Source organism: Burkholderia sp. Bp9016 (genome assembly GCF_003857765.1).
GTDB lineage: Bacteria > Pseudomonadota > Gammaproteobacteria > Burkholderiales > Burkholderiaceae > Burkholderia.
In genome coordinates this window covers 112115-168543 of the sequence record NZ_QTPY01000008.1, presented here as the reverse complement: position 1 = coordinate 168543, position 56429 = coordinate 112115, and the positions used below count along the sequence as shown (strand labels likewise).

Annotated in this window: 52 protein-coding genes (1 of these 52 cut by a window edge); 25 read left to right on the top strand and 27 right to left on the bottom strand. The window is 66.8% G+C overall.

Annotation, left to right across the window (positions count from 1 at the left end):
• Window positions 1-62: 62 nt before the first annotated feature.
• Window positions 63-554: a Cys-tRNA(Pro) deacylase gene (ybaK, locus tag DIE13_RS12295; RefSeq protein WP_124827414.1), complete on the top strand. Its 492-nt coding sequence runs from the start codon at window positions 63-65 to the stop codon at window positions 552-554.
• A 182-nt stretch (window positions 555-736) separates the two neighbouring features.
• Window positions 737-1378, top strand: coding sequence for a glycerol-3-phosphate 1-O-acyltransferase PlsY (gene plsY, locus DIE13_RS12290; RefSeq protein WP_124827412.1), 642 nt, complete (start codon window positions 737-739; stop codon window positions 1376-1378).
• 84 nt (window positions 1379-1462) lie between these two features.
• On the opposite strand, the gene DIE13_RS12285 is transcribed toward plsY, so the two are convergent.
• Window positions 1463-1948 carry a YajQ family cyclic di-GMP-binding protein gene (locus DIE13_RS12285; RefSeq protein ID WP_057926110.1) on the bottom strand — a complete coding sequence of 162 codons (486 nt, stop codon included), beginning with the start codon at window positions 1946-1948 and terminating at the stop codon, window positions 1463-1465.
• 136 nt (window positions 1949-2084) lie between these two features.
• Between DIE13_RS12285 and murB the strand changes: the two genes are divergently transcribed.
• Window positions 2085-3134, top strand: a complete 1050-nt coding sequence (gene murB, locus DIE13_RS12280; protein WP_124827410.1) for a UDP-N-acetylmuramate dehydrogenase — start codon at window positions 2085-2087, stop codon at window positions 3132-3134.
• A 117-nt stretch (window positions 3135-3251) separates the two neighbouring features.
• Here murB and argF read toward each other — a convergent pair whose 3' ends face one another.
• Window positions 3252-4181, bottom strand: a complete 930-nt coding sequence (gene argF, locus DIE13_RS12275) for an ornithine carbamoyltransferase (RefSeq protein ID WP_096502401.1) — start codon at window positions 4179-4181, stop codon at window positions 3252-3254.
• A 425-nt stretch (window positions 4182-4606) separates the two neighbouring features.
• On the opposite strand from argF, the gene DIE13_RS12265 reads away from it, so the two are divergent.
• Entirely contained in the window at window positions 4607-4927 is a 321-nt protein-coding gene (locus DIE13_RS12265; protein WP_124827408.1) for a DUF3579 domain-containing protein, read from the top strand.
• A 153-nt stretch (window positions 4928-5080) separates the two neighbouring features.
• On the opposite strand, the gene rpsT is transcribed toward DIE13_RS12265, so the two are convergent.
• Window positions 5081-5353 carry a 30S ribosomal protein S20 gene (rpsT, locus tag DIE13_RS12260; protein WP_006482211.1) on the bottom strand — a complete coding sequence of 91 codons (273 nt, stop codon included), beginning with the start codon at window positions 5351-5353 and terminating at the stop codon, window positions 5081-5083.
• Between the two features lie 257 nt (window positions 5354-5610).
• Here rpsT and murJ point away from each other — a divergent pair, with 257 nt between their 5' ends.
• Together murJ and DIE13_RS12250 are read left to right on the top strand one after the other, a co-directional pair.
• A complete protein-coding gene (gene murJ, locus DIE13_RS12255) occupies window positions 5611-7206 on the top strand; it encodes a murein biosynthesis integral membrane protein MurJ (protein ID WP_311768328.1) in 1596 nt (531 codons plus the stop codon).
• A gap of 8 nt (window positions 7207-7214) precedes the next feature.
• Complete coding sequence (locus tag DIE13_RS12250) at window positions 7215-8057, top strand: SirB1 family protein (protein WP_059528320.1); 843 nt, start codon at window positions 7215-7217, stop codon at window positions 8055-8057.
• Window positions 8058-8146: 89 nt separating this feature from the next.
• On the opposite strand, the gene DIE13_RS12245 is transcribed toward DIE13_RS12250, so the two are convergent.
• From DIE13_RS12245 to lpxK, 5 genes are all read right to left on the bottom strand, one after another.
• On the bottom strand, window positions 8147-8905 hold the full coding sequence (locus tag DIE13_RS12245; RefSeq protein WP_124827404.1) for an SDR family NAD(P)-dependent oxidoreductase: 759 nt from the start codon (window positions 8903-8905) through the stop codon (window positions 8147-8149).
• Between the two features lie 194 nt (window positions 8906-9099).
• Window positions 9100-9762, bottom strand: coding sequence for an adenylate kinase (gene adk, locus DIE13_RS12240; protein WP_124827403.1), 663 nt, complete (start codon window positions 9760-9762; stop codon window positions 9100-9102).
• 207 nt (window positions 9763-9969) lie between these two features.
• Window positions 9970-10761, bottom strand: a complete 792-nt coding sequence (gene kdsB, locus DIE13_RS12235) for a 3-deoxy-manno-octulosonate cytidylyltransferase (RefSeq protein ID WP_124827401.1) — start codon at window positions 10759-10761, stop codon at window positions 9970-9972.
• A 119-nt stretch (window positions 10762-10880) separates the two neighbouring features.
• A complete protein-coding gene (locus DIE13_RS12230; RefSeq protein ID WP_006750935.1) occupies window positions 10881-11084 on the bottom strand; it encodes a Trm112 family protein in 204 nt (67 codons plus the stop codon).
• Window positions 11065-12093, bottom strand: coding sequence for a tetraacyldisaccharide 4'-kinase (gene lpxK / locus DIE13_RS12225; RefSeq protein ID WP_124827400.1), 1029 nt, complete (start codon window positions 12091-12093; stop codon window positions 11065-11067). Before lpxK ends, DIE13_RS12230 begins: the two co-directional genes overlap by 20 nt.
• 450 nt (window positions 12094-12543) lie before the next feature.
• Between lpxK and xseA the strand changes: the two genes are divergently transcribed.
• Both xseA and sodB read left to right on the top strand, forming a co-directional pair.
• Window positions 12544-13926 carry an exodeoxyribonuclease VII large subunit gene (xseA, locus tag DIE13_RS12220; protein ID WP_124827398.1) on the top strand — a complete coding sequence of 461 codons (1383 nt, stop codon included), beginning with the start codon at window positions 12544-12546 and terminating at the stop codon, window positions 13924-13926.
• Between the two features lie 220 nt (window positions 13927-14146).
• A complete protein-coding gene (gene sodB / locus DIE13_RS12215; protein ID WP_011352986.1) occupies window positions 14147-14725 on the top strand; it encodes a superoxide dismutase [Fe] in 579 nt (192 codons plus the stop codon).
• A gap of 110 nt (window positions 14726-14835) precedes the next feature.
• Here the strand turns inward: sodB and chrA are convergent, their stop codons facing one another.
• Window positions 14836-16047, bottom strand: a complete 1212-nt coding sequence (gene chrA, locus DIE13_RS12210) for a chromate efflux transporter (RefSeq protein ID WP_124827396.1) — start codon at window positions 16045-16047, stop codon at window positions 14836-14838.
• 94 nt (window positions 16048-16141) lie between these two features.
• Window positions 16142-16849, bottom strand: coding sequence for a Crp/Fnr family transcriptional regulator (locus DIE13_RS12205; RefSeq protein ID WP_124827395.1), 708 nt, complete (start codon window positions 16847-16849; stop codon window positions 16142-16144).
• 81 nt (window positions 16850-16930) lie between these two features.
• Between DIE13_RS12205 and DIE13_RS12200 the strand changes: the two genes are divergently transcribed.
• From DIE13_RS12200 to DIE13_RS12190, 3 genes are all read left to right on the top strand, one after another.
• Window positions 16931-17455: a DUF962 domain-containing protein gene (locus DIE13_RS12200; RefSeq protein ID WP_124827393.1), complete on the top strand. Its 525-nt coding sequence runs from the start codon at window positions 16931-16933 to the stop codon at window positions 17453-17455.
• Window positions 17448-18503 (top strand): 2-dehydropantoate 2-reductase, encoded by a 1056-nt coding sequence (locus DIE13_RS12195; protein ID WP_124827391.1) that lies wholly within the window; start codon window positions 17448-17450, stop codon window positions 18501-18503. Before DIE13_RS12200 ends, DIE13_RS12195 begins: the two co-directional genes overlap by 8 nt.
• Window positions 18504-18617: 114 nt before the next feature.
• Window positions 18618-19241, top strand: coding sequence for a bifunctional 2-polyprenyl-6-hydroxyphenol methylase/3-demethylubiquinol 3-O-methyltransferase UbiG (locus DIE13_RS12190; protein ID WP_124827389.1), 624 nt, complete (start codon window positions 18618-18620; stop codon window positions 19239-19241).
• Window positions 19242-19256: 15 nt separating this feature from the next.
• On the opposite strand, the gene DIE13_RS12185 is transcribed toward DIE13_RS12190, so the two are convergent.
• Together DIE13_RS12185 and mdtD are read right to left on the bottom strand one after the other, a co-directional pair.
• The gene (locus DIE13_RS12185) at window positions 19257-20531 is read right to left on the bottom strand and encodes an EAL domain-containing protein (protein WP_124827388.1); all 1275 of its coding nucleotides are present in this window, start codon (window positions 20529-20531) and stop codon (window positions 19257-19259) included.
• Between the two features lie 180 nt (window positions 20532-20711).
• Window positions 20712-22148 carry a multidrug transporter subunit MdtD gene (gene mdtD, locus DIE13_RS12180; protein WP_124827386.1) on the bottom strand — a complete coding sequence of 479 codons (1437 nt, stop codon included), beginning with the start codon at window positions 22146-22148 and terminating at the stop codon, window positions 20712-20714.
• A gap of 233 nt (window positions 22149-22381) precedes the next feature.
• On the opposite strand from mdtD, the gene DIE13_RS12175 reads away from it, so the two are divergent.
• A complete protein-coding gene (locus tag DIE13_RS12175; RefSeq protein WP_124827384.1) occupies window positions 22382-22663 on the top strand; it encodes a DUF2917 domain-containing protein in 282 nt (93 codons plus the stop codon).
• Window positions 22664-22677: 14 nt separating this feature from the next.
• Here DIE13_RS12175 and DIE13_RS12170 read toward each other — a convergent pair whose 3' ends face one another.
• Entirely contained in the window at window positions 22678-23910 is a 1233-nt protein-coding gene (locus DIE13_RS12170) for a citrate/2-methylcitrate synthase (protein WP_124827382.1), read from the bottom strand.
• Between the two features lie 139 nt (window positions 23911-24049).
• Between DIE13_RS12170 and DIE13_RS12165 the strand changes: the two genes are divergently transcribed.
• Window positions 24050-25441 carry a CoA transferase gene (locus DIE13_RS12165; protein WP_124827381.1) on the top strand — a complete coding sequence of 464 codons (1392 nt, stop codon included), beginning with the start codon at window positions 24050-24052 and terminating at the stop codon, window positions 25439-25441.
• Window positions 25442-25471: 30 nt separating this feature from the next.
• Here the strand turns inward: DIE13_RS12165 and DIE13_RS12160 are convergent, their stop codons facing one another.
• The gene (locus DIE13_RS12160) at window positions 25472-26218 is read right to left on the bottom strand and encodes a GntR family transcriptional regulator (RefSeq protein ID WP_124827380.1); all 747 of its coding nucleotides are present in this window, start codon (window positions 26216-26218) and stop codon (window positions 25472-25474) included.
• A gap of 387 nt (window positions 26219-26605) precedes the next feature.
• Here DIE13_RS12160 and DIE13_RS12155 point away from each other — a divergent pair, with 387 nt between their 5' ends.
• Window positions 26606-27451 (top strand): aldo/keto reductase, encoded by an 846-nt coding sequence (locus tag DIE13_RS12155; protein WP_124827378.1) that lies wholly within the window; start codon window positions 26606-26608, stop codon window positions 27449-27451.
• Between the two features lie 17 nt (window positions 27452-27468).
• Here the strand turns inward: DIE13_RS12155 and DIE13_RS12150 are convergent, their stop codons facing one another.
• The 5 genes from DIE13_RS12150 to DIE13_RS12125 all read right to left on the bottom strand — a co-directional run bounded on the left by DIE13_RS12150 (window position 27469) and on the right by DIE13_RS12125 (window position 32718).
• A complete protein-coding gene (locus DIE13_RS12150) occupies window positions 27469-28479 on the bottom strand; it encodes a HoxN/HupN/NixA family nickel/cobalt transporter (protein WP_175786920.1) in 1011 nt (336 codons plus the stop codon).
• Between the two features lie 163 nt (window positions 28480-28642).
• Entirely contained in the window at window positions 28643-30754 is a 2112-nt protein-coding gene (gene fusA / locus DIE13_RS12145) for an elongation factor G (RefSeq protein ID WP_124827376.1), read from the bottom strand.
• A gap of 218 nt (window positions 30755-30972) precedes the next feature.
• Window positions 30973-31473: a DUF192 domain-containing protein gene (locus DIE13_RS12140; protein WP_124827374.1), complete on the bottom strand. Its 501-nt coding sequence runs from the start codon at window positions 31471-31473 to the stop codon at window positions 30973-30975.
• Between the two features lie 159 nt (window positions 31474-31632).
• Window positions 31633-31848 (bottom strand): hypothetical protein, encoded by a 216-nt coding sequence (locus DIE13_RS12130; protein ID WP_096502357.1) that lies wholly within the window; start codon window positions 31846-31848, stop codon window positions 31633-31635.
• 291 nt (window positions 31849-32139) lie between these two features.
• Window positions 32140-32718 (bottom strand): pseudouridine synthase, encoded by a 579-nt coding sequence (locus DIE13_RS12125; RefSeq protein ID WP_124827371.1) that lies wholly within the window; start codon window positions 32716-32718, stop codon window positions 32140-32142.
• 278 nt (window positions 32719-32996) lie between these two features.
• Between DIE13_RS12125 and icd the strand changes: the two genes are divergently transcribed.
• Window positions 32997-34253, top strand: coding sequence for an NADP-dependent isocitrate dehydrogenase (gene icd, locus DIE13_RS12120; RefSeq protein ID WP_096502353.1), 1257 nt, complete (start codon window positions 32997-32999; stop codon window positions 34251-34253).
• A 281-nt stretch (window positions 34254-34534) separates the two neighbouring features.
• A complete protein-coding gene (locus tag DIE13_RS12115) occupies window positions 34535-36763 on the top strand; it encodes an NADP-dependent isocitrate dehydrogenase (protein ID WP_124827369.1) in 2229 nt (742 codons plus the stop codon).
• Window positions 36764-36892: 129 nt separating this feature from the next.
• Here the strand turns inward: DIE13_RS12115 and DIE13_RS12110 are convergent, their stop codons facing one another.
• The gene (locus tag DIE13_RS12110; RefSeq protein ID WP_043190017.1) at window positions 36893-37117 is read right to left on the bottom strand and encodes a hypothetical protein; all 225 of its coding nucleotides are present in this window, start codon (window positions 37115-37117) and stop codon (window positions 36893-36895) included.
• 667 nt (window positions 37118-37784) lie between these two features.
• Between DIE13_RS12110 and DIE13_RS12105 the strand changes: the two genes are divergently transcribed.
• Window positions 37785-39383 (top strand): multicopper oxidase family protein, encoded by a 1599-nt coding sequence (locus DIE13_RS12105; protein WP_124827367.1) that lies wholly within the window; start codon window positions 37785-37787, stop codon window positions 39381-39383.
• Between the two features lie 180 nt (window positions 39384-39563).
• Here DIE13_RS12105 and DIE13_RS12100 read toward each other — a convergent pair whose 3' ends face one another.
• Entirely contained in the window at window positions 39564-39767 is a 204-nt protein-coding gene (locus DIE13_RS12100; RefSeq protein WP_004196460.1) for a cold-shock protein, read from the bottom strand.
• 56 nt (window positions 39768-39823) lie between these two features.
• Window positions 39824-40024, bottom strand: a complete 201-nt coding sequence (locus DIE13_RS32870) for a hypothetical protein (protein ID WP_175751016.1) — start codon at window positions 40022-40024, stop codon at window positions 39824-39826.
• Between the two features lie 290 nt (window positions 40025-40314).
• On the opposite strand from DIE13_RS32870, the gene clpS reads away from it, so the two are divergent.
• The 4 genes from clpS to DIE13_RS12075 all read left to right on the top strand — a co-directional run bounded on the left by clpS (window position 40315) and on the right by DIE13_RS12075 (window position 45316).
• On the top strand, window positions 40315-40629 hold the full coding sequence (gene clpS / locus DIE13_RS12090) for an ATP-dependent Clp protease adapter ClpS (protein ID WP_006398529.1): 315 nt from the start codon (window positions 40315-40317) through the stop codon (window positions 40627-40629).
• A complete protein-coding gene (clpA, locus tag DIE13_RS12085) occupies window positions 40626-42926 on the top strand; it encodes an ATP-dependent Clp protease ATP-binding subunit ClpA (RefSeq protein ID WP_124827365.1) in 2301 nt (766 codons plus the stop codon). Before clpS ends, clpA begins: the two co-directional genes overlap by 4 nt.
• Window positions 42927-43029: 103 nt before the next feature.
• A complete protein-coding gene (locus DIE13_RS12080) occupies window positions 43030-44409 on the top strand; it encodes an amino acid permease (protein ID WP_124827363.1) in 1380 nt (459 codons plus the stop codon).
• A 136-nt stretch (window positions 44410-44545) separates the two neighbouring features.
• Window positions 44546-45316 carry a hypothetical protein gene (locus tag DIE13_RS12075; protein ID WP_124827361.1) on the top strand — a complete coding sequence of 257 codons (771 nt, stop codon included), beginning with the start codon at window positions 44546-44548 and terminating at the stop codon, window positions 45314-45316.
• A gap of 48 nt (window positions 45317-45364) precedes the next feature.
• On the opposite strand, the gene dut is transcribed toward DIE13_RS12075, so the two are convergent.
• From dut to DIE13_RS12050, 5 genes are all read right to left on the bottom strand, one after another.
• A complete protein-coding gene (gene dut, locus DIE13_RS12070; RefSeq protein ID WP_098550847.1) occupies window positions 45365-45811 on the bottom strand; it encodes a dUTP diphosphatase in 447 nt (148 codons plus the stop codon).
• A 55-nt stretch (window positions 45812-45866) separates the two neighbouring features.
• The gene (gene coaBC, locus DIE13_RS12065) at window positions 45867-47078 is read right to left on the bottom strand and encodes a bifunctional phosphopantothenoylcysteine decarboxylase/phosphopantothenate--cysteine ligase CoaBC (RefSeq protein WP_124827359.1); all 1212 of its coding nucleotides are present in this window, start codon (window positions 47076-47078) and stop codon (window positions 45867-45869) included.
• Between the two features lie 67 nt (window positions 47079-47145).
• Window positions 47146-47646, bottom strand: coding sequence for a signal peptidase II (gene lspA, locus DIE13_RS12060; RefSeq protein ID WP_124827358.1), 501 nt, complete (start codon window positions 47644-47646; stop codon window positions 47146-47148).
• A gap of 3 nt (window positions 47647-47649) precedes the next feature.
• Complete coding sequence (gene ileS, locus DIE13_RS12055) at window positions 47650-50487, bottom strand: isoleucine--tRNA ligase (protein ID WP_124827356.1); 2838 nt, start codon at window positions 50485-50487, stop codon at window positions 47650-47652.
• 102 nt (window positions 50488-50589) lie between these two features.
• The gene (locus DIE13_RS12050; RefSeq protein ID WP_124827354.1) at window positions 50590-51582 is read right to left on the bottom strand and encodes a bifunctional riboflavin kinase/FAD synthetase; all 993 of its coding nucleotides are present in this window, start codon (window positions 51580-51582) and stop codon (window positions 50590-50592) included.
• A 122-nt stretch (window positions 51583-51704) separates the two neighbouring features.
• On the opposite strand from DIE13_RS12050, the gene purN reads away from it, so the two are divergent.
• From purN to DIE13_RS12030, 4 genes are all read left to right on the top strand, one after another.
• The gene (gene purN / locus DIE13_RS12045) at window positions 51705-52367 is read left to right on the top strand and encodes a phosphoribosylglycinamide formyltransferase (protein WP_124827353.1); all 663 of its coding nucleotides are present in this window, start codon (window positions 51705-51707) and stop codon (window positions 52365-52367) included.
• Complete coding sequence (locus DIE13_RS12040) at window positions 52364-53626, top strand: RsmB/NOP family class I SAM-dependent RNA methyltransferase (protein ID WP_124827352.1); 1263 nt, start codon at window positions 52364-52366, stop codon at window positions 53624-53626. The genes purN and DIE13_RS12040 overlap by 4 nt, the downstream gene beginning before the upstream one ends.
• 18 nt (window positions 53627-53644) lie before the next feature.
• Entirely contained in the window at window positions 53645-55018 is a 1374-nt protein-coding gene (locus tag DIE13_RS12035; RefSeq protein ID WP_124827543.1) for a mechanosensitive ion channel family protein, read from the top strand.
• 232 nt (window positions 55019-55250) lie between these two features.
• Window positions 55251-56429, top strand: the 5' portion of a protein-coding gene (locus DIE13_RS12030; protein WP_124827350.1) for an acyl-CoA desaturase. It continues 18 nt past the right edge of the window; 1179 of the gene's 1197 nt are visible here — the first part of the coding sequence; the start codon lies at window positions 55251-55253; its stop codon lies off the right edge, out of view.

The window sequence follows — 56429 nt, the reverse complement described above, 5'->3', positions numbered from 1 at the left end:
CCCGTGACGGGCGATCGTGCAATGGCGCCCGCCCGCCGGTCGTTCGCCATTAAAATGCCGCCATGAGCAAATCCAGACACGTGTCCGAGACACCCGCGACCCAGTTGCTGCGCCGCCACGGCGTCGCGTTCGGCGAGCATCCGTACGAATACGTCGAGCACGGCGGCACCGGCGAATCGGCGCGCCAGCTCGGCGTCGACGAACATAGCGTCGTGAAGACGCTCGTGATGGAGGACGAGCACGCGAAGCCGCTGATCGTGCTGATGCACGGCGACCGCACGGTGTCGACCAAGAACCTCGCGCGGCAGATCGGCGCGAAGCGCATCGAGCCGTGCAAGCCCGAGGTCGCGAACCGCCACTCCGGCTACCTGGTCGGCGGCACGTCGCCGTTCGGCACGCGCAAGACGATGCCCGTGTACGTAGAATCGACGATCCTCGAATTGCCGACGATCTACCTGAACGGCGGCCGCCGCGGCTATCTCGTGAGCCTCGCGCCCTCGGCGCTCACGACGCTGCTCGGCGCGACGCCCGTGCAGTGCGCGAGTGTCGACTGAGGGTTTCACCTTCGTGGCAGACCGTGCTCGTTCGGTAGAATGGGCGCCGTTTCGGCCGGTCGGCCCGCGTGGCCGGTCGCCACTGCCTGCCGGCGGAGCGTCGCGACGGCGTCTGCCGCAACCGGCCGGCACGCCGTGCCCGGCCGTCCCTTCACCGATACGTTGAAAGAAGAGTTCTCCGCATGCAGATCCTGCTCGCCGCACTTGTTGCCTACCTGATCGGTTCGGTGTCGTTCGCCGTCGTCGTCAGCGCCGCAATGGGCCTGGCCGATCCCCGTTCGTACGGGTCGAAGAATCCCGGCGCGACCAACGTGCTGCGCAGCGGCAACAAGAAGGCCGCAATCCTGACGCTCGTCGGCGACGCGTTCAAGGGCTGGATCGCCGTCTGGCTCGCACGGCACTTCGGGCTGCCCGACGTCGCGGTCGCCTGGGTCGCCATCGCCGTGTTCCTCGGCCACCTGTATCCGGTGTTCTTCCGCTTCCAGGGCGGCAAGGGCGTCGCGACCGCGGCCGGCGTGCTGCTCGCCGTGCACCCGGCGCTCGGGCTCGCGACCGCGCTGACCTGGCTGATCATCGCGTTCTTCTTCCGCTATTCGTCGCTCGCGGCGCTGGTGGCGGCCGTGTTCGCGCCGCTGTTCGACGTGTTCCTGTTCGGCATGCCGGGCCACAACCCGATCGCATGGGCCGTGCTCGCGATGAGCGTGCTGCTCGTGTGGCGTCATCGCGGCAACATCTCGAAGCTGCTGGCGGGGCAGGAAAGCCGGATCGGCGACAAGAAGAAGGCAGCGGCCGACGGCGGCGCGCAGGATGGCGGGAAAGCCTGAAGGAAGGAATGACTGCCGCCGCCCGCCGGGGCGCCTCGCCTGCGCGGGGCCCGGCGGCGCGGCATGACCGGCCGACGGCGTTGATCAGTCGCGGAAGTTGTTGAAGTCGAGCGGGGTGTCGGTCACGTCCTTGCGCAGCATGGCGATCACGTTTTGCAGATCGTCGCGCTTCGTGCCGGCCACGCGTACCGCGTCGCCCTGGATGCTCGCCTGCACCTTGATCTTGCTGTCTTTCACGAGCCTGACGATCTTCTTCGCGAGATCGCCCGTCACGCCTTTCTTCACGGTGACGATCTGCTTGACCTTGTCGCCGCCGATCTTTTCGACCTTGCCGTAATCGAGGAAGCGCACGTCGACGTTGCGCTTGGCCAACTTGTTGATCAGCACGTCCTTGACCTGGCCGAGCTTGAAATCGTCGTCGGCGAACAGCGTGAGCTCGCGCTCCTTCTGCTCGACGCGTGCGTCGGAGCCCTTGAAGTCGAAGCGTGTCGAAATTTCCTTGTTCGACTGCTCGATGGCGTTCTTCACTTCGATCATGTTCGCTTCGGAAACGACGTCGAACGATGGCATGGCATTCTCCCTTGAGATGCGGGCGCCCGGCTCGCGCACGGGCACTCGCTATAATTGCGGACTGTTTGCCATTTTACCGATGCCCCTTCGTTTGCCCAAGGCCGGCCGTGCGCCTGCTGGGCGGACGTGACCGCGAATGCCGATGCCTCCTGACGATTCCGCCCTGTCGCTGCTCCCCGACCATCCGCTCGCCGCGCACAACACGTTCGGCATCGGCGCGCGCGCGCGCTTCGCCGCACGCATCACGGATGCGGCGCAGTTCGCGGCGCTGCATCGCGACCCGCGCGTCGCGAACCTGCCGCAACTCGTGCTCGGCGGCGGCAGCAACGTCGTGTTCACGCGTGATTTCGACGGCGTCGTGCTGCTCGACGAGATCGCCGGCCGCCGCGTCGTGCGCGAAGACGATGACGCATGGTACGTCGAGGCCGGCGGCGGCGAGACGTGGCACGCGTTCGTCGCATGGACGCTCGAGCACGGGATGCCGGGCCTCGAGAACCTCGCGCTGATTCCGGGCACCGTCGGCGCCGCGCCGATCCAGAACATCGGTGCTTATGGCCTCGAGATGAAGACGTATTTCGATTCGCTGGTCGCCGTCGAGCTCGCGACGGGGCGCAGCGAGCGCTTCGACGCCGCGCGCTGCGCATTCGGTTATCGGGACAGCTTCTTCAAGCGGGAAGGGCGCGGCCGTTTCGCGATCGTGGCGGTGACGTTCCGGCTGCCCAAGCGCTGGACGCCGCGGCTCGGCTATGCGGACGTCACGCGCGAGCTCGACGCGCGCGGCATCGCGGCCGATGCGGCGACGCCGCGCGACGTGTTCGACGCGGTCGTCGCGATCCGCCGCGCGAAGCTGCCCGATCCGCTCGTGCTCGGCAACGCGGGCAGCTTCTTCAAGAATCCGGTGATCGATGCCGCGCAGTTCGATGCGCTGCGCGCGCGCGCGCCGGACGTCGTGTCGTATCCGCAGCCGGACGGGCACGTGAAGCTCGCGGCCGGCTGGCTGATCGATCGCTGCGGCTGGAAAGGGCGCGCGCTTGGCGCCGCGGCCGTGCACGACCGGCAGGCACTCGTGCTGGTCAATCGCGGCGGCGCGACGGGCGCCGACGTGCTCGCGCTGGCACGCGCGATCCAGGACGACGTGCGCACGCGCTTCGGCGTCGAGCTCGAACCGGAACCGGTCTGCCTGTAACGTGGCTTTCAATCCCGGCTTTCAATCCCGTTTCGCCGGCACAAACAAAAAGCGCCGATCGACGATCGGCGCTTTTTTGGCCTGCCGCCGGATTGCGGCGGCGCGCGCGTGCTGCGCTCAGTGCTTGAGGCGGCCGAGCAGCAGGAACTCCATCAGCGCCTTCTGCACGTGCAGGCGGTTTTCCGCTTCGTCCCACACGACGCTTTGCGGGCCGTCGATCACGCCGGCCGTCACTTCCTCGCCGCGGTGGGCGGGCAGGCAATGCATGAACAGCGCATCGGCGTTCGCATGGCCCATCATTTCCTCGTCGACGCACCAGTCGGCGAACGCCTGCTTGCGTGCTTCGTTCTCGGCTTCGAAACCCATGCTCGTCCACACGTCGGTCGTCACGAGATCGGCGCCCTTGCATGCTTCGTTCGGATCGTCGAACACCTCGTAGAACGGCGCGCTGTCCGGCGACACGAGCTTCATGTCGAGCGCATAGCCTGGTGGCGTCGACAGGCGCAGCTTGAAGCCGAGGATCTGCGCGGCCTCGATCCACGTGTACAGCATGTTGTTCGCGTCACCGACCCACGCGACCGTCTTACCGGCGATCGGGCCGCGGTGCTCGTAGTACGTGAAGATGTCGGCTAGCACCTGGCACGGGTGGTATTCGTTGGTCAGGCCGTTGATCACCGGCACGCGGGAATTCTGCGCGAAGCGCGTGATCACGTCCTGCTCGAACGTGCGGATCATGATGATGTCGACCATCCGCGAGATGACTTGCGCGGAATCCTCGACGGGCTCGCCGCGGCCGAGCTGCGTGTCGCGCGTGCTCATGAAGACCGCGTGGCCGCCGAGCTGGAAGATGCCGGCTTCGAACGACAGCCGCGTGCGCGTCGAGCTCTTCTCGAAGATCATCGCGAGCGTGCGGTCGTGCAGCGGGTGATAGGTCTCGTAGTTCTTGAACTTGCGTTTCAGGATACCCGTGCGTTCGAGCACGTACTCGTAGTCTTCCAGCGAGAAATCCTTGAACTGCAGGTAGTGACGAATGGTTTTGGCGGTCATGAAACGAAATACGGCGGGTCTCACCCGGCAGCGAGGCCGGACGGCGCCGCCGTCGGGTGTGGATAACTCAAAGCAGCATAAAGGATTTTCTGTGCTTTGACGAGCTACGACGAAAACCGGGGCGCGATCGAAGCGGGTCCCGGTCGGGTGCCGGAGGGTGTCGGAAGAGGGGCCGCGAGACGACGCGTGATGGCGCGCTGCGGTATAATTCAAAAGTTTTCTCCAGCCCGGCAGGCAAGCCGTTTCGCGCTCTGCCGGACACAAGCCATGCGCTGCACAAATCCGGTGCGGCGCACCGGTGGCGCGCATCGAAGGCCTGTTTTTCAGGGCGTCGGAGCGCTTGCGCCGCCGTCCACTCCAGCTTTGTGTTCGCGTACTCAGGCGCTGTTGCCTGGGCATCGCCGGGCCGTCACTTGGGTAACCACATGGCTGAAACCCCTCCGACCGAATTCTTCATCCAGGGCATCACGAAAGACGGGAAAAAGTTTCGCCCGAGCGACTGGTCGGAGCGTCTGGCCGGCGTGATGGCCTGCTTCGGGCCAGGTGCGAGCGGGCGGAATGCGCGCCTGAAATATTCGCTGTACGTGCGCCCGACGATGATCGGCGACCTGAAATGCGTGATCCTCGATTCCCGGCTGCGCGACATCGAGCCGATGGCATTCGATTTCGTGCTGAATTTCGCGAAGGACAACAACCTCGTCGTCAGCGAGGCGTGCGAGCTGCCGGACTACAGCGAGAAGAAATGAGTGCGGCGGGTGAGGGCGCTTCGCGCATGCGGCGCGCGCCCAATGCCCGGCCGGCATGATGTCCGGACGACGCGCAGCAAAAAAGCCCGCCTAGGCGGGCTTTTTTGCGATCGCAGGAAACAGGAGCGCCCGCCGAAGCGGGGCGCACCGGATTTACGCTGCTGCCTGCAGACCCTTGACGGCTGCGGCCAGGCGGCTCTTGCTGCGAGCGGCCTTGTTCTTGTGAACGATCTTCTTGTCGGCGATCGTGTCGATCGTCTTCACGGCAGCCTTGAACAGCTCGGCAGCCTTTGCCTGGTCGCCGGCTTCAACAGCCTTGCGAACCGACTTGATCGCGGTACGGAATTTCGAGCGCAGCGCCGAGTTGTGCGAATTTGCCTTCGCGGCTTGGCGGGCGCGCTTGCGTGCTTGTGCGGAGTTAGCCATGACGGTTCCTTATCCTGTCCTGTTTCCAGAGCTTGGAGCCTGACGGCCAAGCGCTGCTTTTCGATCCGTCCCCTGAGAACGATTGCCCAGGGGCGCATAAAAAACGGTGATTTTAACCGAGGCCGAGACATGAAAACGACAGGCGCCGTGCATGTACAGGCTCAGAAACCGGCAATTATAGCAACAAAATCAAGCGCGTGGCAAGTTCAACGTGACATCGGCCGGATGGGGCGCCGGCGGCGCGCGCGCTTTTCGGCATCCGTCCGTGCCGGGTCACGCAACGTCCGTATAATAAGCGCCCCATGAATCTATTCCGAGCCCTGCTGACGGTCAGCGGCTTCACGCTGCTGTCGCGCGTGACCGGACTGGCCCGCGAAACGCTGATCGCCCGTGCGTTCGGCGCCAGTCAATACACCGACGCGTTCTACGTCGCCTTCCGCATTCCGAACCTGCTGCGCCGCCTGTCCGCCGAAGGCGCGTTCTCGCAGGCGTTCGTGCCGATCCTTGCCGAGTTCAAGAACCAGCAAGGGCACGATGCGACCAAGGCGCTCGTCGATGCGATGTCCACCGTGCTCGCATGGGCACTCGCCGTGCTGTCGGTCCTCGGGATCGCCGGCGCGTCGTGGGTCGTGTTCGCGGTCGCATCAGGCCTGCACACCGACGGGCAGGCGTTCCCGCTCGCGGTCACGATGACGCGGATCATGTTCCCGTACATCGTGTTCATTTCGCTGACGACGCTCGCGTCCGGCGTGCTGAACACCTACAAGAGCTTCTCGCTGCCGGCTTTCGCGCCGGTGCTGCTGAACGTCGCGTTCATCGCCGCCGCCGTGTTCGTCGCGCCGCACATGAAGGTGCCCGTCTTTGCGCTCGCGTGGGCCGTGATCGTGGGCGGCGTGCTGCAGTTCCTCGTGCAGCTGCCGGCCCTGAAGAAGATCGACATGGTGCCGCTGATCGGGCTCAACCCGGTGCGTGCGCTGCGTCACCGCGGCGTGAAGCGTGTGCTCGCGAAGATGGTGCCCGCGACGTTCGCGGTGTCGGTCGCGCAACTGTCGCTGATCATCAACACCAACATCGCGTCGCGGCTCGGGCAGGGCGCGGTGTCGTGGATCAACTACGCCGACCGCCTGATGGAATTCCCGACGGCCCTGCTCGGCGTCGCGCTCGGCACGATCCTGCTGCCGAGCCTGTCGAAGGCGCACGTCGACGCCGATACGCACGAATACTCGGCACTGCTCGACTGGGGGCTGCGCGTCACGTTCCTGCTCGCGGCGCCGAGCGCGCTTGCGCTGTTCTTCTTTGCGACGCCGCTCACCGCGACCCTCTTCAACTACGGCAAGTTCGACGCGCATACCGTCACGATGGTCGCGCGCGCGCTTGCGACCTACGGGATCGGCCTCGTCGGCATCATCCTGATCAAGATCCTCGCGCCGGGCTTCTACGCGAAGCAGGACATCAAGACGCCCGTGAAGATCGCGATCGGCGTGCTGATCGTCACGCAGATCTCGAACTTCGTGTTTGTGCCGCTGATCGGTCATGCGGGCCTCACGCTGAGCATCGGCGTCGGCGCGTGCCTGAACTCGCTGCTGCTGTTCATCGGGCTGCGCAAGCGTGGCATCTACCAGCCGTCGCCGGGCTGGCTGCGCTTCTTCGTGCAGCTGATCGGCGCGACGCTCGTGCTCGCGGGCCTGATGCACTGGTGCGCGATCAGCTTCGACTGGACCGGCATGCGCGCGCAGCCGCTCGACCGGATTGCGCTGATGGCCGCGTGCCTCGTGCTGTTCGCTGCACTATATTTCGGTATGTTGTGGGTAATGGGCTTCAAATACGCTTACTTCAGAAGGCGCGCCAAGTGACGACCGCAATGACCCGCGTCCTCGACTACTTCAGCACGCTCGTGGCGGACGACGATAGTCTGCCCGTCACGGAAACCGCGTTGTCGCTCGCGCAGGATGCCTATCCCGACCTCGACCTGCAGGGTACGCTGGCCGAAATCGACATGCTGGCCGCGCGGCTGCGCCGTCGGCTCGCCGACGATGCGGACCTGAAGGACCGCGTCGCCGCGCTCAACGAGTTCTTCTTTCGCGAGCTTGGCTTCGCGTGCAATCACAACGATTACTACGACCCCGATAACAGTCACCTGAACGCGGTGCTGAAGCGGCGGCGCGGGATTCCGATCTCGCTGTCGGTGCTGTATCTGGAACTCGCCGAGCAGATCGGCGTGCCGGCGCGCGGCGTGTCGTTCCCCGGTCATTTCCTGCTGCGCGTGACGCTGCCGGACGGCGACCTGATCATCGACCCGACCAACGGCCATTCGCTGTCCGAAGCCGAGATGGTCGAGATGCTCGAGCCGTACGTTGCGCGTGCGGCCGGCGCGGTCGACAGTGCGTTGCGCGCGCTGCTGCAGCCGGCCACGAGCCGCGAGATCATCGCGCGGATGCTGCGCAACCTGAAGACGATCTATCTGCAGACGGAACGCTGGCAGCGGCTGCTCGCGGTGCAGCAGCGACTTGTGATCCTGCTGCCCGAGCAACTAGACGAAGTGCGCGATCGCGGCTTCGCGTATGCGCGGCTCGACTACTTGCGTCCCGCGCTCGAGGATCTCGAGCAGTATCTCGGCGAACGGCCCGATGCGGACGACGCAACCGTCGTCGAATCGCAGGTGACGGAGTTGCGCCAGCGAATGCAGCGCGATGACGAGGACTGAGCCGCCTTCGGCCGTGCCGCAACCGGTAACAGGCAGCCAGAACGAAAACGCCCGCTATGCGGGCGTTTTGCATTTGCGTCGTACAGCCCTTACTTCGGCTGCATCCGGATCGCGCCGTCGAGGCGGATCACTTCGCCGTTGAGCATCGGGTTCTCGACGATCTGACGCACCAGCATCGCGTATTCGTGGGGCTTGCCGAGCCGCGGCGGGAACGGCACCATCGCGCCGAGCGCGTCCTGCACGTCCTTGGGCATGCCGAGCAGCATCGGCGTCTCGAACAGCCCCGGCGCGATCGTCATCACGCGGATGCCGCTGCGCGACAGGTCGCGCGCGATCGGCAGCGTCATGCCCGCGACGCCGGCCTTCGATGCAGCATATGCAGCCTGGCCGATCTGCCCGTCGTACGCGGCGACCGAGGCGGTGCTGACGATCACGCCGCGCTCGCCTGCGTCGTTCGGCGCGGTCGCGGCCATCGCAGCGGCCGCGAGCCGGATCATGTTGAAGGTGCCGACCAGATTCACGCTGATCGTCTTCGCGAATACATCGAGCGGATGCGCGCCGTCCTTGCCGACGGTTTTCGCGGCGGGCGCGATGCCCGCGCAGTTCACGAGGCCGCGCAGCGTACCCGCGCGCGTCGCGGCGTCGACGGCCGCCTGTGCGTCGGCCTCGCTCGACACGTCGCAGCGCATGAATACGCCGCCCAGTTCGTTCGCGAGCGCCGTGCCGGCCGTCTCGTTCAGGTCTGCGAGCACGACCTTGCCGCCTGCCTGCGCGAGCATGCGGGCCGTTCCCGCGCCGAGGCCCGATGCGCCGCCGGTGATCAGAAAGACGTTGCCGCGAATCTCCATGACTGTCTCCTTGGTAGGGCCGATGCCTGCCGATCGGCTGAAAGCCGGTGCGCGCCGGTGTCAAGCGCGCACGTATCCGGACGATTGTACGGGGCGCCATCGCACGGCGACCACACAAGCGCGGTCGTGCGAATCGCGGTCGGGCGAAAAAAAACCGCCCGGGAAGGGCGGCTTGCGGGTGCGCGACGCAGCGCTTACTTCAGTGCGTCGAATGCGCGCGCGCGGATTTCGTCGACGCTGCCGAGGCCCGAGATCTTGCGATACTGCGGAGCCTTCAGGCCGTTTTCCTCGCCGCGTTGCGCCCAGTCGCCGTAGTACGTGATCAGCGGCTTGGTTTGCGCTTCGTACACTTCGAGACGCTTTTTGACGGTTTCTTCCTTGTCGTCGTCGCGCTGGATCAGCGGTTCGCCCGTCACGTCGTCCTTGCCCTCGACCTTCGGCGGGTTGAACTTCACGTGATACGTGCGGCCCGATGCCGGGTGCGTGCGGCGGCCGCTCATGCGCTCGACGATTTCCGAGAACGGAACGTCGATCTCGAGCACGTAGTCGATCGCGACGCCCGCTTCCTTCATCGCGTCAGCCTGCGCGATCGTGCGCGGGAAGCCGTCGAACAGGTAGCCGTTCGCGCAATCCGCTTCCTTCAGGCGCTCTTTCACGAGGCCGATGATCAGCGCGTCCGGCACGAGCTTGCCGGCGTCCATGTAGCCCTTCGCCTCGACGCCGAGCGGCGAGCCGGCCTTGACGGCCGCGCGCAGCATGTCACCCGTCGAGATTTGCGGGATGCCGAACTTTTCCTTGATGAAGTTTGCCTGGGTGCCCTTTCCCGCGCCGGGCGCGCCCAACAGGATCAAACGCATGGTGATATCTCCGGTATGTAGATTCGTGTGGCGAGACGCAAAAGCGTCGACGACGACGTGCGCGGGGCTTGCCTTGCGCGCGGTGAACCGGTCTGACGCGACACGTCGTCGATGGCGACGCGTGGCTGCCGGAAAGGACCGCGGCGGGAGCAAGCGAAGGCGCGCGGGTCGCGGACGGCTCGCACAATCACCTGATTATGCCATGGGTTATTTTGAAGTCGGCTGAAAAAGGGCCTGCACGCGCGCGAGATCGGCCGGCGTGTCGACTCCGGCGGCGGGCGCCTGCCCGGTGATGAGCACGGCGATGCGCTCGCCATGCCACATCGCGCGCAGCTGTTCGAGCTGCTCGGCCTGCTCGATCGGTGCCTGCGCGAGCGACGGATACGTGCGCAGGAAACGCGCGCGATAGGCATACAGTCCGATGTGGCGATAAACCGGGAAGGCCGGTGCCGGCATGGCCGCGACGTCCGGCCAGTGCGACGCGTACGCATCGCGGCTCCACGGAATCGGCGCACGCGAGAAGTACATCGCGACGTTGCGCGCGTCGAGCGCGACCTTCACGACGTTCGGGTTGAACACGTCGGCTGCGTCGTGGATCGGATGAGCCGCGGTCGCGATCGCGCAGTCCGCATGGGCGGCGAGGTGCGACGCTACGTCGCGCACCAGCGCCGGGTCGATCAGCGGCTCATCGCCCTGTACGTTGACGATGACGGTGTCGTCGCTCCACCCGAATGTCGCCGCGACTTCCGCGAGCCGGTCGGTACCGGACGGATGATCGGCGCGCGTCAGCACCGCTTCGAAGCCGTGATCGCGGGCCGCGTCGAGTACGTCCTGCGCGTCGGATGCGACGAGCACCTGCTGCGCGCCGGCTTCGCGCGCGCGTTCGGCGACGCGCACGACCATCGGCTTGCCGCCGAGATCGGCAAGCGGCTTGTTCGGCAGGCGCGTCGACGCGAGCCGGGCAGGAATGACGGCGATGAAGGGCTGCGGATGAGTCATCGGGGTTCGGCGGTGAGAAGGGCGGGGCGGGCGGCGCGTCGGAAGCGGGCCGCCCGGAAAAGCCCGGCGCGCGGCCACGGACGGGCCGCGATCGTGCGCCGGTTCAGCGGCGCGGCGGCTTAGCTGCCGGCGGGGCCGGCCGGGTCGACCGGCGTGCCTTCGACGGTCTGGCGCGCTTCGTCGACGAGCATCACGGGGATGCCGTCGCGGATCGGGTAGGCGAGCTTGTCCGCGTTGCAGATCAGCTCCTGCGCAGCGCGGTCATAGTGGAGCGGGCCTTTGCAGATAGGGCACACAAGGATTTCAAGCAGGCGAGCGTCCACGGAGTTTCTCCACAACGAGGGCAATGAGGCGAGGATCGAGCGCGGCTTCGACAGGGACGACCCACAGCCGAGCGTCGCGCCAGGAAGCGCCCAATTTTACTGCATCCTTCTCGGTGATCAGGATCGCGTCGACTGCGTCGTCGACGAACGGATTGTCGGCGAACGCGTAGTGGTCGGGCAGCGCGCGCGTCGCCGGCGAGAGGCCGGCCGCGCGCAGGGTCGCAAAGAAGCGCTCGGGCGCGCCGATGCCGGCCGCGGCAAGCACGGGCTCGTTCGCGAATTGCGACAGCGGGCGGCGCAGCGCCGGCTGGTCGAGGTGCCAGGCGGCGCCTGGCGTCAGCGCGAGCGCATACGTGTCGGGCCACGGCGGCAGCGCGCTGCTGTAAGGATCGTTGACGAGCGTCGCGTCGCGGTGGCGCGACAGCGGCTCGCGCAGCGGGCCGGCCGGCAGCAGGAAGCCGTTGCCGCCGAGCCGGTGGTCGAACACGACGAGCTCGACCGTGCGGGCGAGCCGATAATGCTGCAGGCCGTCGTCGCTGACGATCACGTCGACGTCCGGGTGCGCGGCGCGCAGTGCCTGCGCGGCCGCGACGCGGTCGGGGCATACCCAGACCGGCACGCCGGTGCGGCGCGCGATCAGCAGCGGTTCGTCGCCGGCCGCGCTTGGGCGCGACGCGGGCGTGACGGCGGTCGGCGCCTTCACGTTCGCGCCGTAGCCGCGCGACACGACGCCCGGCATGAAGCCGGCCGCGCGCAGCGCATCGACGAGCGCGATCACGGTCGGCGTCTTGCCGGTGCCGCCGACGGTCACGTTGCCGACCACGACGACGGGCACACCGACGTCGACCGGTTGTTTCCAGCCCTGCGCATAGGCGGCGCGCCGCAGCGCCGCGCACAGACCGAATACGCATGCGAACGGCGTGAGCGCCCAGGCGAGCGCACCGCGTCGCTGCCATTCGCGGGTCAGGTGCGCTTCGAGCCGCGCGAGCGGACCGCCGGGCGCGCTCATCGGGCCGGGCGCGGCGTGTCGTGCGCCGCGGCGTGGGACGGATTCGTCAAGGCGGATTCTCCGTTGGGCGGCGCATGCCGCAAGGTCTTCGGAAGGCGGCACTCTAGCGCGTCGCACGCGGGCGCGGCAAGCGCGGCCGGACGGCAGCCTCGATGGGGCCGGATCGGCGCGGCTTGTGGATAACTCTGTGAAAAACTCCCCGCCCGTTCGCGTCAAACGCCCGCCCGGTGGGCATCGAATCGGAGGTGTATCTTTCTGTAATGTTTAAAAATTCATAAAAATCAACGTGTTATATCGAATCGTCTGTTTTTTTACGCGGTTTTTAAGCGTTTCTGGTGGACGATTGCCAGAGTGTGGACACATTCCGCACGGCGCGGCGCAGACGGCCGGCGCTGGACGTCGCGCGCGTGTCGGACTATCGTGTCGCCGCCAGCATTCATTCGACCGCCCATGTCTTTCGACTCCCCTTTTTCCGCTCCCGGCGCGACTCGCGGCGGCGACGAAGTGATTCCCGTTTCGGCGCTCAACCGTGCAATTTCGACGATGCTCGAGCGCTCGTTTCCGCTGCTGTGGATTTCGGGCGAAGTGTCGAACTTCACGCGCGCCGCGAGCGGCCACTGGTATTTCTCGATCAAGGACCAGCAGGCGCAGATGCGCTGCGTGATGTTCCGCGGCCGCGCGCAGTATGCGGAATTCACGCCGCGCGAAGGTGACCGGATCGAGGTGCGCGCGGTCGTCACGATGTACGAGCCGCGCGGCGAGGTGCAACTCAACGTCGAGGCGGTGCGGCGCACCGGGCAGGGGCGCCTGTACGAGGCGTTCCTGCGCCTGAAGGCCCAGCTCGAAGCCGAAGGGCTGTTCGCGCCGGAGCGCAAGCGCCAGTTGCCGACCCATCCGCGCGCGATCGGCATCGTCACCTCGCTGCAGGCAGCCGCCTTGCGCGACGTCCTGACCACGCTCGCGCGCCGCGCGCCGCACATTCCGGTGATCGTCTATCCGGCGCCCGTGCAGGGTGCGGGCTCGGCCGAGAAGCTCGTGGCGGCCGTGCAGGCGGCGAATGCGCGGCGCGAGGTCGACGTGCTGCTCGTCTGCCGCGGCGGCGGCTCGATCGAGGATCTGTGGTCGTTCAACGACGAAGCGCTCGCGCGTGCGATTGCCGCGAGCGAATTGCCGGTCATCAGCGGTGTCGGCCACGAAACCGATTTCACGATCGCGGACTTTGCGGCCGACCTGCGCGCGCCGACGCCGACCGGCGCGGCCGAGCTCGCGAGTCCGCAGCGCGCATTGCTGCTGCGCGAGGTCGCCGATCGGCAACGCGCGCTGGCGCGCAGCCTCGAGCGCGGGCTCGAGCAACGCGCGCAGCAGCTCGACTGGCTCGCGCGGCGGCTCGTCAGCCCGGCCGAACGGTTGAAGCGGCAGCGCACGCACGTCGAGCAGCTTGCCGTGCGGCTCGCGTCGGCGGCATCGCGGCCGGTGCGCGACGCACGGGCGCGGTTCGCGCTGGCGCAACTGCGCTGGCAGCGCGCGCGGCCCGACCCGGCGCACGCGCGTCACGTGCTCGCGGGGCTGTCGCAACGTCTCGCGGTGGCGCTGCAGCGTCGTTACGAGCGCGATACCGCGCGGGTCTCGGCATGTGCGGCGCGGCTCGAGGTGCTGAGCCCGCAGCGCACGCTCGAGCGAGGCTATGCGGCGCTGATCGATGCCCAGACCGGCCGCGCGGTACGTGCGCCGGGCGCGTTGAAACCGCAGCGCCGCCTGACCGTGCATCTCGCCGAAGGCTCGGCCGACGTGTCGCTCGCCGACGTGCAGCCGCGACTCACCGACACGATCTGACGGCGACCGCGTAAGCGAAACGAAGGTCGCCCGCCGCATCCGGTGCGGGAACGCATGCTGCGCGCGTCGTCTCGTCCTGCCGGACGAAGCGTCAACGCCGATTTTCCGCATACCGCGGATAAATGCCCGGTGAGTTTGCGGGGATATTCGGACTCGCCTACAATCGGACGCTCGGCAGCATTCAACACAGCCTCCCTACATACTCAACGAAGGAATCGCCATGGCTCATACGCTCCCGCCGCTCCCGTACGCTGAAGACGCACTCGCGCCGACCATCTCGCTCGAGACGATCCAGTACCACTACGGCAAGCACCACCAGGCTTATGTGACGAACCTGAATAATCTGATCCCGGGCACGGAATTCGAAAACCTGTCGCTGGAAGAGATCGTCAAGAAGTCGTCGGGCGGCATCTTCAACAACGCCGCGCAAATCTGGAACCACACGTTCTTCTGGAACAGCCTGTCGCCGAACGGCGGCGGCGCACCGACGGGCGCGCTGGGCGACGCGATCAACGCGAAGTGGGGTTCGTACGACGCGTTCAAGGAAGCGTTCACGAAGGCCGCAGTCGGCACGTTCGGTTCGGGCTGGGCATGGCTCGTGAAGAAGGCCGACGGTTCGCTCGACATCGTGTCGACGAGCAACGCCGCGACGCCGCTGACGACCGCCGACAAGGCGCTGCTGACGATCGACGTGTGGGAACACGCGTACTACATCGACTACCGCAACGCACGCCCGAAGTTCGTCGAAGCGTTCTGGAACATCGTGAACTGGGACTTCGCAGCGAAGAACTTCGCGTAAGCCCCGGCGTGTGCGCGCCATCGCGGCGCGCGACACTGCGAAAAAAGCCCTCGTCACGAGGGCTTTTTTTGTTTTTACCGGATGCCGATGAGTCCGCGGCATGCGGCGGATCACGCAATCATCCCCGACGCCCAGCCGAGCGCCGCACTCGCAATCACGACGGCCCACGGCGGCATGCGCCAGAACACGAGCGCGACGAACGCGACGAGCGCGGCAGCGAAATCGCGCGGCGACACGATCGTGTCGCTCCACACCGGGTGATAGAGCGCGGCGACCAGCAGCCCGACCACGGCCGCATTCACGCCTGCGAGCGCGGCCTGCATCCGCGTGCTGCGGCGCAGGCGTTCCCAGAACGGTGCGGTGCCCGCGACGAGCAGGAACGACGGCGCGAAGATCGACACGAGCGCGATCGCCCCGCCGAGCCAGCCGTTCGGGGCATCGCGCAGCGACGCGCCGAGGAACGCCGAGAAGGTGAAAAGCGGCCCCGGCACGGCTTGCGCGGCGCCGTAGCCGGCGAGGAAAGCCGAATCGCCGACCCAGCCCGGCGCGACCACGGCCGCCTGCAGCAGCGGCAGCACGACGTGGCCGCCACCGAACACCAGCGCGCCGGTGCGGAAGAACGCGTCGACGACCGCGAGCGCGTGCGAATCGAGTGCGCGAGCCGCGAACGGCAGCATGACGAGCAGTGCGGCGAACAGCACGAGCCACAGCACGCCCGCGCGATGCGACACATGCAGCGGCAACGGATCGTGCGCGCCGCGCTCGGGTTGCGGCAACAGCACGAGGCCGGCCGCGCCCGCCGCGACGATTACCGCGACCTGCAGCCAGGCGGCCGGCACGAGCAGCGCGATGCAGGCCGCGGCTGCCATCAGCGTGACGCGGCGCGCATCCGGGCACAGCGTGCGCGCCATGCCCCACACCGCCTGCGCGATCACCGCGACCGACACGATGCGCAGCCCGTGCAGCGCGCCGGCCGCGACCGGCATGCCCGTCGCGTGCACGCCGAGCGCGAACAGCATCATCAGCAGCGCCGACGGCAGCGTGAAGCCGAGCCATGCGGCGAACATCCCCGCATAGCCTGCGCGCGACAGCCCTATCGCCATTCCGACCTGGCTGCTGGCCGGTCCCGGCAGGAACTGGCACAGCCCGACGAGATCCGCGTAGGCGCGCTCGGTCAGCCAGCCGCGTCGCGTGACGAATGCGTCGCGGAAGTAGCCGAGATGCGCGACGGGGCCGCCGAACGACGTGAGGCCGAGCCGCAGGAATGCGACGAACACGGGCCACGCGTGGCGGGAAGGTGCGGAGGCGGTCGACGTGTTCACGGGCGGGGATGGGGGCGAGCAAGGGCGAACGAGCCGCCACGATAGCGCAACGGCGTGACGCCGGGAATGCGGCGTTGCGGCGATTGTGCGGGCGTCAGGCCGTGCCGTCGGGCAGCCCGCTCGCGCGGCGCAGCGCGTCGACGTCGACCAGTTCGATCTCGCCGACATGCAGCCGCACGATGCCGTCGGCCTGCAGCGCCTTCAGCAACTGGTTGGTGGTCTGCCGCGTCAGCGACAGCATCGACGCGAGCTTTTCCTGCGACAGCCGAATGCGCGTGCGGCCGGCACTGATCCCGCCGTAGCCGTTGGCGATCATCAGCAGTCGCGTGGCGAGACGCTGCGCGGCCGGCATCACGCTCATCGCCTCGACGGTCAGGAAGCTCAGCCGGAGCTTTTGCGCCATCAGCAGCGCGAATTGCCGCCAGTATTGCGGCGTCGTGTCGAGGATTCCGAGCAGGGTGGCCTGAGGAGTGTGCAGCAGCAGCGTGTCGTCGAGCGCGATCGCATCGTGCGTGCGGGGCTGGCCGTCGAACAGTGCGATCTCGCCGAACCACGTGACGGGCTCGGCGACCGTCAGCAGCGCCTCCTTGCCGTGCGAATCCACCGCGCCTATGGTGAGGGAACCGGTCAGTACCGCGTACAGCCCGCACGGCGGGTCGCCGCGCCGGAACAGCGCATGGCCGGCAGGCAGGCGCCGCAGCGCGGCGCGCTCGAGCAACTGCGCGCGCAATTCGGGCGGCAGCGCGGCAAACCACGGGTGCGCTTCGAGCTGCGGCAGGTAGGGGGCGAGCGACGAGGGCATGGGCACGCGATGTCGGATAGCTGACAGAGGTTCTCGGGCGTGACGCGCATCATAGCGCTCAATGATCGTTCAGGAGACACCATGAAGACGCTGGAAGACCACCTTTCCCAGTATGCGGCCTACCACCGCGACGCGCGCAACATCGCGACGCACCTGGTCGGCATTCCGATGATCGTGTTCGCAGTCGAGGTACTGCTGTCGCGGCCGGCGCTCGGGGTGCTGGCCGGCGTCGCGCTGTCGCCGGCGCTGCTGCTCGCCGTGGCGTTCGCGGTGTTCTACCTGCGCCTCGACCTGCGTTTCGGGGTCGTCATGGCCGCGCTGTTCGCGCTCGGGCTGTGGGCCGCGCAGACGCTCGCGTTGCTGCCGACCGCGCAATGGCTCGGCGTCGGCATCGGCGCGTTCGTGGTCGGCTGGATCGTGCAGTTCGTCGGGCACTGGTTCGAAGGGCGCAAGCCCGCGTTCGTCGACGACCTCGTCGGCCTGATGGTCGGGCCGCTGTTCGTCGTCGCCGAAGTCGCGTTCTTCGCGGGGCTGCGCAACGATGTGCGCCGCGAAGTCGAGCGGCGCTCGGGGCCCGTGCACGGCGGCGCGCACTCGCATGTCTGACGCGTCGGCTGCGTCGGTCTGCGTGTTCGGCGCGGGCGCGATCGGCTGCTACCTCGGCGGCCGGCTCGCGGCGACAGGCGCCGACGTGACGTTCGTCGGCCGTGCGCGGATCGCCGAGGCGATTCGCGCGCAGGGGCTGACCCTGACCGACCAGCGCGGCTATCGCGCGCAGCTTGTGCCGGCGGACATCGCGTTTTCGACCGATCCGGCCGTGGCGGCGGCGGCGCGGCTCGTGCTGGTCGCGGTGAAGTCGGCCGTGACGCAGGAGGCGGCGGCGCAACTGGCCGGCGTGCTGCGGCCCGGCACGGTCGTGATCAGTTTCCAGAATGGCCTGCACAACGCCGACGTGCTGCGCGACGCGCTGCCGCAAGCGACCGTGCTGACCGGCATGGTGCCGTTCAACGTGATCGAGCGCGGGCCGGGCGCGTTCCACCAGGGCTCGGCCGGCGTGCTCGCGGCCGATGCGTCGCCCGCGCTGCAGCCGTTCGCCGACGCATTTGCCCGAGCCGGACTGCCGCTCGCGCTGCACCGCGACATGCGCGCGGTGCAATGGGCTAAGCTGCTGCTGAACCTGAACAATGCCGTCAATGCGCTGGCGAACCTGCCACTGCACGACGAACTCTCGCAGCGCGCGTACCGGCGCTGCCTGGCGCTTGCGCAGCGCGAAGCCCTGCACTGGCTCGCGCACGCCGCGATCCGGCCGGCACGGCTGACGCCGTTGCCGAGCGCATGGCTTCCCGCGGTGCTGGGGCTGCCCGATCCCGTGTTTCGTGCGCTCTGTGGCCGGATGCTCGCGATCGATCCGCTCGCGCGCTCGTCGATGTCCGACGATCTCGCCGCGCGCCGCGCCACCGAAGTCGAGTGGATCAACGGCGAGATCGTACGGCTGGCCGCGCGCTTCGGCGCGCAGGCGCCCGTCAATGCGCGGCTGTGCGCGCTCGTTCACGCCGCCGAAGCGGCGGCAGCGCGCCCGGCCTGGCATGGCGAAGCGCTGTGGGCGGAGCTGTCCGCGCATGCGCCGCACATGAGCACGAGGCGGGCGGCGTAACGGCGAGGGCGCGTTCCCGGAAGGCCTGCGCCCGCGCGCCACGCCACGCACGATGCACAACGGCTAAGATGCGGAGTGCGTCACCAGACCGGACGCGTACGCGGAGCAATCACCATGGTGGATCGCCCGACTCTCGATGCCTACGAAGCCCATGCCGCGCAATATGCGCAGGACTGGCTCGACCAGGCCGCGCCCGACGACATGTACGCGCTGCTCGAGCAGCATTTCTCGCCGGGGCTGACCGCGGACGTCGGCTGCGGCGCCGGGCGCGACACGGCGTGGCTCGCTTCGTGCGGATTCGACGTGCGTGGCTACGATGCGAGCGCCGCGCTGCTCGACGAGGCGCGCCGGCGCCATCCCGACCTGACATTCGAGCTGGCCGCGCTGCCGGCGCTGGCCGGCGTGCCGTCCGGCGTGTTTCGCAACGTGCTGTGCGAAACGGTCGTGATGCACCTCGAACAGGCGGATGCGGCCGCTGCCGCTGCACGGCTGGCCGCGCTGCTGGTGCCCGGCGGCACGCTGTATCTCAGCTGGCGGGTGGCCGGAAACGGCGCGTTGCGCGACGAGCGCGGCCGTCTGTACACGCCGCTCGATTCGGCACGGATGCATGCGGCGCTCGGCGCCGGCATGCAGGTGATCGACGAGCACGAGGTGGTCAATGCGTCGTCCGGCAAGCGCGTGCACCGGCTGATCGCGCGCAAGGCCGACGCAGGCCCCGCTGCCGGTGGCGCCGCATGAGCGCGGCGCCCACCCTCATTCGCGGTTGAGCGCCGCTTCCCAGTTGATGTCGACACAGAGCACCTGCATGCCGGTCGCGGCCGGTGCGGTGACCGAGCCGGTCACGCACAGGTGCGCCTCGTTGATCGACAGATACGGCGGCGTCACGTGCACGCGGCCCGGCGCGCGCATCGCGTGGATGAAGTACGGCCGGCGCTCCCAGCTCGCGCCTTCGGAATGCAACAGCGGCCGGAACCGTTTGGCCCGCTGCGAGACGCTGCCGCGCGCGAGCACGTTGTCGCCGATCTGGCGGCCGGACGCGTCGAGCAGGAAGCAGCGCGCGGTTTCCGGCAGCCCGAGCACCGCCGCGGCCGCATCGAGCAGCGGCTCGCCTGCGGCGAGCTTGCGGCTCGCTTCCTCCAGCGCGGCGATGTACGGCGCCAGGCGTGCCGCCTGCGTGCGCTCGCGCTGCGCGACGCGCAGCCGCAACGCGGCCGACAGCGTATCCATGCAGCCGGCCGCGGCCTGCGGCTGTACCGGGTCGACGCTCGGCCCGGCGAAGTACTGCCCTTGCACGAAATCCACGTCGCATTCGAGCGCGATCAACGCGTCGCGCTCGGTCGCGAGGCCGCCCATCAGCACGAGCTGGCCGGATTCGTGCAGCAGCGACACGAGCCCGGGCAGTACGCGCTCGAGGTGCGAGTGCTCGCTCGCCTGTGCGAGGATCCCGCGGTCGAGCGAGACGATGTCGGGATGCAGATGCCACACGCGGTCGATGTTCGAATGCTTCGCGCCGAAGCCGCCGAGCGCGATCAGGAAGCCGGCCTTGCGCAGCCCGTCGACGATCGCCGCATAGCGCGGCGTCTCGCCGCCCGCCTGTTCGGGCACTTCGAGCACCACGCGGTGCGGCGGCAGGCCGAGCGCCTTCAGGTTCGCGAGCAGCGCGTCGCCGTAGATCGTGTCCATCAGCGCGGCCGGATGCAGGCTCAGGAAGAGCCATTCGTCATGGCTGTCGAACGCGTGGAAATTGCCCAGATGCAGCGATTCGGCGAGCCGGCCGAGCTCCAGCAGGTCGCCGCGCCGCGCCGCCTGCGTGAAGACCTCGTGCGATGCGACCTGGCGGCTTTCCTCGTCGTGCGCGCGCAGCGATGCGTGATAGCCGATCGCGCGGCGGTGCGACACCGAGAAAACGGGCTGAAACACGCTGAACACGGTGTACGCGCCGTACAGCACGGTGCGCCGCTTGCCGTCGTCGCCGGCGACGGGGCGGGGCGGCTGGAAGCCGGGGGGATCGATGTCGATCATGCTCATGATGTCGGCCGAAAGAAGACTGCCAGTTTACCTACAGAATAGGGCAGCAAGAAGCATGCGCGGCATCGGGCTCCGTGCGGCGGCCCGTCGCGGCGGCTGGCTGCGGTGCGCGGCGGGCGCGCCGCACCGTCGTGGTGCGTGGCGCGCCGGCGTGGCGTCTGCCGTGGTGCGCGCCGCGCGTCATGCGCGTTCGGACGGGTCGGTCTTGTACGCGCGGCCGCGGATTTCCGGCGCGAGCTGCGCGAAGATCCACGCGGACGCGGCCGTGATGATCCCGACGCAGATGAACGTCGCATGGAACGCGGGCAGCGTGTTGCTCGGCGTCACCGTGCGCAGCATGCCGGTGAAGGTCGCGAGCAGCGCGCCCGCGACCGTGACGCCGAGGCTCATCGACAGCATCTGCACGAGCGAGAACAGGCTGTTGCCGCTGCTTGCGCCGCCGGTGCCGAGATCCTTCAGCGTCAGCGTGTTCATCGCGGTGAACTGCATCGAGTTGAAACCGCCGAACAGCGCGAGATGGACGACCTTCACCCATACCGGCACCGTGTCGCGCATCAGCGCGAAGCTCGCCATCATCGCGCCGACCATGATCGTGTTCGCGAGCAGCACCTTGCGGTAGCCGTGCTTCGTGATCAGCCGCGTGATGAGCCGCTTCGAGAACATCCCGGCGGCCGCGACCGGCAGCATCATCAGCCCGGCCTCGAATGCCGAATAGCCGAGGCTCACCTGCAGCAGCAGCGGAATCAGGTACGGCATCGCGCCGCTGCCGATCCGCGCGAACAGGTTGCCGAGCAGCCCGACGCTGAACGTATGGATCTTGAACAACTCGAGCGAGAAGATCGGCTGCGGCGCGCGCACCGCGTACAGCCCGTATGCGACGAAGCACGCGAGGCTCAGGATCAGCAGCACCAGCACGGCCGCGTGCTGCATCCCGAGGTCGGCGAGGCCGTCGAGCGACAGCGAGATCGCGACCATCCCGATCGTCAGCAGCAGATAGCCCTTCAGGTCGAAGCGGCCGACGGCCGGGTTGCGAGAATCGGGCATCGAGTAGAAGGTCGCGATGCAGCCGGCGACCCCGACCGGCACGTTGATCAGGAAGATCCAGTGCCACGACGCGATCTTCACGAGCCAGCCGCCGAGCGTCGGCCCGATCAGCGGGCCGATCAGCCCGGGAATCGCGACGAACGACAGCGCGGGCAGGTAGCGTTCGGCCGGGAAGGTGCGCAGCACCGCGAGCCGTCCGACCGGCAGCAGCATCGCACCGCCGACACCCTGCACGACGCGGAACACGACGAGCTGCTGCAGCGTATGCGCGTTCGCGCACAGCAGCGAACCGAGCGAGAACACCAGGATCGCGCTGAAGAACACGCGCCGCGTGCCGAACGTGTCCGCGAGCCAGCCCGAGACCGGGATCATCACCGCCATCGTCAGCGAGTACGCGATCACGACCGACTGCATCCGCAGCGGCGATTCACCGAGACTCACTGCCATCGACGGCAGCGCCGTGTTGACGATCGTCGCATCGAGCGTCTGCATGAAGAAGCCCGTCGCAACGAGCCAGAGCATCACGGTGAGGTTCTTTTCGCCGGGAGCGGCGGCGGGCGGGCGTTGGAACATGGGGACGGACCGGTGGCGCGGGACAGCAGACATTGTAGGCAAAGCCGCCGTGGCACGCAGGATCGGCCCCCATCGAGGGGCGCGCCCAATCGCCTGGCTGCGGCTTCGGCCGGATACCGATTCACCGACAGACCAGTACAGTTCAGTCGAAACTGTTTGCAGGCGTACCTGTCCGTGTGCTGCCGCCGTCCGAAATACTGGCGTCATCGAACCCACGCGATCCGGAGGCGGCCATGCGCGAACTGCGACTCTACGAGATGGACGGCAACGAGCCGGCCGGGCGGTGGCGCATCGTCGATCGCACCGCGCTGGTGGTCGCGGACGGCGACCTGTGGGTGACGGTCGAAGGTCGCCTCGACGATCACTGGCTGCACGCCGGTGAATCGCTGGCACTGCTGCCCGGCATGCGCGTGTGGATCAGTGCGGCGGCGGGCGGCGCGGTGTTCTCGTTCGGCCCGCAGCCGGCGCCGGCCGTGCAGGTCGCGCCTGGATGGCGGCGCACGTTCGCCGCCTAGCGCGGCGGCCGCGCTCAGGCGGGCGCGTCGCTGCCGACGTAGCGCGCACGGGGCCGGATCAGCTTGCCGTCCGCATACTGTTCGAGCGCGTGCGCGATCCAGCCCGCGGTGCGGCCGGCCGCGAACAGCGTGAAGGCGGCGCCGCCCGGCAGTGCGAGCGTGCGCTCCAGGACCGCGAGCGCGAAATCGATCGCCGGCCGCAAGCCGGTCGCCGCTTCGACACGCGCGGCGAGCGCACGGGCCGCGCGCAACGCCGGCCGCTCGGGCAACACGGCATGCAGTGCGTCGAGCAACGCGCGCGCACGCGGATCGCCGTCGGGATAGAGCGGATGTGCGAAACCGGACAGCATCGTGCGCAAGCCGTCCGCGCGCTCGTCGTGTGCGAGACGCAGCGCAAGGTAGCGGTCGAGATCGGCGGCGCGCGCTGCTTCGTCGAGCAGTGCGCCCGCACGGAACGTCTCGCCGCCGTGGCGCGGGCCGGACAGCGCGGCGAGCCCGCCCGCGATCGCGCCGAACAGGTGCGTGCCGGTGGACGCGATGCACCGTACCGCGAAGGTCGATGGGTTCAGCTCGTGATCGGCGCACAGCACGAGCGCGCGGCGCAGCAGGTCGGCTTCGTCGCGCCGCCGGATGCGCCACGCGTTCGCGAGTTGTCGATGCACGGGTGTGTCGTCCGGCGCGATGCCGGCCAGCGCGGCCGTCGCGATGCGCAGCAGCAGCGAGGCCGCTTCGATCTGCGCGTCGCGCCCCTGCGCCCACAGGCGCGGCAGCGATGCGGCCGCGGCCGGAAGCAGCACGAGCGTGCGCTCGAGCGGTGCGAGATGCGCCCAGCGGCGTGCCCATCCGTCCCATTGCACGGTATCGAAACCGGCCGCCGCCAGCGATGCGGCTGCGAGGCGCGCCGGCGGGCAATCCCATAATCTCGCGGCCGTTTCCTCGAGCGTCGCGTCGCGGGCGAGCGCGATCGCATCGGCGCCGCGATAGCGCAGGCAGCCGTCGGCGATCTGCGTGATCCGCGATTCGAGCACCGGCACACCCCAGTCGAGCGAGCGTTCGGCCACGCCGCCCGCGCGCTTCGCATCGGCGCGGCGGCGCGCGAGCAGGCGCACTTCGTCGGCGTCGTAGAGGCGGCGCTTGCTCGCGCCGTCGGGCAGCGAGCGCAGCAGGCCGCGGCTCACATACGCATAGAGGGTGCTCACGCTGACACCGAGGATGCCGGCCGCTTCGGGCGCGCTGAGGGACGTCATGCCGATCGCTCCTGTCGGGGCGCATGAAGCGCGGCCCGGTTACAACTATTCGTTATGCATTGATTTGCGCTATCAAGATTGATCGCACCTGCTGCGAATTCTAGACTCGATTCCGTCTCCTCAATCGCCCGCTTACACCATGACACCCGAACTCGCATTGATCCATCTGTGGCAACTCGCGCACGGCGAGCCTGGCGCCCTTGCCCGCGCGACCGTGACAGGGCAGGACCCGACGTTGCCGTCGACGTTCCAGGTCGGCACGCTGGCCGCATCGACGATCGCGGCAGTCGGGCTCGCGGCGGCCGAATGCCACCGGCTGCGCACGGGTGTCGCACAGCGCGTCGACGTGTCGGTGCGCGATGCGCTCGTCGCGTTTCGCAGCGAACGCTATCTGCGCGTGGACGATGGCCCGGCGCCGGATCCGCGTCATCCGGTGACGGGTTTCTACGACACGCGCGACGGTCGCTGGATCCAGCTGCACGCGAACTTTCCGCATCATCTGCACGGGATTCTCGACGTGCTCGGCTGTGGCCCGCAGCGCGACGATGTCGCCGCGGCGATCCGCACGTGGGACGGCGCGACGCTCGATACCGCGCTGGCCGAGGCCGGCCTCTGCGCGGCATTGATCAGAACACCTGGGGAATGGGCGGCGCACGACCAGGCGCGCGCGATCGCATCGCTGCCGCTGTTCGAGATCGAACGGATCGGCGATGCGCCCGTCGAGGCGATCGGTCGCGGCGAGCCCGATCAACCGCTTGCGGGCGTACGCGTGCTCGATCTCACGCGCATCATCGCGGGGCCGGTCGCGGGCCGCACGCTCGCGTCGCACGGCGCACAGACGTTGCTCGTCAACGGCCCGCACCTGCCGAACATCGCATCGCTCGTGATCGACAACGGGCGCGGCAAGCGCTCGACGTGGATCGATCTGCGCGAGACGGCGGGCGTCGCCGCGCTGCGCGATCTCGCACGCGACGCCGATGTATTCCTGCAAGCCTATCGCCCGGGAGCGCTCGCGGCGCGCGGGTTCTCGCCGCAGGCGCTGGCCGAGTTGAGGCCCGGCATCGTCTGCGTATCGGTGTCGGCGTACGGCCATGCGGGGCCGTGGTCGAAGCGGCGCGGCTTCGACAGCCTCGTGCAGTCGGCGAGCGGCATCGCATGGCAGGAGCAGCACGCCGCGCACGAGAACGGGCCGCGCCACCTGCCGTGCCAGGCGCTCGATCATGCGACGGGTTATCTCGCGGCGTTCGGCGCGATGATCGCGCTCGCGCGCCGTGCGACGGAAGGAGGAAGCTGGCACGTGCGGCTGTCGCTCGCGCAGACGGGGCGCTGGCTGCAATCGCTCGGCATGGTGCCGGACGGCCTGCGCGCGCCGGACCTGACGCTCGACGACGTACGCGACCGGCTCGACCGGACGGCGTCGCCGTTCGGCACGCTCGATGCCGTGCGTCCTGCCGAGCACCTGTCGGCGACGCCGCCGCGATTTGCGCGGCCGCCGGTGCCGCTCGGCACGGACGAAGCACGCTGGCTGTGAGCGCCGGCGATACAGCCGGCGCGACGGTCGTTACTTGCGCAGCTCGACGACGAAGTCGTAGTAGTCGTTGCGGCAGTAGGTATCGGTCAGCTCGATCGCGCGCTGATCGGCCGTATAGCCGATCCGCGTGATCAGCAGTAGCGCGTCGTGCGGCGCGATGCCCATCTGCCGTGCGATATCGTCGGTCGCGTTGACGGCGCGAAAGTGCTGCAGCGCGCGCACGATCGGCGTGCCGCGTGCTTCGAGATAGCTGTACAGCGAACCGCCGATCGCCTGCGGATCGGGAATCAGCGTGGCGGGGAACGTGGAGTTCTCGACGGCCATCACGATGCCGTCGGCCAGGCGCAGACGCTTGAGCCGCGTGACCGACGCGGCCGGCGACAAGCCGAGCTGGATGACTTCGTCGCGGTTGGCCGGCTGGATTTCGCGCTCGAGCCATTGCGAGCTCGGCTTGAAGCCGCGGCGCTCGAGCATTTCGCTGAAGCTCGACAGCCGCGACAGCGGATCCTCGTAGCGAGGCTGGATGAAGTTGCCCGCGCCCTGCGTGCGGCGGATCAGCCCCTGCTCGACGAGCAGCGCGATCGCCTTGCGCGCGGTGATGCGCGATACGCCGAGCGCTTCGGACAGTACGCGTTCGGACGGCAGCGCTTCGCCGGCTGCCCAGCGATTGTCGTGGATCGCGTCGCCGAGCTTGCGGGTGAGCTGCAGGTAGAGCGGCGTGTCGTTGTCGGGGTCGGGGCGCAGGTCCTGCCAGCGGTCGTCCGTGGGTGCCTTCATGGGATGCGTATCGATCAGGTTGCCGGCCATTCTAAGTCATCATGCTGCGCCGTTAATAGCCGGTTTTTGCCGTGTAACAGGTGGGTCGCGCGCCGATTGACTACACTAGGGTTCTGTTTATCCACGTAACGCGCATGCATTGTCACGAGAACGGCCGGTCGCCGCGTTGCGCGCGTAGCAGGTTGTCGTGGCAACGCCGGATTCAACAGCCATCCACGGCAATGCCCGAAATCGCCGCGCACGGCGGCGCGGTGCGTCGCCGGTCCCGTTCGACGGCGAGCGATTTCGCGCATTCGTCCGCGCGTTACATCAGATCAGTAGAGAGAACCTGGCGTCGTATTGGATGCTTCGGCCGCGATGCGGCCACGAACCCGCAACGAGGAGCGCATGACAGACACGACCGCCACGGTCGTCTTGCCGGACGGCGAGACGATCCCGAAGCTTGGCCTGGGCACCTGGGAAATGGGCGAGCGGCCGGGCCGCCGCGCGGACGAGATCGCCGCATTGCGCGCAGGTATCGATCTCGGGATGACGCTGGTCGACACCGCCGAGATGTATGGCGAAGGCGCGACCGAGGAACTCGTCGGCGAAGCGTTGAGCGGCCTGCGCGACGACGTATTTCTCGTCAGCAAGGTGTACCCGCATCATGCGAGCCGGCGCGGTGTCGTCGCCGCGTGCGACGCGAGCCTGAAGCGCCTGCGTACCGATCGCCTCGACCTGTATCTGTTGCACTGGCGCGGCTCGGTGCCGCTCGAGGAGACGGTCGAAGGTTTCGAGGCGCTGCGGCGCGCGGGCAAGATCCGCCACTGGGGCGTGAGCAACTTCGATACGTCCGACATGGCCGAACTCGTCGACGAGGCAGGCGGCGGCGCATGCGCGGCCAACCAGATCCTCTACAACATCGCGCGGCGCGGCCCGGAATTCGACCTGCTGCCATGGCTCGCCGAGCATCGGGTGCCGGCGATGGCCTACAGCCCGGTCGATCACGGGCGGCTGCCGAAGCACTCGCCGCTCGACGAGATCGCGCGGCAGCGCGGCGTGTCGGTGATGCGCGTCGCACTCGCGTGGGTGCTCGCGCGGCCGGGCGTGTTCGCGATCCCGAAGGCGTCGCGGATCGAACACGTGCGCGATAACCGTGCGGCGCTCGATCTCGTGCTGAGCGACGACGAACGTGCACAGCTCGACGCGTATTTCCGTCCGCCGCGCAGCAAGCGCGCGCTCGAAATGCTCTGAACGATGCGACGCGCCGGTCAGCGTGCCGGCGCGTCGGCCGCGCGCTGCCAGCGATGGAACAGGATCGACGCGATCCAGCAGACGAGAAACAGCGCGACGATGCCGTAGCCGATCGTGCCGAAGCGCTCGGCGAGCGCGTCGAGCGCATCGCGCACGGGGCCGGTCAGCGACAGCTTGTCGGCGAGCAGGCCGGCGGCCTCGATCCCGCCGATCGCCAGCGCGACGATGGCCGACACCAGCGTGATGCTCGCGTTGTAGAGCAGCTTGCGATGAGGGTCGTCCATCGCCCATCCGTATGCATGAATCATCAGCACGTTGTCGGTCGAATCGATCAGCGTCATGCCGGCCGTAAACAACGCGGGAAACAGCATGACCGCGTAGATCGGCAGCCCCTGGCTCGCTTGCGCGGCAGCGATCGCGAGCAGGCCGATTTCGGTGGCGGTATCGAAGCCGAGCCCGAACAGCACGCCGACCGGGTACATGTGCCAGCTCTGCGACACGAAGCGAAACAGCGGCCGCAGCAGCCGCGACACGAGGCCGGCCGGGCGATGTACGTGCGCGGCATCGTGCGCATGCTTCGGCGTGCCGCGATAGCGCCGCCACACGTCGCGCAGAATCAGCAGGTTCAGGCACGCGAGCAGCAGCAGGAACGTTGCCGACACCGCCGTGCCGATCGTGCCGCCGATGTCGCGGAACGCGTCGAACCGGTCGCGCAGCGCGAACGCGGTCGCCGCGACGCCGAGCGTTGCGGCGACCACGATCGTCGAATGGCCGAGCGAGAAGAACAGGCCGACGGTCACCGGCCGCTGGCCGTCTTGCATCAGCTTGCGCGTCGCGACGTCGATCGCCGCGATGTGATCGGCGTCCACCGCGTGACGCAGCCCGAGGCCGTATGCGATCGCCGCGGTGCCGAGCAGCAGCGGATGGTCGTGCAGCACCGCGAGCGCCCATAGCCACACGGCGACGTTCGCGGCGATCAGGCCGGCATACAGCATCAGCAGGCGGCGCAGGGCAGGGGTCGGGGGCATCGGGACGGTTCCATCGGACGAGTCGCGATGCATTGTGGCATGCGAAAAAAATGCATGGCGTGCCGACTGAGCCCGATGTCGGCGGCGTGCGTCGATTCGTTCGGCAGACGAAAAAAAGCCCGTCCGGTTCCGGACGGGCTTCGATGTGCCGCGGTAGCGGCGCTTACTTCACTTTCGCGTTGATCACGCCTTCCGACACGTTCGCCGGTGTTTCCGCGTAGTGCTTGAACTCCATCGTGTACGTCGCGCGACCCTGCGTGGCCGAGCGCAGCGACGTCGAATAGCCGAACATCTCGGCGAGCGGCACTTCGGCGCGCACGAGCTTGCCGCCGCCGCCCGCGATGTCCTCCATCCCCTGCACGATGCCGCGCCGGCTCGACAGGTCGCCCATCACGTTGCCCATGAAATCCTCCGGCGTTTCGACTTCGACCGCCATCATCGGCTCGAGCAGCACCGGTTTCGCGCGGCGCATCGCTTCCTTGAACGCCATCGAGCCGGCCATCCGGAACGCGTTTTCGTTCGAGTCGACGTCGTGGTACGAACCGAACGTCAGGTGCACCTTCACGTCGACGACCGGGTAGCCCGCGAGCACGCCGCTCTTCAGCGTTTCGGTGATGCCCTTGTCGACGGCCGGGATGAATTCGCGCGGAATCACGCCGCCCTTGATCTCGTCGAGGAACTCGTAGCCTTTGCCGGGGTTCGGCTCCAGCGTGATCACGGCATGCCCGTACTGGCCGCGCCCGCCCGACTGCTTGACGAACTTGCCTTCGACGTCGGACGCCGTCGTGCGCACCGTTTCGCGATACGCGACCTGCGGCTTGCCGACCGTCGCCTCGACGCCGAACTCGCGCTTCATCCGGTCGACCAGGATTTCGAGGTGCAGCTCGCCCATCCCCGAAATGATCGTCTGGCCGGATTCCTCGTCGGTCTGCACGCGGAACGACGGATCTTCCTGCGCGAGGCGGTTCAGCGCAAGGCCCATCTTTTCCTGGTCGGCCTTCGTCTTCGGCTCGACCGCCTGCGAGATCACCGGCTCGGGGAATTCCATCTTCTCGAGGATGATCGGCTTGGTCGGATCGCACAGCGTGTCGCCCGTCGTCGCCTCCTTCAGACCCACCGCCGCCGCGATGTCGCCCGCGCGCACTTCCTTGATTTCCTTGCGCTCGTTCGCGTGCATCTGCAGGATCCGGCCGAGCCGTTCCTTCTTGTCCTTCGTCGCGTTCAGCACCGTGTCGCCGGATTCGACGACGCCCGAATACACGCGGAAGAAGATCAACTGGCCGACGAACGGGTCGGTCATGATCTTGAAAGCGAGCGCGGAGAACGGCTCGTCGTCGCTCGGATGACGTTCCGCCGGCTTCTCCGGATCCGCGAAGTCGTGGCCGAGAATCGCCGGCACGTCGACCGGCGACGGCAGGTAGTCGATCACTGCGTCGAGCATCGCCTGCACGCCCTTGTTCTTGAACGCGCTGCCGCACAGCATCGGCACGATCTCGTTGGCGATCGTGCGCTGGCGCAGCGCGGCCTTGATCTCGTCCTCGGTCAGCGATTCATGGTCGTGCAGATACTTCTCGAGCAGTTCCTCGCTGGCTTCGGCCGCGGCCTCGACCATCTTCCCGCGCCATTCGTTCGCAAGCTCGATGAGGTTCGCGGGGATGTCTTCGTACGTGAACTTCACGCCCTGGCTTTCGTCGTCCCAGACGATCGCCTTCATTTTCACGAGATCGACGACGCCCTGGAAATGATCCTCCGCGCCGATCGGAATCTGGATCGGCACCGCGACGCCCTTCAGGCGCTCGCCGATCTGGCGCTGCACGCGGAAGAAGTCTGCGCCCACGCGGTCCATCTTGTTGACGAACGCGATGCGCGGCACCTTGTACTTGTTCGCCTGGCGCCACACGGTCTCGGACTGCGGCTGTACGCCGCCGACCGAGTCGTAGACCATGCACGCGCCGTCGAGCACGCGCATCGAGCGCTCGACCTCGATTGTGAAGTCGACGTGCCCGGGGGTATCGATGATGTTGATGCGGTGTTCCGGATAGTTGCCGGCCATGCCCTTCCAGAAGGCCGTGGTCGCGGCCGACGTGATCGTGATGCCGCGTTCCTGCTCCTGCTCCATCCAGTCCATCGTGGCCGCGCCGTCGTGCACTTCGCCGATCTTGTGGCTCACACCGGTGTAAAACAGGATGCGCTCGGTCGTCGTGGTTTTGCCGGCATCGATGTGAGCGCTGATCCCGATGTTGCGATAGCGCTCGATGGGGGTTTTGCGGGGCACGTGAACCTCCTGGTGGTTCGGATCGTAAGCGGGCCGACTGCGCCGGCCCGGACTTGAAACAAGCGAGATTTAAAGGATAGCGCTTGTGCGTGGCTTTTGCAGATGCGGGCGGCGTTTGCCGGATCAAGGCGGGAGCAGCCGCCGGCAGGCGAAAAAAAACCGGCGCGCAACGGGCGGCCGGCTTCGGTCGACGCGCGGCGGTGCCGCCGCGAAGGCCGTTACTGGGACTTCGGCAGGCCGTCGAGCTTCATGCCCGGCTTGATGCCTTTCGCCGCGAACCAGCCCTTGCTCATTTCGAGCGCATAGACGCCGTTGTTGCGCGGGCAGTGGTTGTCGGTCGTCTCGGCCTGCATTTCGTCGATGTCGGTGATCGTGCCGTCCGCGCGGACGAACGCGATCGACAACGGGATCAGCGTGTTCTTCATCCAGAAGCAGTGCACGGCGTTTTCGTTGAACACGAACAGCATGCCTTCGTTCGGTGCGAGCTGCGACCGGTACATCAGCCCCTGTTCGCGATCGGCGTCGTTCGCGGCGACGGCCGCGTCGATCACGTACATGCCGGCGCGCAGTTTCACGCGCGGGAATTCGCTCGGCTGCTTGGCGCCGGGCGGCATTTGCGCGCTGGCGGTCTGCATACCGAGTGCAAGCACGGCGAGCGCGGCGGGAAACACGGCGGCGCGCGCAAGGCGGCCGAGCGACGAGCGCAGGGAGAATCGCACAGCAGGGCTCCTATCGGGAAAACGAGACCCGCATGGTACGCGAAGCGCGCAAGCGGGCACAAAAAGAAAAAGGCAGATCGCCTTGCGGTGATCTGCCTTTCAACGCCGTAAGAACGGCAAGACTGCGTGTTCTTGACTGCGTTATTACAGCAAGCTTGCTTAGTTCGAAGCAGCTGCCGGTGCTGCTGCGTCGCTTGCTGCAGCCTTCTTCGCTGCCTTGTGGTGTGCCTTCTTGTGAGCGTGCTTCTTGGCAGCGTGCTTTGCCGGTGCCGAAGCAGCTTCAGCAGCAGCCGGAGCAGCTTCCGGAGCCGATGCTTGTGCGAAAGCAGCCGTTGCGAAGAGGCCAGCGACCAGAGCGGCGATCAGTTTGTTCATGTTGTGTTCCTCAGCTTTAGTTAATTAACCAAATGACCCGGCAATAGGAGTCATGTCGTCTAACGGTGCCATCCACCTTTCGGTTGACAGACGCTTCGAGAAATTTCTCTTTGCGCTGCGGGCGCCGAATCGTATTCGAAGAAAGCGTCGCTTTCGTGACGCAAACGCGCAAATACCCGTTCGGCTGCCAATGCCGGATAGCTAAGGGTGGCATCTGCGTGGTTTAACGCACGATCTTCGCAGGCGGTTGACGAAAAAGATGACGAAAAAAATCGAAAGTTACCGGCGCGGTCACGAACCGTGCGCGAAACCGTCCCACGGTGCCCGTGACGGCAGTGCGATTGTTTCGCCCGGTGCAATGCCCAGCGTGAATATGTCGAGTGCGCCGATGCCGACGCGCACGAGACGCAACGTCGGGAAGCCGATCGCGGCTGTCATCCGGCGTACCTGCCGGTTCTTGCCTTCAGTGATCGCGAGCTCGATCCAGGTGGTCGGGATCGCGGCGCGGTAGCGGATCGGCGGATTGCGCGGCCACAGTGCATCGGGCGGCTCGATGAATTCGGCGCGGCACGGGCGTGTCACGTAGTCGCCGAGATCGACGCCGCGCGCCAGCGCCTTCAGGTCGGCCGGCCCCGGTGCGCCGTCCACCTGCGCCCAGTATCGCTTGACGAGCTTGTGGCGGGGCTCCGCGATGCGCGCTTGCAATGCGCCGTCGTCGGTAAGCAGCAGCAGGCCCTCGCTGTCCGCATCGAGCCGGCCGGCCGGGTAGACGCCGGGCGTTTTTACCCAGTCGCCGAGCGACGGCCGCGTCTCGTGCGCGGAAAACTGGCAAATCGTGCCGAACGGCTTGTTGAGGGCGATCAGGGTCATGGCGAGGCGGCGTGCCCGGTGTGCCGCAAGGGGAAGCGGGGCGGGCGGTCTATGGCAAATGGCGGAATCTTAATGCATAATACGGAACGGCAAGTCCTCTGTCTTATATAAGACATAAGGGGAAGACTTGATACGCAGCGCCGCGCTTCGCGCCGCCGGCCCCGGTTGGGGCGCTAGAATAGCGGCTCGCTGTTGCCGTCGCGGGGTGGCAAGGCCGCCTCGCCGCGTGCGCAGTTTCGACCAGCATCACCTGCTCAGCCACGTCACTGGAGTCGATCATGCCGTATCAGCACATCAAGGTACCGGAGGGCGGTGACAAGATCACCGTCAACAAGGACTTTACGCTCAACGTTTCCGATCAGCCGATCATTCCCTATATCGAAGGCGACGGCACCGGCTTCGATATCACGCCGGTCATGATCAAGGTCGTCGACGCGGCGGTCGCGCACGCGTACAAGGGCAAGCGCAAGATCCACTGGATGGAGATCTTCGCGGGCGAGAAGGCGACGAAGGTGTACGGCCCGGACGTGTGGCTGCCGGACGAAACGCTGCAGGTGCTGAAGGAATACGTGGTGTCGATCAAGGGGCCGCTCACGACCCCGGTTGGCGGCGGGATCCGTTCGCTGAACGTCGCGCTGCGCCAGGAACTCGACCTGTACGTGTGCCTGCGCCCGGTCCAGTATTTCAAGGGCGTGCCGTCGCCGGTGCGCGAGCCGCAAAAGATCGACATGGTGATCTTCCGCGAGAACTCGGAAGACATCTACGCGGGCATCGAATGGGCCGCGGGGTCCGAGCAGGCGAAGAAGGTCATCAAGTTCCTGCAGGACGAGATGGGCGTGAAGAAGATCCGCTTCCCGGAAACCTCGGGGATCGGCGTGAAGCCCGTGTCGACCGAAGGCACCGAGCGCCTCGTGCGCAAGGCGATCCAGTACGCGATCGACAACGATCGCAAGTCGGTCACGCTGGTGCACAAGGGCAACATCATGAAGTTCACGGAAGGCCTGTTCCGTGACGCCGGCTATGCGCTCGCGCAGAAGGAGTTCGGCGGCGAACTGATCGATGGCGGCCCGTGGATGCGCGTGAAGAACCCGAAGACGGGCAACGAGATCGTCATCAAGGATTCGATCGCCGACGCGTTCCTGCAGCAGATCCTGCTGCGCCCGGCCGAATACGACGTGATCGCGACGCTGAACCTGAACGGCGACTACATCTCCGACGCACTGGCCGCGCAGGTCGGCGGCATCGGGATCGCGCCGGGCGCGAACCTGTCGGATTCGGTCGCGATGTTCGAGGCGACCCACGGCACGGCGCCGAAGTACGCGGGCAAGGATTACGTGAACCCCGGTTCGGAAATCCTGTCGGCGGAAATGATGCTGCGCCACCTCGGCTGGACGGAAGCAGCCGACACGATCATCGCCGCAATGGAGAAATCCATCCTGCAGAAGCGCGTCACGTACGACTTCGCGCGTCTGATGGAAGGCGCGACGCAGGTGTCGTGCTCCGGCTTCGGCGAAGTGCTGATCGAGAACATGTAAGACCCCTTCCGGGGTGGGCCGGCCGATGGCCGGCCGCCCCGGCGCTGACTGCCGGCGCCGGAGCGTTTCATGGATGGCAGGTTTGTTGGCAGGGCGGTCCGGCATACGGGCCGCGGCGTCGCGATGCGGCCCGCATGCCCTGCAAGGTAGAACATGACGGCCCTCGCAACACCACCGCCCGGCTGAGCCGGCGCGCCCCTTTCGCGGCCCACCCGGTCGCTACCCGCCGGTTACGCCGGCGCTCCCCAGTCCCACAATCACGTAGCAATGCTTTGACCACCATGTCCACTTCGCCCAAGATCATCTACACCCTCACCGACGAAGCGCCCGCGCTCGCGACCTATTCGCTGCTGCCGATCGTCAAGGCCTTCACGCGCTCGTCCGGCGTTGCCGTCGAAACGCGCGACATCTCGCTTGCCGGCCGTATCATCGCGGCGTTCGCCGACGTCCTGCCGCCGGAGCAGAAGGGTTCCGACGATCTGGCCGAACTGGGCCAGCTCACGCTGAAGCCTGAAGCGAACATCATCAAGCTGCCGAACATCAGCGCATCGGTGCCGCAGCTCAAGGCCGCGATCGCCGAACTGCAGGCGCAGGGCTACTCGCTGCCGGCGTATCCGGAAGATCCGTCGACCGACGAAGAGAAGGCCGTCAAGGCACGTTACGACAAGATCAAGGGCAGCGCGGTGAACCCGGTGCTGCGCGAAGGCAACTCCGACCGCCGCGCGCCGCTGTCGGTCAAGAACTACGCACGCAAGCACCCGCACAAGATGGGCGCATGGAAGTCGACGTCGAAGGCACACGTCGCGCACATGAGCGAAGGCGACTTCTACGGCAGCGAAAAGTCGGCGCTGATCGCCGATGCCGGCAGCGTGAAGATCGAACTCACGACGGCCGACGGCGTGAAGAAGGTGCTGAAGGAAAAGACGGCCGTGAAGGCCGGCGAAATCATCGACGCATCGGTGATGAGCCGCAAGGCGCTGCGCAGCTTCATCGAAGCGCAGATCGCCGACGCGAAGGCGCAGGACGTGCTGTTCTCGGTGCACCTGAAGGCGACCATGATGAAGGTCTCGGACCCGATCCTGTTCGGTCACTTCGTGTCGGTGTTCTACCGCGACGCGCTCGCGAAGCACGCGGACGTGCTGGCGCAGGCCGGCTTCAACCCGAACAACGGTATCGGCGACCTGTACGCACGCCTGAAGGAACTGCCGGCCGACACGCGCGAAGCGATCGAAGCCGACATCAAGGCCGAATACGCGCTGCGCCCGAGTCTCGCGATGGTCAACTCGGACAAGGGCATCACCAACCTGCACGTGCCGAGCGACGTGATCGTCGACGCATCGATGCCGGCGATGATCCGCGAGTCGGGCTGCATGTGGGGCCCGGACGGCGAACTGTACGACGCGAAGGCCGTGATTCCGGACCGTTGCTACGCGGGCGTCTACCAGGCCGTGATCGAAGACTGCAAGCAGCACGGCGCGTTCGATCCGGTTACGATGGGCAGCGTGCCGAACGTCGGCCTGATGGCGCAGGCGGCTGAAGAATACGGTTCGCACGACAAGACGTTCCTGATCCCGGCCGACGGCGTCGTGCGCGTTACCGACGAAGCAGGCAACGTGCTGCTCGAGCACGCGGTCGAGTCCGGCGACATCTGGCGCATGTGCCAGACGAAGGACGCCCCGGTGCAGGACTGGGTCAAGCTCGCGGTGAACCGCGCACGCGCGACCGGCGCGCCGGCCGTGTTCTGGCTCGATCCGGCGCGTGCGCACGACGCGCAGGTCATCGCGAAGGTCGAACGCTACCTGAAGGATCACGATACAAACGGCCTCGACATCCGCATCATGACGCCGGTCGACGCGACGCGTTTCTCGCTCGAGCGCATCCGCGCGGGCAAGGACACGATCTCGGTCACGGGTAACGTGCTGCGCGACTACCTGACCGACCTGTTCCCGATCATGGAACTCGGCACCAGCGCAAAGATGCTGTCGATCGTGCCGCTGATGGCCGGCGGCGGGATGTTCGAAACGGGAGCGGGCGGTTCGGCGCCGAAGCACGTGCAGCAGTTCGTCGAGGAAGGCTTCCTGCGCTGGGATTCGCTCGGCGAATTCCTCGCGCTCGCCGCGTCGCTCGAACACCTCGGCCACGCTTACCAGAACCCGAAGGCGCTCGTGCTCGCGAAGACGCTCGACCAGGCGACCGGCAAGTTCCTGGACGAGAACAAGTCGCCGGCACGCAAGGTCGGCGGTCTCGACAACCGCGGCAGCCATTTCTACCTGTGCCTGTACTGGGCGCAGGCGCTGGCCGAGCAGACCGAAGATGCGGCGCTGAAGGCGCAGTTCGAAGGCGTCGCCAAGTCGCTGTCCGACAGCGAAGCGCGCATTCTGGAAGAACTGTCGGCCGCGCAGGGCACGGCACAGGCGATCGGCGGCTACTACCGTCCGAACGTCGAACTGACGAGCCGGGCGATGCGCCCGAGCGCTACGCTGAACGGCATCGTCGACGCCGTCGCCTGACGCCGGCCGCGCAATCGCGCACGCCACGGCAACGGCGACAGCCGACACGGCGGGTCTCGCGGCCCGCCGCCCCGCCGAACATGAAAACGCCCCGGTCGCCCGGGGCGTTTTTCGTTGCGGGCGCGTCATTCAGACGTGCACGATTTCCCATTCGGCGATTTCGTGCGGCACTTCCAGCGTGGCCGTGTCCAGTTCGGACGGCTGTTCGCAGTCGCCGCGAGAGATGTGGTCGGCCGCCACTTCCGGGCACGAGAACGCGCCGAGCAGTGCGTTGCCGAACGTCGCTTCCCAGCCGCCGTTACCCGGCAGGATGTAGAACGACCCGAGCGCTGAACCAAAGCGAAATCCCTTCATTTCCGTTCTCCCTTTCTGATCACAAGCGATTCTGTTGTGCCGCCCGCCGGCTCATCCGGCTATGGCCCGACTGGCTGCTTGCGCCGGGTTCCGTATCGAACGTGGTGGCGAAGCGTCAGTGCATGGAACAAAGTCTACGTCCGCGACCGTATCCGATGGTGCGCGTAGAGCGCTTTCTCGAAACAAAAATTATTGTTTAAAAACAGTGTGTTATTTATTTGATTTTGTATTGCGGAACGATTTTTGGCATCGCGAAACGGCAAATTTGTGCCTCGCACCACGAATTTTTATAAGGCAGAGACTTGTTCCGCATCGTGAAAAATCGAGGGGATTCGCGAATCGATCGGATGCAGCGTGCAGATCACGGGGCGAGCAATGAGGGCTGACAGGCCCGGGTAAGCGAGCGGAAAGGCTGGCAGCGGTGGTTGCTGACGGGTTCGGCGCGCATCGATACGGCGCGTGCCAATAGTGGCGCGCGCGGGTGCTCGATGGTGTCGCGCACCCGCGCCCGATTCGTCCGACGAGCCTGCGTGCTGCGGCGTATCGCCGCTCGTCCGGTGTCGCGGCGTTTCGCTCGGGGGCTGCGGCTATGATGACGCGGGCATCAGGCTTCGCGTCGCGGCGGCCGCGCGACGCAGCACCAACAACGAATAACGAGGAACGATTGATGATACGGAGAACTTTCCTGTCGCACGCCATCGGCATCGCGGCCGCATCGCTGTTCACGCGCACCGCGTGGGCGCAGCATGCCGGTCACGCGGGCATGGCCGGCATGGCTCAGATGGACGACATGCCCGGGATGTCGGGGATGGAGGGTCGCACGCAGCACGGCAAGCCGGCGCCGGCCGCGCTCGCGGCGCCCGACGCGCTGCCGGCCGGCGCGCCGCTCGCATCGTTGCGCACGCTCGCGAACGAAAGCCGCGAAGCCGGCACGTTTCGCGCGACGCTGGTCGCTCAGCCGGTCGCGCGTCCGATGCTGCGCGGCGCGCGGCCGACGACGTTCTGGCAGTTCGGCACGGGCACGCAAGGGCCGGTCGTCGGCCCGCTGATCGACGTGCGCGAAGGCGACACCGTCGAAATCCGTTTCGTGAACAAACTGCCGCAGCCGTCGACCATCCACTGGCACGGGCTGCCTGTGCCGCCCGATCAGGACGGCAATCCGTCCGATCCCGTGGTGCCGGGCGCATCGCGCGTGTACCGCTTCACGCTGCCGAAGGGCAGCGCGGGCACGTACTGGTACCACCCGCATCCGCACATGATGACGGCCGAGCAGGTGTTCCGCGGGCTGGCCGGTCCGTTCATCGTGCGCGCTGCCGACGATCCGCTCTCAGGCTGGCCCGAGCGCAACCTGTTCGTGTCCGACCTGAAGCTCGCCCGTGACGGCACGATCCCGCCGAACGACATGATGGACTGGATGAACGGCCGCGAAGGCCAGTTCGCGCTGGTCAACGGCGCGCGCCGACCGCGGATCGACGTGGCCGGCGACGAGCGCTGGCGTGTGTGGAATGCCTGCAGTGCGCGTTATCTGCGTGTGGCATTCGACGACGGCCGCACGTTCGGGCATGCGGGCACCGACGGCGGGTTGTTCGATGCGCCGCGCCACGTCACGTCGCTGCTGCTCGCGCCCGGCGAGCGCGCGGAACTGCTGGTGCGCGCCGGCGACCGTGCGTCGCGCGCGGTGCTGCAGGCGGCCGAATACGACCGGCGCAAGATGGCGATGTCGCACGACGACGGCCACGGCAGCCTGCCGCCCGATCCGGCGCTGGCACTCGCCGACGTCACGTTCGCGCCGGCGGCCGCCCGTGCGCTGCCCGCGACGCTGCGCGCGGTGCCGGCACCGCGCGAGCCGGTCGCGCGCAAGACGGTCGAGTTCGGCGAAGAGATGGATATGGACGCGATGATGAACGGCCCGGCGCACGGCCGTCCGGCGGGCATGCGCTTCATGATCAACGGTGCGACCTACGCGCCGCATCGCGCGACGCTGACGAGCCGCCGCGGCGACATCGAGCGCTGGGACATCCGCAACGCGACCGACATGGACCACCCGTTCCATTTGCATGGCACGCAATTCCAGGTGATAGAGCGTGCATCGGATGGCGCTCGCACGAGCGAGCCGTTCCGCGCTTGGCGCGATACCGTGAACGTGCGTAGCGGCGAAACCGTGACGATACTCGTGTCGCAAGACATGCCCGGCGAGCGCATGTTCCACTGCCACATTCTCGAACACGAGGATCTCGGCATGATGGGCACGCTGAAGGTCGTGTAACGAAACGTCGAATTTGTTTCACGCGAATGACAGGCATTTGGTTTGCGCGTGCGACGAGACAATATGCGTTCAATTATCGGGATTGAACGAAAAGGCCGGCCAATCGAATTAACGAATGGCCGGCCTGAAAAAAAGAAACCCGGCGCAATGCCGGGTTTCTTCGTCCGATATCCGGTGCCTTTATGCGGCCTGGATGTTCGACGCTTGCTTGCCCTTCGGGCCTTGAACGACCTCGAAGCTCACCTTCTGGCCTTCCTTCAGGGTCTTGAAGCCCTGCATGTTGATGGCCGAGAAGTGCGCAAACAGATCCTCACCGCCCTCGTCGGGAGTGATGAAACCGAAGCCCTTCGCGTCGTTGAACCATTTAACGATACCAGTTGCCATTTCCTACTTCCCCTGTCACACAGTCGCTGCTACTTACCACGAGCACGCTCGAAAAGCTAAACGACCGGAAAATGCAGCCGTTCCCCCCTCACAAGCTCACCTTCGGCCTCTTTCATTTCACGAACTGGCGAATTGAAAAAAGTGCCAGCTTGATTGTTGGCGCTCTTTATTTGAGTGTCAAGAGGAATTTTTAGACGGTTAGAGGGACGTTGTAAAGAACCCATTTTCAGGGTTTTTCCGGCTTTGCTTTGCAGCATGCCGCCAAGCGCGCGGTCTTGAAAAGTCGCATAATCGGCTCATATACCAGGCTCGAGTGACACGCGATCGAGTCGTCCCGGCTTGTGGGATACTGGACGCGGATGCGACGGTCCGGTGCGGTCTCCCCCTGACGGTTCGTGTTCCGCGCCATGCGTGAAAGCCGGCACCGCAGCCGGCTTTCGTATGGCACGAAGACGATTGCGTGTCGTCGGGAACCAGGGAGGGCGCCGGCCGGTCGGTCGGGTAATGGCAGGATTGCGGGCCTGTCCGAGTTGTTTAGAATGGGTGTATGGCGATTATCCCGGACAAGCAGGACAGCACCGTCCTGGAACGCAAGCAGCAGAAGCTCAAGCCGCCTTCGATGTACAAGGTGGTGCTGCTGAACGACGACTTCACGCCGATGGAGTTCGTCGTGATGGTCGTACAGGAGTATTTCAAGAAGGATCGCGAGACGGCCACGCAGATCATGCTGAAGGTCCATCGTGAAGGGCGAGGGGTATGTGGGGTCTATACGCGGGACATCGCGTCGACCAAGGTTGAGCAAGTCGTTACCCATGCGCGGCAGGCCGGGCATCCGCTGCAGTGCGTGATGGAGGAAGCATGATTGCCCAGGAATTGGAAGTCAGCCTGCACATGGCGTTCATGGAAGCACGCCAGGCGCGCCATGAGTTCATTACGGTCGAGCATCTGCTGCTGGCCCTGCTGGATAATCCGACGGCGGCCGAGGTGTTGCGCGCGTGCGCGGCAAACATCGAGGACTTACGTCAGAACCTGCGCAATTTCATCCACGACAACACGCCGACCGTCCCGGGCACCGACGATGTCGATACCCAGCCGACGCTCGGATTCCAGCGCGTGATTCAGCGCGCGATCATGCACGTCCAGTCGACGTCGAACGGCAAGAAGGAAGTCACCGGCGCGAACGTGCTGGTGGCGATCTTCGGCGAGAAGGATTCGCACGCGGTCTATTACCTGCAGCAGCAGGGCGTGACGCGCCTGGACGTCGTGAACTTCATTTCGCACGGCATCGCGAAGACGAACGGCGGCGAAGCCGCGAAGTCGACCGATGCGAGCGCGGAAAGCGAAGACGCGAGTGCGCAGAAGGAAACCCCGCTTGCGCAGTTCACGCAGAACCTGAACCAGATGGCGAAGGACGGCCGCATCGATCCGCTGATCGGTCGCGAGCCCGAGGTTGAGCGCGTCGTGCAGGTGCTGTGCCGTCGCCGCAAGAACAATCCGCTGCTCGTCGGCGAAGCCGGCGTCGGCAAGACCGCGATCGCCGAAGGGCTCGCCTATCGCATCACGCGAGGCGAAGTGCCGGACATCCTCGCGAACGCGCAGGTGTATTCGCTCGACATGGGCGCGCTGCTCGCGGGCACCAAGTATCGCGGCGACTTCGAGCAGCGTCTGAAGACGGTGCTGAAGGAGCTGAAGGAGCGTCCGCACGCGATCCTGTTCATCGACGAGATCCATACGCTGATCGGCGCGGGCGCCGCATCGGGCGGCACGCTCGACGCGTCGAACCTGCTGAAGCCGGCGCTGTCGTCGGGCACGCTCAAGTGCATCGGCGCGACCACCTTCACCGAATATCGCGGCATCTTCGAGAAGGACGCGGCGCTGTCGCGGCGCTTCCAGAAGGTCGACGTGACGGAGCCGACCGTCGAGCAGACGGTTGCGATCCTGCGCGGGCTGAAGTCGCGCTTCGAGGAGCACCACGGCGTCAAGTATTCGTCGGGCGCACTGTCGGCCGCGGCCGAGCTGTCGGCACGCTTCATTACCGACCGTCACCTGCCGGACAAGGCGATCGACGTGATCGACGAAGCGGGCGCCGCGCAGCGCATCCTGCCGAAGTCGAAGCAGAAGAAGACGATCGGCAAGAGCGAGATCGAGGAAATCATCTCGAAGATCGCACGCGTGCCGGCGCAGAGCGTGTCGCAGGACGATCGCAGCAAGCTGCAGACGCTCGATCGCGACCTGAAGAGCGTCGTGTTTGGCCAGGATCCGGCGATCGACGCGCTTGCGGCATCGATCAAGATGGCGCGCGCGGGCCTCGGCAAGATGGACAAGCCGATCGGTGCGTTCCTGTTCTCCGGCCCGACGGGCGTCGGCAAAACCGAAGTGGCGCGCCAGCTCGCGTTCACGCTCGGCATCGAGCTGATCCGCTTCGACATGTCGGAATACATGGAGCGTCACGCGGTGAGCCGGCTGATCGGCGCGCCGCCGGGCTACGTCGGGTTCGACCAGGGCGGCCTGCTGACGGAAGCCGTCACGAAGAAGCCGCATTGCGTGCTGTTGCTCGACGAAATCGAGAAGGCGCATCCGGACATCTTCAACGTGCTGCTGCAGGTGATGGACCACGGCACGCTGACGGACAACAACGGCCGCAAGGCGGATTTCCGCAACGTCATCATCATCATGACGACGAACGCGGGCGCCGAGTCGATGCAGAAGGCGACGATCGGCTTCACGACGCGCCGCGAAACGGGCGACGAGATGACCGACATCAAGCGTCTGTTCACGCCGGAGTTCCGCAACCGCCTGGATTCGATCATCAGCTTCCGCTCGCTCGATGAGGAAATCATCATGCGCGTGGTCGACAAGTTCCTGATCCAGCTCGAGGAACAGCTGCACGAGAAGAAGGTCGACGCGCTCTTTACCGATGCGTTGCGCAAGCATCTCGCGAAGCACGGCTTCGACCCGCTGATGGGCGCGCGGCCGATGCAGCGGCTGATCCAGGACACGATCCGTCGCGCGCTGGCCGACGAGCTGCTGTTCGGCAAGCTCGTCAACGGCGGCCACGTGACGGTCGATGTCGACGAAAGCGACAAGGTGCAGTTGTCGTTCGACAAGCTGGCGAATCCGCCGCACAAGCCGAACGAAGAGACGGTCGAAGTCGAGTAAGCGATAATTCGTTGTTCATGCGAACGGCGCGGGAAGTTCTCCGCGCCGTTTCGTTTTATCTGGCGCCGGTGGCGCCGTGGTGGTGCAGGGGAGTGGTAACGCAGTGACACAACAACAACGGTCGTTCGACAACATCGTCGCGCGCGAACAGGGGTTGCGCCATGCGCTGACGTCCGGGCAGATGGCGATGATCGCGATCGGCGGAGCGATCGGCACGGGGCTGTTCCTCGGCAGCGGCTTCGCGATCGGGCTTGCCGGCCCGAGTGTGCTCGTTTCGTATGCGATCGGCGCGCTGATCGCGCTGCTGCTGATGGGCGCGCTCGCGGAAATGACGGTCGCGCATCCGACGGCCGGCTCGTTCGGCGCATATGCGGAGCACTACGTCGGCCCGCTCGCGGGCTTTCTCGTGCGCTATGCATACTGGTTCGCGGTCGTGTTCGCGATCGGCACCGAAATCAGTGCGATCGCCGTATTCATGAAGTACTGGTTTCCGGCCGTGCCCGGTTGGTACTGGGTGATCGGCTTCTCCGCGCTGCTGATCGCGGTGAACCTCGCGAGCGTCACGCTGTACGGTTCGGTCGAATATGCATTCTCGCTGCTGAAGATCGCGGCGATCGTCGTGTTCATCGTGCTAGGCGCATATCTCGTGTGGTCGGCGCCGGTGGCGTCGGGCATCGGTTTCGCGAACTACACCGCGCACGGCGGCTTCATGCCGAAAGGGCCGTGGGGAACGTGGGTCGCGGTGATCGTCGCGATCTTCAGCTACATGAGCATCGAGGCGGTCGCGATCGCGGCCGGCGAGGCGCGCGATCCGCAGCACGCGGTCACGCGCGCCTTCCGCTCGACGGTGTTCCGGCTCGTGCTGTTCTATCTGCTGACGCTGTCGCTGATGCTCGCGATCGTGCCGTGGACGCAGGCCGGCACCGACGAAAGCCCGTTCGTGAAGGTGATGGCCGCGACGCACGTGCCGTATGCGGCAGGGGTGATCAACTTCGTGCTGCTGATCGCGGCGCTGTCGGCGATGAACAGCCAGCTCTACGTGACGACGCGAATGATGTTCAGCCTGTCGCGCGCGCAGCTCGCGCCGGCGGTGTTCGGCCGGCTCGGCACGAACGGCGTGCCGCGTGCGGCGCTGTGGATCTCGACGAGCGGCGTCGCGGTCGCGGCGGTGCTCGTGGCGCTGTCGCCCGACACTGCGTTTACCGTGATGATGGCGATCGCGATGTTCGGCGCGCTGTTCACGTGGCTGATGATTTTCGTCACGCATCTGCGCTTTCGCGCGCAGTATCGCGGCCCGGCGCTCGCGTTCCGGATGTGGGGGCATCCGTTCGGCAGCCTGCTCGGCGCGGGGCTCGTCGCATCGATCCTGTTCACCACCGCGTTCACGCGCGAATTCCGGATGACGATGGTGGTCGGCGTCGTGTTCGTCGTGCTGTTGACGCTCGCATACGCGCTGCACTACCGGCACCGCCACGCGCGCTGATGCGTACACCTTCGACGCTGCAGACTGCGCGGCGAGGCAGCTAAGGTTCCGTTAAGCCGGCAGCCGCTACATTCGAATCTGTCCGCGATGCGCGCCGGCCTGTGCCGGCGCGCCGCTTTCCTGCCAAGGGGTTCGAATGAACAAACTTCCCGAAATCACGCTCGCGTTCTGGATCATGAAGATCTGCGCGACGACGCTCGGCGAAACCGGTGGCGACCTGCTGTCGATGACGCTGAACGTCGGCTACGCGGCGAGTTCGGTCCTGCTGTTCGGTTTCTTTCTCGTCGCGCTCGGCGCGCAACTCAGGGCGACCGGCTATCGCCCGGCGATCTACTGGGCCGTGATCGTCGCGACCAGCACGGCCGGCACGACGATGTCCGATTTCATGGACCGTACGCTCGGCTTCGGTTACGCGGCCGGATCGTCGATCCTCGTCGCGATCCTGCTGGCGATCTTCGCGGTGTGGCGCCTGAGCGGCGAATCGCTGTCGGTCGACCTGATCCGCACGCGCAAGGTCGAACTGCTGTACTGGATCGCGATCCTGTTCTCGAACACGCTCGGCACCGCGCTCGGCGATTTCCTTGCGGACAGCTCGGGCCTCGGCTTCGGCGGCGGCGCGCTGCTGATCGGCGGGCTGCTCGCGGCGATCATGCTCGCGCACTATGTCACGCGCATGTCCGGCGTGCTGCTGTTCTGGGCCGCGTTCGTGCTCACGCGTCCGTTCGGCGCGACGGTCGGCGACCTGCTGACGAAACCGGTCGCGAAGGGCGGACTCGCGCTCGGGACGGTCGGCTCGTCGGCGGTGCTGCTCGGCGTGCTGGTCGCGATGGTGATCTACGCGAGCATCGCGCAGGCGCGGCGACGCGAACTGGTACCCGCACGGATCGCGCAGACGGCAGACCGGTGAGGGCAAACGCAAAAGGGGCCGTGGCCCCTTTTTTATTGCGCCGCTCGTTCAGTGACGGCCGGTGCTGCCGAAACCGCCTTCGCCGCGATCGCTTTGGTCGAAGTCGTCGACGATGTTGAACTGCGCCTGCACGACCGGCACGATCACGAGCTGCGCGAGCCGTTCGAACGGGTTCAGCACGAATTCGGTCTGGCCGCGGTTCCACGTCGAGATCATCAACTGGCCCTGGTAGTCGGAATCGATCAGGCCGACGAGGTTGCCGAGCACGATTCCGTGCTTGTGACCGAGGCCCGAGCGCGGCAGGATCAGCGCCGCATAGCCGGGATCCGCGAGATGGATCGCGAGGCCGGTCGGCACCAGCGTCGTTTCGCCCGGCTTCAGCGTGACGGGCGCGTCGAGGCACGCACGCAGGTCGAGCCCTGCGCTGCCGGTGGTGGCGTACGCGGGCAGGTAGTCGCGCATGCGCGCGTCGAGAATCTTCAGGTCGAGTTTCATGCGGTCGTCGAATCGGTCGGGAAGGGCGCGGCGGCGTGTGCTGCCGCGCAAGGGATCAGATCAGGCGGTTGTCGGGCAGGCGCTTAGCGATTTCGGCCACGAGCGTGTGCGCGAGTTCGTCCTTCGGCGCACGCGGCAGGCGCGTGAGGCCACCCGCTTCGAACAGCACGACTTCGTTGTCGTCGCGGCCGAACGTCAGTGGGCCGAGGTTGCCGACCAGCAGCGGGACGTTCTTGCGCTTGCGCTTCTCGTCGCCGTGCACGTCGAGGTCGCCGCTTTCGGCCGCGAAGCCGACACAGAACGGCGGATCGGACAGTGCCGCGACCGACGCGAGGATGTCGGGGTTCTCGACGAACGTGAGCGCGGGCATCTTGCGGTCGGCCGTCTTCTTCATCTTGTGCTCGGCGGGCTTGGCGACGCGCCAGTCGGCGACCGCAGCCACCGCGATGAAGATGTCGGCATCGTTTACGGCATGCATGACGGCATCGTACATCTGCTGCGCGGTCTGCACGTCCTGGCGGTAGACGCCCCACGGCGTGTCGAGCGCGACCGGCCCGGCGACGAGGTGTACGTCGGCGCCGGCCTGTTGCGCGGCACGCGCGAGCGCGAAGCCCATCTTGCCGCTCGAGCGGTTGGTGAGGCCGCGTACCGGATCGAGCGGCTCGAACGTCGGGCCGGCGGTGATCAGCACGCGGCGGTGCGAGAGCACCTTCGGCGCGAAGTGCGCGACGATCGCTTCATAGATCGCTTCGGGCTCGAGCATGCGGCCGTCGCCGACTTCGCCGCATGCCTGCGCGCCCGAATCGGGGCCGAGCACCGACACGCCGTCAGCTCGCAACTGCGCGGCATTGCGTTGCGTGGCCGGGTTCTGCCACATCTGACGGTTCATCGCGGGTACGACGAGCAGCGGACAGTCTCGCGCGACGCACAGCGTCGACAGCAGGTCGTCAGCGAACCCGTGCGCGAGCTTCGCGAGGAAGTCGGTCGATGCGGGCGCGATCACGATCGCGTCGGCTTCGCGCGACAGGTCGATGTGCGCCATGTTGTTGTCGATGCGCGCGTCCCACTGGCTCGTGTACACGGGCCGGCCGGACAGCGCCTGCATCGTGACGGGCGTGATGAACTGGGTCGCGGCTTCCGTCATCGCGACCTGCACGGTCGCGCCTGCCTTCACGAGCAGCCGGGTGAGCTCGGCGATCTTGTAGCAGGCGATGCCGCCCGTCAGGCCGAGAACGAGGTGCTTTCCAGCGAGTTCTGCGTGTGCCAACTCAGGCCTCCAAGGATCAAACGGAACGGCCGGCGCGAAGCCGGCCGTCGACACGGAGTATGCGCGCTCAGCGCGTGCCGCGCACGCGACGCAACTCGTCGTAGATCAGCAGCACTGCGCCGACCGTGATCGCGGAGTCGGCGAGATTGAACGCCGGGAAGTGCCACGCACCGAGGTGGAAGTCGAGAAAGTCGATCACGTGGCCGTAGATGAGCCGGTCGATCACGTTGCCGAGTGCGCCGCCGAGGATCAACGCGAGCGACAGGCTGAACAGCCGCTGCTGGCCGTGGCGGCGCAGCAGGAAGCAGATCACGAGCGTCGCGCCGATGCCGAGCGCGGTGAACGCCCAGCGCTGCCAGCCGCTCGCGGTCGACAGGAAGCCGAACGCGGCGCCGCGGTTGTACACCAGCACGAGGTTGAAGAACGACGTCAGCACGTGCTGTGCGCCGTACGCGAACGTTTTCAGGATCGAGATCTTCGACAGCTGGTCGAACAGGATCACGATCAGCGAAATGCCGAGCCAGGGCGCGAGCGCGCCGCTGGCCGGTTTCGACACGGTTTTTGCCATGGTTTAAGCAGCGCTCCGGATTTCGCCGTTTTCAAACAGGTTCGAGAAGCAGCGGCCGCACAGCGTCGGATGGTCGGCGTGCGCGCCGACGTCTTCGCGGTAGTGCCAGCAGCGTTCGCATTTCTGGTACGTCGAAGCCGCCACGTCGACGCTTTCCTGCGCTTCGTCGTCGACCTTCACGACCGTCGCCGCCGACGTAATCAGCACGAACTTCAGGTCGTCGCCGAGGCTCGTGAGCGCGTCGTAGCGCGCGCCGCTCGCATGCACGGCCACTTCGGCCTGCAGCGACGAACCGATGCGGTTCGCGGTGCGTGCTTCCTCGAGCGCCTTCGTCACGTTGCCGCGCACGTCGCGCAGCAGCGCCCACTTCTCGATCAGCCCGGCCGAGCCGGCGACTTCCGGATACGCGTAGTACGTTTCCGTGAACACGGTGTCGCTCGCCGGCTGGAACACCTTCCACGCTTCTTCCGCGGTGAACGACAGGAACGGCGCGAGCACGCGCAGCAGGCCGTGCGTCAGGTGGTACAGCGCGGTCTGCGCGGAGCGGCGCGCACGCGAATCGGGCGCGCTCGTGTACAGGCGGTCCTTCAGCACGTCGAGGTAGAAGCCGCCGAGGTCTTCCGAGCAGTACGTCTGCAGCTTCGCGACGATCGGGTGGAATTCGTACTTCTCGTAGTGGCCGAGCAGTTCCGTCTGGAGTTGCGCGGAGAATGCGACCGCATAACGGTCGATCTCGAGCCATTCTTCCACCGGCACCGCGTGCTGCGCGAAGTCGAAGTCCGACAGGTTCGCGAGCAGGAAGCGCAGCGTGTTGCGGATGCGGCGATAGCCTTCCGTCACGCGCTTCAGGATTTCCTCGGAGATTGCGAGTTCGCCCGAGTAGTCGGTCGATGCGATCCACAGGCGGATGATTTCCGCGCCGAGACGGTTCGAGACCTCATGCGGGTCGATGCCGTTGCCGAGCGACTTGCTCATCTTGCGGCCTTCGCCGTCGACGGTGAAGCCGTGCGTGAGCAGACCCTTGTACGGCGCGCGGCCGTCGATCATCGATGCGGTCAGGAGCGACGAGTGGAACCAGCCGCGGTGCTGGTCGGAGCCTTCGAGGTACAGGTCGGCCGGGAACTGCAGCTGATCCTTGTGCGAGCCGCGCAGCACGTGCCAGTGCGTCGTGCCCGAGTCGAACCACACGTCGAGCGTGTCGCGGTTCTTCTCGTACAGGTTCGCGTCGTCGCCGATCAGCTCGCGCGGATCGAGCGACTGCCACGCCTCGATGCCCGACTGCTCGACGCGCTTGGCGATTTCCTCGAGCAACTCCAGCGTGCGCGGGTGCAGCTCGCCGGTTTCCTTGTGCACGAAGAACGCCATCGGCACGCCCCACTGGCGCTGGCGCGACAGCGTCCAGTCGGGACGGTTCGCGATCATGCTGAACAGGCGCTGCTTGCCCCACGACGGGTAGAACGCGGTCGCGTCGATACCTTCGAGCGCCGTTTCGCGCAGCGTCTTGCCGCCGTCGCGCGGCGTCACGTCCATGCCGGCGAACCACTGCGACGTCGCGCGGTAGATGATCGGCGTCTTGTGGCGCCAGCAGTGCATGTAGCTGTGCGTGTACTTCTCGCTGCGCAGCAGCGAGCCGGCCGCGTTCAGCGCCTCGACGATCTTCGGATTCGCGTCCCAGATCGACAGGCCGCCGAACAGCGGCAGCGATTCGATGTAGCGGCCGTCACCCATCACCGGGTTGATGAAGTCCGAATCGGTCATCCCGTGAGCCTTGCACGACATGAAGTCTTCGATACCGTAGGCGGGCGACGAGTGCACGACGCCGGTGCCGGTGTCGGTCGTCACGTAGTCGCCGAGGTAGACGGGCGCGGTGCGCTTGTAGCCGGGGTGGGCCGACGCGAGCGGGTGGTGGAAGCGCAGGTTCGCGAGCTTCACGCCCGGCGCGGTCGCGACGACGCGGCCGGTCAGCTTGAAGTCGGTCATGCACGCTTCGACGCGTTCTTCCGCGATGATCAGCAGCCCGCGCTCGGTGTCGACCAGCGCGTAGACGATTTCCGGATGGAGGTTCAGCGCCTGGTTGGCGGGAATCGTCCACGGCGTGGTGGTCCAGATCACGATGCCGCCCTCGGCGCGCGGCAGTGCCGGCAGGCCGAATGCGTGCGCGGTCTTTTCCGGTTCCGCGAACGCGAACATCACGTCGATCGTCGGGTCGGTGCGGTCCTTGTACTCGACTTCCGCCTCGGCGAGCGCCGAGCCGCAGTCGAAGCACCAGTTCACCGGCTTCAGTCCGCGATACACATAGCCCTTCTCGATGATCTTGCCGAGCGCGCGGATTTCTTCCGCCTCGTTGACGAAGTTCATCGTCTTGTACGGGTTCGCCCAGTCGCCGAGCACGCCGAGGCGCTTGAAGCCGACCTTCTGCTTTTCAATCTGCTCGGTCGCATACGCGCGCGCCTTGCTCATGACTTCGGCCGCCGGCAGCGACTTGCCGAACTGCTTCTCGATCTGGATCTCGATCGGCATCCCGTGGCAATCCCAGCCCGGCACGTAAGGCGCGTCGAAGCCGGCCATGTTGCGCGACTTGACGACGATGTCCTTCAGGATCTTGTTGACCGCGTGACCGAGGTGGATGTCGCCGTTCGCATACGGGGGGCCGTCGTGCAGGATGAACTTCGGCCGGCCCTTGCTGGCCGCGCGGATTTTCTCGTAGATGCCGCGCTCTTCCCACTCCTTGACCCACTGCGGCTCGCGCTTGGGCAGGTCGCCGCGCATCGGGAACGGCGTATCGAGCAGGTTGACCGGATACTTGGCCTGCGGTTTCGAATCGGCTTTCTTGTTGCTCATGATGGGATCGCTATCAAATCGGGGGACGCTCGTGCGTCGTGAATCGGGGATGCGCGCGGGTCGGCGGCGCGAGGAAGGCGGCGCGGGGCGCCGCCGGCCGGATCAGCTAATTCGGTCGGTCGCCGACGTCGAGAAGCCGGTTGCACTGCTGCCCGGCGCGCGGTCGCGCTCGATGAAGTACGCGCGCGCATTGGCGACGTCCAGCGCGATCGCGCGCGACAACGCCTCGAGATCGTCGAACTTCGCCTCGTCGCGCAGTTTCTTCAGGAACTCGACGCGGATCAGCTTGCCGTACGCGTCGCCGTGCCAGTCGAGCAGGTGGACTTCGAGCAGCACGCGGCCGGAATCGTCGACGGTCGGACGCAGCCCGAGGCTCGCGACGCCCGGCAGCGGGGTGGGGCCGAGGCCGTGCACCTGCACGACGAAGATGCCCGCGAGCGCCGGCCGCTTGTGCGCGATCGGCAGGTTCAGCGTCGGGAAGCCGAGGTCGCGGCCGAGCTTGAGCCCGTGCGCGACGTGGCCGCTGATCGCATAGCCGTGGCCGAGCGCCAGCGCGGCCGCGTCGAGATCGCCCGCGCCGAGCGCGGCCCGCACGCCCGAGCTGGAGATGCGCGTGCCGTCGCTGCCGGCGACCGTGCCCATCTGCTCGACCTCGAAGCCGTACTGCTCGCCGGCCGCCTTCAGCGTGTCGAAGGTGCCCGCGCGCTTCGCGCCGTAGCAGAAATCGTCGCCGACCATCATCCAGCGCGCGTGCAGCCCGCCGACCAGCGTGCGTTCGACGAACGTCTGCGGCGACTGGCTCGCGAACGTATGGTTGAAGTGTTCGACGACAACGCGGTCGACGCCGTGATCGCGCAGCGCCTCCAGCTTGTCGCGCAGCATCGCGATGCGCGGCGGCGCGCCGGCCGGATTGAAGAATTCGCGCGGGTGCGGCTCGAACGTCATCACGCACACGGGCAGGCCGCGCGCGTCCGCTGCTGCGCGCACGCGCGCGAGCAGGGCCTGGTGGCCGCGATGGACACCGTCGAAGTTGCCGATCGTCAGCGCGCAAGGCGCGCGGCTTTCGGCGTTGGGCAGGCCGCGGAAGACTTTCACGATAGCGGATGCAGCGTCGGGGAATGGGCGGTGGGATGCCGCAAAGCAAAAGATTATAAACGTTCGGGCGGCCCGGCGGCCGAGAAGGGGGGAAACGCGAGGGCGAATGGTAAAATTCGCGGATGAAAAAACTCGTGATCCTGATTTCCGGTCGCGGCAGCAACATGGAGGCCATCGTCCGCGCGTGCGCGCAGGAACGCTGGCCGGCCGAGATTGCCGCCGTGATCGCCAACCGGCCCGATGCGGCCGGCCTGGCTTTTGCCGCGTCGCACGGGGTGGCGGCCGCGGTGGTCGACCATCGGTCGTTCGACGGCCGCGACAGCTTCGATGCGGCGCTCGCCGCCGAAATCGACCGTTTCGCACCCGATCTCGTCGTACTCGCCGGCTTCATGCGTATCCTGACGCCCGATTTCGTCAGACGATACGAGGGCCGGCTGCTGAACATCCATCCGTCGCTGCTGCCGAGCTTCAAGGGCATCCACACGCACCAGCAGGCGCTGGATGCCGGCGTCGCGCTGCACGGCGCGAGCGTGCATTTCGTCATTCCCGAACTCGACAGCGGCGCGATCGTCGCGCAGGGCGCGGTGCCCGTGCGCACGGGCGACGACGCGGCCGCGCTCGCGCAGCGTGTGCTGACGGTCGAGCACGTGCTGTATCCGCGTGCGGTGCGCTGGTTCGTCGAGGGGCGCCTGCGCCTCGAGAACGGGCGGGCAGTCGTGGCGCCGGAAGAGGCGCGCTGGATTTTCGCGGATCAACCGCATACCGAAACGAGCGAGGGCGTATGAAGCTGCACGGATTCCTGATTGGCCAGACCGAGACCTTGCTGGCCGAGGTGCTGAAATTCGCCGGCCCGGCCGACGCGACGACGAGCCGGTTTTTCCGTGCGCACCCGAAGCTCGGCCACGCCGAGCGCGGCGTGATCGCCGAGGCGGTGTTCGCGGTACTGCGCCGCAAGATGGAGTTCTCGCACCTCGCCGAGAGCGGCACGGGCAGCCCCGCGCGGCGCCTCACGCTGCTCGGCCTGATGCAGACGCTCGGCCGCAACGCGCTGAAGCCGTTCGTATCCGACACCGAGGCCGCATGGCTCGAGCACGTGTCGAAGATCGATCCGGCGAGCCTGCCGGTGCGCGTGCGCACGAACCTGCCGGACTGGATCTACCAGGCGCTGTCGGCCCGCTTCGACGCCGAGGAACTCGGGCAACTCGCCGCCGCGCTGAATTACCCCGCGCCGCTCGACCTGCGCGCCAATGCGCAGAAGGCGACGCGCGATCAGGTGATCGACGCGCTGCGCGCGAACGGCATCGACGCCGGTGCGACGCCTTTCGCGCCATACGGCGTGCGGGTCGTCGGCAAGCCGGCGCTCACGCGCCTGAAGCTGTTCGAGGAAGGCCAGATCGAGGTGCAGGACGAAGGCAGTCAGCTGCTGTGCTCGCTCGTCGCGCCGCGTCGCGGCGAGATGGTCGTCGATTTCTGCGCGGGCGCCGGCGGCAAGACGCTCGCGCTCGGCGCGATGATGCGCTCGACCGGGCGCCTGTACGCGTTCGACGTGTCGGAAAAGCGCCTCACGAAGCTGAAGCCGCGCCTTGCGCGCAGCGGCCTGTCGAACGTGAATCCGGTGCTGATCGACAGCGAGCACGATGCGAAGATCAAGCGGCTCGCCGGCAAGATCGACCGCGTGCTGGTCGACGCGCCGTGCAGCGGCCTCGGCACGCTGCGCCGCAATCCCGACCTCAAGTGGCGCCAGACGCGCACGTCGATCGAAGAGCTCGCGCCGAAGCAGGCGTCGATCCTCGCGAGCGCGGCGCGTCTCGTGAAGAAGGGCGGCCGTCTCGTCTACGCGACCTGCAGCGTGCTCGACGCGGAGAACGAAGCCATCGTCGAGCAGTTCCTGGCCGACCATCCGGAGTTCGTGCTGGTCCCGGCGCAGAAGGTGCTGGCCGACCAGCGCATCGAAATCGAGACCGGCGACTACCTGTCGCTGTGGCCGCACCGCCACGCCACCGACGGCTTCTTCGCCGCGGTGCTGGAACGGCGCCCGCAGTAACGGCAGCGCGCACGGATGATGCAGAATCGTCTGCTGTCGCACCGGCTCGCGTCGGTCATCCGCGACTTCAACCAGCCGGTGATGATCTGGCAGGCGGCGATCCTGGTTGGCGCGCTGTGTTTCGCATGGGGGGCCGCGCGCTTCGTGCACGGGCGCATCGACGCGCGCCGGCGGGCTGCCGGCCGCGTGCCCGGCGCCGGCGCGCAGAGCCTGAAGCGTGCGCTGTTCCCGCTGTTCGGCGGGCTGTTCGTGCTGGCGGCCCAGCTTGCGTTCGACCCGTTCATGTCGACGTCGCTGCTGTCGCTCGCGCTCGTGCCGCTGTTCGGCATCGGGTTCATCTACGTGCTGTTCTTCTTCGCGCGGCGCGTGTTCGCGCGCGACGGCCACACGCATGCGTGGTTGTCGGTCGTCGAGAAGATCGTGTCGGTGATCGTGTGGGCGGCGATGGTGTTCACCGTGCTCGGGATCCAGTCCGATGTGATCGCATGGCTCGACAGCGTGCAGTTTCGCGTCGCCAATGCGCACCTCACGCTGCTGTCGGTGATTTCCGGCGCGCTTTGGGTGTGCGTGACGCTGATGGTCGCCATGTGGCTCGGCTCGGTGCTCGAGGAGCGCTTGGCGCGCTCGAGCACGCTGGATGCGAACCTGAAGGTCGTGCTGTCGCGGGTCGGCCGCGCGCTGCTGGTGTTCGCGGCGATCCTCATCGGGCTGTCGCTCGTCGGCATCGACGTGACGGTGCTCGGCGTGTTCGGCGGCGCGCTTGGCGTCGGCCTCGGTTTCGGGCTGCAGAAGATCGCGAGCAACTACGTATCGGGCTTCATCATCCTGCTCGACCGCTCGCTGCGGCTCGGCGACGCCATCAGCGTCGGCGGGCTGCAGGGCGTCGTCACGCAGATCCGCACGCGCTACACGGTCGTGCGCGGCCTCGACGGCAACGAGACGTTGATCCCGAACGAGAAGCTGATCACCGACGTCGTGCAGAACCAGTCGTCGTACCTGACGCGCGGTTACGCGAAGGTCGCCGTGCAGGTCGCCTATACGAGTGATGTCGAGCAGGCGCTGTCGGTGCTCGCGGAGGCCGCGAAGGGCGTGCCGCGCGTGCTCGCCGAGCCGGCGCCGGCGCCGTACCTGGTCAGCTTCGGCGCGGACGGGATCGACCTGGAGCTCGGTTTCTGGATCGAGGATGCGGCGAAGGGCACGTCGGGTGTGCGTTCGAGCGTGAACCGCAACATCTGGCGGTTGTTCGGCGAACATGGGATCTCGATTCCGTTCCCGCAGCGCGAAGTGCGCGTCGTCGGCCTCCCGGAGGGGGTTGCCGCGACCGGCGCGATGGCCGAGAGCGAGCCGGTGGCCGGCAGCGGCTCGGCCGACGGACAGGCATCGGCCGCTTAGGCGCGCCGCACCGGCGCGAACGGGCCGAATCGGGTCCGTCGGGCGGCCAGAACCGGAGCGCGGGGCCTTCCGGGTCCGTCGATGGACTGTCCGTGTTGCTTCATGACAAGAAAATATTCATTTTTTACAAAGACTTGGAACGGTTGAAGTAAAATTCCGGTCTACACGCGGTATGCTTTCATTTTTATGACGTCGGCCCGCGCCAGCGTCGCTCTCACCACAGGTAACTGCCTTGTTGAATTCCCTGCTCGATTTTCTTTCCCACGGGCTTCTGCGTTTTTCGTGGTGGCAGGTCGCGTTGTTCGCGCTCGCCGTCACGCACGTCACGATCATCGGCGTGACGGTCTACCTGCATCGCTGCCAGGCGCACCGCGCGCTGGAGCTGCACCCGATCGCGAGCCACTTCTTCCGCGTGTGGCTGTGGATGACGACCGGCATGCTGACGGGCCAGTGGGCCGCGATCCATCGCAAGCACCATGCGAAGTGCGAGACCGAGGAAGATCCGCACAGCCCGCAGACGCGCGGCATCTGGAAGGTGTTCCTCGAAGGCGCCGAGCTGTATCGCGCGGAAGCGAAGAACGAAGAAACGATGCGCAAGTTCAGCCACGGCACGCCGAACGACTGGATCGAGCGCAATCTGTACTCGAAGTACCCGATCCTCGGCGTGAGCCTGATGATGGTGATCGACGTCGCGCTGTTCGGCGTGCTCGGCCTGACCGTGTGGGCCGTGCAGATGGTCTGGATTCCGTTCTGGGCGGCGGGTGTCGTCAACGGTTTCGGCCACTTCTGGGGCTACCGCAACTTCAACTCGGCCGATGCCAGCACGAACTTGTTCCCGTGGGGCATCGTGATCGGCGGCGAAGAACTGCATAACAACCACCACACGTTCGCGACGTCGGCGAAGCTGTCGAACAAGTGGTACGAATTCGACATCGGCTGGATGTACATCCGCATCATGTCGGCATTCGGCCTCGCGAAAGTGAAGAAGGTCGCGCCTACGCCGCGCCTGAACAAGCCGAAGACGGTGCTCGACCAGGAAACGCTGCAGGCCGTGCTGTCGAACCGCTACGAAGTGATGGCGCGCTACGGCAAGGCCGTGAAGCGTGCCTACCGTCAGGAGCTCGCGCACCTGAAGGAGCTTGGTTCGAGCGAGAAGTACCAACTGATGCGCGGCGCGCGCAAGTGGTTCCACAAGGATGCCGACGGCCTTGACGAGCCGCAGAAGAAGCTGCTGCCGGAGATCTTCGCGAACAGCCAGAAGCTGCATACGTACTTCCAGCTGCGCCAGGATCTGGCCGCGATCTGGGATCGCTCGACCGCGTCGCGCGAACAGCTGCTCGCGCAATTGCAGGATTGGTGTCATCGCGCGGAACAAAGCGGTATCAAGTCGCTGCAGGAATTCGCGACACGC

Excerpts from the sequence above, each read along its gene's own strand:
- ybaK (WP_124827414.1), top strand. The coding sequence starts at position 63 with ATGAGCAAATCCAGACACGTGTCCGAGACACCCGCGACCCAGTTGCTG.
- plsY (WP_124827412.1), top strand. The coding sequence starts at position 737 with ATGCAGATCCTGCTCGCCGCACTTGTTGCCTACCTGATCGGTTCGGTG.
- DIE13_RS12285 (WP_057926110.1), bottom strand. The coding sequence starts at position 1,948 with ATGCCATCGTTCGACGTCGTTTCCGAAGCGAACATGATCGAAGTGAAG.
- murB (WP_124827410.1), top strand. The coding sequence starts at position 2,085 with ATGCCGATGCCTCCTGACGATTCCGCCCTGTCGCTGCTCCCCGACCAT.
- argF (WP_096502401.1), bottom strand. The coding sequence starts at position 4,181 with ATGACCGCCAAAACCATTCGTCACTACCTGCAGTTCAAGGATTTCTCG.
- DIE13_RS12265 (WP_124827408.1), top strand. The coding sequence starts at position 4,607 with ATGGCTGAAACCCCTCCGACCGAATTCTTCATCCAGGGCATCACGAAA.
- rpsT (WP_006482211.1), bottom strand. The coding sequence starts at position 5,353 with ATGGCTAACTCCGCACAAGCACGCAAGCGCGCCCGCCAAGCCGCGAAG.
- DIE13_RS12250 (WP_059528320.1), top strand. The coding sequence starts at position 7,215 with ATGACCCGCGTCCTCGACTACTTCAGCACGCTCGTGGCGGACGACGAT.
- DIE13_RS12245 (WP_124827404.1), bottom strand. The coding sequence starts at position 8,905 with ATGGAGATTCGCGGCAACGTCTTTCTGATCACCGGCGGCGCATCGGGC.
- adk (WP_124827403.1), bottom strand. The coding sequence starts at position 9,762 with ATGCGTTTGATCCTGTTGGGCGCGCCCGGCGCGGGAAAGGGCACCCAG.
- kdsB (WP_124827401.1), bottom strand. The coding sequence starts at position 10,761 with ATGACTCATCCGCAGCCCTTCATCGCCGTCATTCCTGCCCGGCTCGCG.
- lpxK (WP_124827400.1), bottom strand. The coding sequence starts at position 12,093 with ATGAGCGCGCCCGGCGGTCCGCTCGCGCGGCTCGAAGCGCACCTGACC.
- xseA (WP_124827398.1), top strand. The coding sequence starts at position 12,544 with ATGTCTTTCGACTCCCCTTTTTCCGCTCCCGGCGCGACTCGCGGCGGC.
- sodB (WP_011352986.1), top strand. The coding sequence starts at position 14,147 with ATGGCTCATACGCTCCCGCCGCTCCCGTACGCTGAAGACGCACTCGCG.
- DIE13_RS12205 (WP_124827395.1), bottom strand. The coding sequence starts at position 16,849 with ATGCCCTCGTCGCTCGCCCCCTACCTGCCGCAGCTCGAAGCGCACCCG.
- DIE13_RS12200 (WP_124827393.1), top strand. The coding sequence starts at position 16,931 with ATGAAGACGCTGGAAGACCACCTTTCCCAGTATGCGGCCTACCACCGC.
- DIE13_RS12195 (WP_124827391.1), top strand. The coding sequence starts at position 17,448 with ATGTCTGACGCGTCGGCTGCGTCGGTCTGCGTGTTCGGCGCGGGCGCG.
- DIE13_RS12190 (WP_124827389.1), top strand. The coding sequence starts at position 18,618 with ATGGTGGATCGCCCGACTCTCGATGCCTACGAAGCCCATGCCGCGCAA.
- DIE13_RS12185 (WP_124827388.1), bottom strand. The coding sequence starts at position 20,531 with ATGAGCATGATCGACATCGATCCCCCCGGCTTCCAGCCGCCCCGCCCC.
- mdtD (WP_124827386.1), bottom strand. The coding sequence starts at position 22,148 with ATGTTCCAACGCCCGCCCGCCGCCGCTCCCGGCGAAAAGAACCTCACC.
- DIE13_RS12175 (WP_124827384.1), top strand. The coding sequence starts at position 22,382 with ATGCGCGAACTGCGACTCTACGAGATGGACGGCAACGAGCCGGCCGGG.
- DIE13_RS12170 (WP_124827382.1), bottom strand. The coding sequence starts at position 23,910 with ATGACGTCCCTCAGCGCGCCCGAAGCGGCCGGCATCCTCGGTGTCAGC.
- DIE13_RS12165 (WP_124827381.1), top strand. The coding sequence starts at position 24,050 with ATGACACCCGAACTCGCATTGATCCATCTGTGGCAACTCGCGCACGGC.
- DIE13_RS12160 (WP_124827380.1), bottom strand. The coding sequence starts at position 26,218 with ATGAAGGCACCCACGGACGACCGCTGGCAGGACCTGCGCCCCGACCCC.
- DIE13_RS12155 (WP_124827378.1), top strand. The coding sequence starts at position 26,606 with ATGACAGACACGACCGCCACGGTCGTCTTGCCGGACGGCGAGACGATC.
- DIE13_RS12150 (WP_175786920.1), bottom strand. The coding sequence starts at position 28,479 with ATGCCCCCGACCCCTGCCCTGCGCCGCCTGCTGATGCTGTATGCCGGC.
- DIE13_RS12130 (WP_096502357.1), bottom strand. The coding sequence starts at position 31,848 with ATGAACAAACTGATCGCCGCTCTGGTCGCTGGCCTCTTCGCAACGGCT.
- DIE13_RS12125 (WP_124827371.1), bottom strand. The coding sequence starts at position 32,718 with ATGACCCTGATCGCCCTCAACAAGCCGTTCGGCACGATTTGCCAGTTT.
- icd (WP_096502353.1), top strand. The coding sequence starts at position 32,997 with ATGCCGTATCAGCACATCAAGGTACCGGAGGGCGGTGACAAGATCACC.
- DIE13_RS12115 (WP_124827369.1), top strand. The coding sequence starts at position 34,535 with ATGTCCACTTCGCCCAAGATCATCTACACCCTCACCGACGAAGCGCCC.
- DIE13_RS12110 (WP_043190017.1), bottom strand. The coding sequence starts at position 37,117 with ATGAAGGGATTTCGCTTTGGTTCAGCGCTCGGGTCGTTCTACATCCTG.
- DIE13_RS12105 (WP_124827367.1), top strand. The coding sequence starts at position 37,785 with ATGATACGGAGAACTTTCCTGTCGCACGCCATCGGCATCGCGGCCGCA.
- DIE13_RS12100 (WP_004196460.1), bottom strand. The coding sequence starts at position 39,767 with ATGGCAACTGGTATCGTTAAATGGTTCAACGACGCGAAGGGCTTCGGT.
- DIE13_RS32870 (WP_175751016.1), bottom strand. The coding sequence starts at position 40,024 with ATGCTGCAAAGCAAAGCCGGAAAAACCCTGAAAATGGGTTCTTTACAA.
- clpS (WP_006398529.1), top strand. The coding sequence starts at position 40,315 with ATGGCGATTATCCCGGACAAGCAGGACAGCACCGTCCTGGAACGCAAG.
- clpA (WP_124827365.1), top strand. The coding sequence starts at position 40,626 with ATGATTGCCCAGGAATTGGAAGTCAGCCTGCACATGGCGTTCATGGAA.
- DIE13_RS12075 (WP_124827361.1), top strand. The coding sequence starts at position 44,546 with ATGAACAAACTTCCCGAAATCACGCTCGCGTTCTGGATCATGAAGATC.
- dut (WP_098550847.1), bottom strand. The coding sequence starts at position 45,811 with ATGAAACTCGACCTGAAGATTCTCGACGCGCGCATGCGCGACTACCTG.
- lspA (WP_124827358.1), bottom strand. The coding sequence starts at position 47,646 with ATGGCAAAAACCGTGTCGAAACCGGCCAGCGGCGCGCTCGCGCCCTGG.
- ileS (WP_124827356.1), bottom strand. The coding sequence starts at position 50,487 with ATGAGCAACAAGAAAGCCGATTCGAAACCGCAGGCCAAGTATCCGGTC.
- purN (WP_124827353.1), top strand. The coding sequence starts at position 51,705 with ATGAAAAAACTCGTGATCCTGATTTCCGGTCGCGGCAGCAACATGGAG.
- DIE13_RS12040 (WP_124827352.1), top strand. The coding sequence starts at position 52,364 with ATGAAGCTGCACGGATTCCTGATTGGCCAGACCGAGACCTTGCTGGCC.
- DIE13_RS12035 (WP_124827543.1), top strand. The coding sequence starts at position 53,645 with ATGCAGAATCGTCTGCTGTCGCACCGGCTCGCGTCGGTCATCCGCGAC.